The 56,923-nt window shown below is 53.1% G+C and carries 59 protein-coding genes and 1 tRNA gene (1 of these 60 running past the window's edge); 21 read left to right on the top strand and 39 right to left on the bottom strand.

What is annotated here, in order from left to right:
- Nucleotides 1-357, top strand: partial view of a disulfide bond formation protein B gene (locus tag AC2D8P_RS01385; RefSeq protein ID WP_484699790.1) — the 3' portion only. Its footprint begins 111 nt before the window's first position; the window shows 357 of its 468 coding nt (coding positions 112-468); the start codon falls outside the window, past its left edge; it ends in the stop codon at nt 355-357.
- Between the two features lie 6 nt (nt 358-363).
- On the opposite strand, the gene AC2D8P_RS01380 is transcribed toward AC2D8P_RS01385, so the two are convergent.
- On the bottom strand, nt 364-786 hold the full coding sequence (locus tag AC2D8P_RS01380; RefSeq protein WP_484699788.1) for an Lrp/AsnC family transcriptional regulator: 423 nt from the start codon (nt 784-786) through the stop codon (nt 364-366).
- Nucleotides 787-904: 118 nt separating this feature from the next.
- Here AC2D8P_RS01380 and rocF point away from each other — a divergent pair, with 118 nt between their 5' ends.
- Together rocF and AC2D8P_RS01370 are read left to right on the top strand one after the other, a co-directional pair.
- The gene (gene rocF, locus AC2D8P_RS01375; RefSeq protein ID WP_484699786.1) at nt 905-1,834 is read left to right on the top strand and encodes an arginase; all 930 of its coding nucleotides are present in this window, start codon (nt 905-907) and stop codon (nt 1,832-1,834) included.
- 8 nt (nt 1,835-1,842) lie between these two features.
- A complete protein-coding gene (locus tag AC2D8P_RS01370) occupies nt 1,843-2,895 on the top strand; it encodes an ornithine cyclodeaminase (protein ID WP_484699784.1) in 1,053 nt (350 codons plus the stop codon).
- Here AC2D8P_RS01370 and AC2D8P_RS01365 read toward each other — a convergent pair.
- Both AC2D8P_RS01365 and AC2D8P_RS01360 read right to left on the bottom strand, forming a co-directional pair.
- Entirely contained in the window at nt 2,892-3,278 is a 387-nt protein-coding gene (locus AC2D8P_RS01365; RefSeq protein ID WP_484699782.1) for a hypothetical protein, read from the bottom strand. The genes AC2D8P_RS01370 and AC2D8P_RS01365 overlap by 4 nt on opposite strands.
- 52 nt (nt 3,279-3,330) lie before the next feature.
- Nucleotides 3,331-3,600: an usg protein gene (locus tag AC2D8P_RS01360; RefSeq protein WP_484699780.1), complete on the bottom strand. Its 270-nt coding sequence runs from the start codon at nt 3,598-3,600 to the stop codon at nt 3,331-3,333.
- Nucleotides 3,601-3,792: 192 nt separating this feature from the next.
- Between AC2D8P_RS01360 and gyrA the strand changes: the two genes are divergently transcribed.
- The 5 genes from gyrA (at nt 3,793) to gluQRS (ending at nt 9,963) form a co-directional block, all read left to right on the top strand.
- Entirely contained in the window at nt 3,793-6,516 is a 2,724-nt protein-coding gene (gene gyrA, locus AC2D8P_RS01355; RefSeq protein WP_484699778.1) for a DNA gyrase subunit A, read from the top strand.
- Nucleotides 6,517-6,624: 108 nt separating this feature from the next.
- The gene (locus tag AC2D8P_RS01350) at nt 6,625-7,059 is read left to right on the top strand and encodes a DoxX family protein (RefSeq protein WP_484699777.1); all 435 of its coding nucleotides are present in this window, start codon (nt 6,625-6,627) and stop codon (nt 7,057-7,059) included.
- Nucleotides 7,060-7,140: 81 nt separating this feature from the next.
- Complete coding sequence (gene trmFO, locus AC2D8P_RS01345) at nt 7,141-8,478, top strand: methylenetetrahydrofolate--tRNA-(uracil(54)-C(5))-methyltransferase (FADH(2)-oxidizing) TrmFO (protein ID WP_484699775.1); 1,338 nt, start codon at nt 7,141-7,143, stop codon at nt 8,476-8,478.
- Nucleotides 8,393-9,112: a class I SAM-dependent DNA methyltransferase gene (locus tag AC2D8P_RS01340; protein ID WP_484699774.1), complete on the top strand. Its 720-nt coding sequence runs from the start codon at nt 8,393-8,395 to the stop codon at nt 9,110-9,112. Before trmFO ends, AC2D8P_RS01340 begins: the two co-directional genes overlap by 86 nt.
- Nucleotides 9,109-9,963 (top strand): tRNA glutamyl-Q(34) synthetase GluQRS, encoded by an 855-nt coding sequence (gene gluQRS / locus AC2D8P_RS01335; RefSeq protein WP_484699772.1) that lies wholly within the window; start codon nt 9,109-9,111, stop codon nt 9,961-9,963. Before AC2D8P_RS01340 ends, gluQRS begins: the two co-directional genes overlap by 4 nt.
- Here gluQRS and hisI read toward each other — a convergent pair.
- Complete coding sequence (gene hisI, locus AC2D8P_RS01330) at nt 9,960-10,325, bottom strand: phosphoribosyl-AMP cyclohydrolase (protein WP_484700575.1); 366 nt, start codon at nt 10,323-10,325, stop codon at nt 9,960-9,962. The two genes, gluQRS and hisI, sit on opposite strands and share 4 nt — an antisense overlap.
- Before the next feature lie 65 nt (nt 10,326-10,390).
- Here hisI and AC2D8P_RS01325 point away from each other — a divergent pair, with 65 nt between their 5' ends.
- Nucleotides 10,391-10,837, top strand: a complete 447-nt coding sequence (locus tag AC2D8P_RS01325; RefSeq protein WP_484699771.1) for an iron-sulfur cluster assembly scaffold protein — start codon at nt 10,391-10,393, stop codon at nt 10,835-10,837.
- Between the two features lie 148 nt (nt 10,838-10,985).
- Here AC2D8P_RS01325 and AC2D8P_RS01320 read toward each other — a convergent pair whose 3' ends face one another.
- From AC2D8P_RS01320 to sciP, 5 genes are all read right to left on the bottom strand, one after another.
- Nucleotides 10,986-11,153, bottom strand: a complete 168-nt coding sequence (locus AC2D8P_RS01320) for a hypothetical protein (protein ID WP_484699769.1) — start codon at nt 11,151-11,153, stop codon at nt 10,986-10,988.
- 57 nt (nt 11,154-11,210) lie between these two features.
- Nucleotides 11,211-13,301, bottom strand: a complete 2,091-nt coding sequence (gene recG, locus AC2D8P_RS01315) for an ATP-dependent DNA helicase RecG (protein WP_484699768.1) — start codon at nt 13,299-13,301, stop codon at nt 11,211-11,213.
- Nucleotides 13,298-15,424, bottom strand: a complete 2,127-nt coding sequence (gene ligA / locus AC2D8P_RS01310; RefSeq protein ID WP_484699766.1) for an NAD-dependent DNA ligase LigA — start codon at nt 15,422-15,424, stop codon at nt 13,298-13,300. Before ligA ends, recG begins: the two co-directional genes overlap by 4 nt.
- Before the next feature lie 99 nt (nt 15,425-15,523).
- Nucleotides 15,524-16,237: a response regulator transcription factor CtrA gene (gene ctrA, locus AC2D8P_RS01305; protein ID WP_484699765.1), complete on the bottom strand. Its 714-nt coding sequence runs from the start codon at nt 16,235-16,237 to the stop codon at nt 15,524-15,526.
- 91 nt (nt 16,238-16,328) lie between these two features.
- A complete protein-coding gene (sciP, locus tag AC2D8P_RS01300) occupies nt 16,329-16,607 on the bottom strand; it encodes a CtrA inhibitor SciP (RefSeq protein ID WP_484699763.1) in 279 nt (92 codons plus the stop codon).
- 118 nt (nt 16,608-16,725) lie between these two features.
- Between sciP and mnmA the strand changes: the two genes are divergently transcribed.
- The gene (gene mnmA / locus AC2D8P_RS01295) at nt 16,726-17,874 is read left to right on the top strand and encodes a tRNA 2-thiouridine(34) synthase MnmA (RefSeq protein WP_484699762.1); all 1,149 of its coding nucleotides are present in this window, start codon (nt 16,726-16,728) and stop codon (nt 17,872-17,874) included.
- Here mnmA and lpxB read toward each other — a convergent pair.
- The 13 genes from lpxB to pyrH all read right to left on the bottom strand — a co-directional run bounded on the left by lpxB (nt 17,871) and on the right by pyrH (nt 29,867).
- The gene (gene lpxB, locus AC2D8P_RS01290; protein WP_484700574.1) at nt 17,871-19,031 is read right to left on the bottom strand and encodes a lipid-A-disaccharide synthase; all 1,161 of its coding nucleotides are present in this window, start codon (nt 19,029-19,031) and stop codon (nt 17,871-17,873) included. The two genes, mnmA and lpxB, sit on opposite strands and share 4 nt — an antisense overlap.
- Nucleotides 19,031-19,846, bottom strand: a complete 816-nt coding sequence (locus tag AC2D8P_RS01285) for an LpxI family protein (protein WP_484699760.1) — start codon at nt 19,844-19,846, stop codon at nt 19,031-19,033. The genes lpxB and AC2D8P_RS01285 overlap by 1 nt, the downstream gene beginning before the upstream one ends.
- 3 nt (nt 19,847-19,849) lie before the next feature.
- Nucleotides 19,850-20,647, bottom strand: coding sequence for an acyl-ACP--UDP-N-acetylglucosamine O-acyltransferase (gene lpxA, locus AC2D8P_RS01280; RefSeq protein ID WP_484699758.1), 798 nt, complete (start codon nt 20,645-20,647; stop codon nt 19,850-19,852).
- A 4-nt stretch (nt 20,648-20,651) separates the two neighbouring features.
- Nucleotides 20,652-21,110 carry a 3-hydroxyacyl-ACP dehydratase FabZ gene (gene fabZ, locus AC2D8P_RS01275; protein WP_484699757.1) on the bottom strand — a complete coding sequence of 153 codons (459 nt, stop codon included), beginning with the start codon at nt 21,108-21,110 and terminating at the stop codon, nt 20,652-20,654.
- Nucleotides 21,111-21,218: 108 nt separating this feature from the next.
- On the bottom strand, nt 21,219-21,686 hold the full coding sequence (locus AC2D8P_RS01270) for an OmpH/Skp family outer membrane protein (RefSeq protein WP_484699756.1): 468 nt from the start codon (nt 21,684-21,686) through the stop codon (nt 21,219-21,221).
- Nucleotides 21,687-21,771: 85 nt separating this feature from the next.
- The gene (gene bamA, locus AC2D8P_RS01265) at nt 21,772-24,093 is read right to left on the bottom strand and encodes an outer membrane protein assembly factor BamA (RefSeq protein ID WP_484699754.1); all 2,322 of its coding nucleotides are present in this window, start codon (nt 24,091-24,093) and stop codon (nt 21,772-21,774) included.
- Between the two features lie 150 nt (nt 24,094-24,243).
- Nucleotides 24,244-24,369 (bottom strand): hypothetical protein, encoded by a 126-nt coding sequence (locus AC2D8P_RS01260; RefSeq protein WP_484699753.1) that lies wholly within the window; start codon nt 24,367-24,369, stop codon nt 24,244-24,246.
- An 85-nt stretch (nt 24,370-24,454) separates the two neighbouring features.
- Complete coding sequence (gene rseP / locus AC2D8P_RS01255) at nt 24,455-25,789, bottom strand: RIP metalloprotease RseP (RefSeq protein WP_484699752.1); 1,335 nt, start codon at nt 25,787-25,789, stop codon at nt 24,455-24,457.
- A gap of 4 nt (nt 25,790-25,793) precedes the next feature.
- Nucleotides 25,794-26,978 (bottom strand): 1-deoxy-D-xylulose-5-phosphate reductoisomerase, encoded by a 1,185-nt coding sequence (gene dxr / locus AC2D8P_RS01250; protein ID WP_484699750.1) that lies wholly within the window; start codon nt 26,976-26,978, stop codon nt 25,794-25,796.
- A 9-nt stretch (nt 26,979-26,987) separates the two neighbouring features.
- On the bottom strand, nt 26,988-27,767 hold the full coding sequence (locus AC2D8P_RS01245; protein WP_484699748.1) for a phosphatidate cytidylyltransferase: 780 nt from the start codon (nt 27,765-27,767) through the stop codon (nt 26,988-26,990).
- Nucleotides 27,764-28,483 carry an undecaprenyl pyrophosphate synthase gene (uppS, locus tag AC2D8P_RS01240; RefSeq protein ID WP_484700572.1) on the bottom strand — a complete coding sequence of 240 codons (720 nt, stop codon included), beginning with the start codon at nt 28,481-28,483 and terminating at the stop codon, nt 27,764-27,766. The genes AC2D8P_RS01245 and uppS overlap by 4 nt, the downstream gene beginning before the upstream one ends.
- Nucleotides 28,484-28,514: 31 nt before the next feature.
- Entirely contained in the window at nt 28,515-29,075 is a 561-nt protein-coding gene (gene frr, locus AC2D8P_RS01235) for a ribosome recycling factor (protein ID WP_484699747.1), read from the bottom strand.
- Nucleotides 29,076-29,129: 54 nt separating this feature from the next.
- Entirely contained in the window at nt 29,130-29,867 is a 738-nt protein-coding gene (gene pyrH, locus AC2D8P_RS01230) for a UMP kinase (RefSeq protein ID WP_484699746.1), read from the bottom strand.
- A 139-nt stretch (nt 29,868-30,006) separates the two neighbouring features.
- Between pyrH and miaA the strand changes: the two genes are divergently transcribed.
- Entirely contained in the window at nt 30,007-30,885 is an 879-nt protein-coding gene (miaA, locus tag AC2D8P_RS01225) for a tRNA (adenosine(37)-N6)-dimethylallyltransferase MiaA (protein WP_484699745.1), read from the top strand.
- An 88-nt stretch (nt 30,886-30,973) separates the two neighbouring features.
- Nucleotides 30,974-31,774, top strand: coding sequence for an AraC family transcriptional regulator (locus AC2D8P_RS01220; protein ID WP_484699743.1), 801 nt, complete (start codon nt 30,974-30,976; stop codon nt 31,772-31,774).
- A 6-nt stretch (nt 31,775-31,780) separates the two neighbouring features.
- Here the strand turns inward: AC2D8P_RS01220 and AC2D8P_RS01215 are convergent, their stop codons facing one another.
- Complete coding sequence (locus tag AC2D8P_RS01215; protein ID WP_484699742.1) at nt 31,781-32,359, bottom strand: lytic transglycosylase domain-containing protein; 579 nt, start codon at nt 32,357-32,359, stop codon at nt 31,781-31,783.
- A 142-nt stretch (nt 32,360-32,501) separates the two neighbouring features.
- Here AC2D8P_RS01215 and AC2D8P_RS01210 point away from each other — a divergent pair, with 142 nt between their 5' ends.
- Nucleotides 32,502-32,981, top strand: coding sequence for a single-stranded DNA-binding protein (locus AC2D8P_RS01210; protein ID WP_484699741.1), 480 nt, complete (start codon nt 32,502-32,504; stop codon nt 32,979-32,981).
- A gap of 147 nt (nt 32,982-33,128) precedes the next feature.
- Here the strand turns inward: AC2D8P_RS01210 and AC2D8P_RS01205 are convergent, their stop codons facing one another.
- The 4 genes from AC2D8P_RS01205 to AC2D8P_RS01190 form a co-directional block, all read right to left on the bottom strand.
- A complete protein-coding gene (locus AC2D8P_RS01205) occupies nt 33,129-33,440 on the bottom strand; it encodes a c-type cytochrome (protein ID WP_484700570.1) in 312 nt (103 codons plus the stop codon).
- A gap of 88 nt (nt 33,441-33,528) precedes the next feature.
- Complete coding sequence (locus AC2D8P_RS01200) at nt 33,529-34,350, bottom strand: class I SAM-dependent methyltransferase (RefSeq protein ID WP_484699739.1); 822 nt, start codon at nt 34,348-34,350, stop codon at nt 33,529-33,531.
- Nucleotides 34,351-34,657: 307 nt separating this feature from the next.
- Nucleotides 34,658-35,773: a 3-dehydroquinate synthase gene (gene aroB, locus AC2D8P_RS01195; RefSeq protein ID WP_484699737.1), complete on the bottom strand. Its 1,116-nt coding sequence runs from the start codon at nt 35,771-35,773 to the stop codon at nt 34,658-34,660.
- Complete coding sequence (locus AC2D8P_RS01190; protein ID WP_484699735.1) at nt 35,770-36,318, bottom strand: shikimate kinase; 549 nt, start codon at nt 36,316-36,318, stop codon at nt 35,770-35,772. The genes aroB and AC2D8P_RS01190 overlap by 4 nt, the downstream gene beginning before the upstream one ends.
- Before the next feature lie 132 nt (nt 36,319-36,450).
- Between AC2D8P_RS01190 and AC2D8P_RS01185 the strand changes: the two genes are divergently transcribed.
- The 4 genes from AC2D8P_RS01185 to AC2D8P_RS01170 all read left to right on the top strand — a co-directional run bounded on the left by AC2D8P_RS01185 (nt 36,451) and on the right by AC2D8P_RS01170 (nt 40,399).
- Nucleotides 36,451-36,585: a hypothetical protein gene (locus AC2D8P_RS01185; protein WP_484699734.1), complete on the top strand. Its 135-nt coding sequence runs from the start codon at nt 36,451-36,453 to the stop codon at nt 36,583-36,585.
- On the top strand, nt 36,575-38,107 hold the full coding sequence (locus AC2D8P_RS01180) for a hypothetical protein (protein ID WP_484699732.1): 1,533 nt from the start codon (nt 36,575-36,577) through the stop codon (nt 38,105-38,107). Before AC2D8P_RS01185 ends, AC2D8P_RS01180 begins: the two co-directional genes overlap by 11 nt.
- The gene (locus tag AC2D8P_RS01175) at nt 38,107-39,039 is read left to right on the top strand and encodes a site-specific tyrosine recombinase XerD (RefSeq protein WP_484699731.1); all 933 of its coding nucleotides are present in this window, start codon (nt 38,107-38,109) and stop codon (nt 39,037-39,039) included. Before AC2D8P_RS01180 ends, AC2D8P_RS01175 begins: the two co-directional genes overlap by 1 nt.
- A gap of 73 nt (nt 39,040-39,112) precedes the next feature.
- Entirely contained in the window at nt 39,113-40,399 is a 1,287-nt protein-coding gene (locus AC2D8P_RS01170; protein WP_484699730.1) for an HlyC/CorC family transporter, read from the top strand.
- Here the strand turns inward: AC2D8P_RS01170 and olsA are convergent.
- The 3 genes from olsA to AC2D8P_RS01155 all read right to left on the bottom strand — a co-directional run bounded on the left by olsA (nt 40,371) and on the right by AC2D8P_RS01155 (nt 42,272).
- The gene (olsA, locus tag AC2D8P_RS01165; protein ID WP_484699729.1) at nt 40,371-41,225 is read right to left on the bottom strand and encodes a lyso-ornithine lipid O-acyltransferase; all 855 of its coding nucleotides are present in this window, start codon (nt 41,223-41,225) and stop codon (nt 40,371-40,373) included. The two genes, AC2D8P_RS01170 and olsA, sit on opposite strands and share 29 nt — an antisense overlap.
- Nucleotides 41,222-42,001: an L-ornithine N(alpha)-acyltransferase gene (gene olsB, locus AC2D8P_RS01160; RefSeq protein ID WP_484699727.1), complete on the bottom strand. Its 780-nt coding sequence runs from the start codon at nt 41,999-42,001 to the stop codon at nt 41,222-41,224. The genes olsA and olsB overlap by 4 nt, the downstream gene beginning before the upstream one ends.
- 91 nt (nt 42,002-42,092) lie before the next feature.
- Nucleotides 42,093-42,272, bottom strand: a complete 180-nt coding sequence (locus tag AC2D8P_RS01155) for a DUF3553 domain-containing protein (protein ID WP_484699726.1) — start codon at nt 42,270-42,272, stop codon at nt 42,093-42,095.
- Nucleotides 42,273-42,294: 22 nt separating this feature from the next.
- On the opposite strand from AC2D8P_RS01155, the gene AC2D8P_RS01150 reads away from it, so the two are divergent.
- On the top strand, nt 42,295-42,888 hold the full coding sequence (locus tag AC2D8P_RS01150; RefSeq protein ID WP_484699725.1) for a histidine phosphotransferase family protein: 594 nt from the start codon (nt 42,295-42,297) through the stop codon (nt 42,886-42,888).
- A 3-nt stretch (nt 42,889-42,891) separates the two neighbouring features.
- On the opposite strand, the gene AC2D8P_RS01145 is transcribed toward AC2D8P_RS01150, so the two are convergent.
- The 7 genes from AC2D8P_RS01145 to AC2D8P_RS01115 form a co-directional block, all read right to left on the bottom strand.
- Complete coding sequence (locus tag AC2D8P_RS01145; protein WP_484699724.1) at nt 42,892-44,157, bottom strand: glutamate-5-semialdehyde dehydrogenase; 1,266 nt, start codon at nt 44,155-44,157, stop codon at nt 42,892-42,894.
- 50 nt (nt 44,158-44,207) lie between these two features.
- Complete coding sequence (proB, locus tag AC2D8P_RS01140; RefSeq protein ID WP_484699722.1) at nt 44,208-45,314, bottom strand: glutamate 5-kinase; 1,107 nt, start codon at nt 45,312-45,314, stop codon at nt 44,208-44,210.
- The gene (gene obgE / locus AC2D8P_RS01135; RefSeq protein ID WP_484699721.1) at nt 45,302-46,339 is read right to left on the bottom strand and encodes a GTPase ObgE; all 1,038 of its coding nucleotides are present in this window, start codon (nt 46,337-46,339) and stop codon (nt 45,302-45,304) included. Before obgE ends, proB begins: the two co-directional genes overlap by 13 nt.
- Nucleotides 46,326-46,865, bottom strand: a complete 540-nt coding sequence (locus AC2D8P_RS01130) for a GNAT family N-acetyltransferase (RefSeq protein WP_484699719.1) — start codon at nt 46,863-46,865, stop codon at nt 46,326-46,328. Before AC2D8P_RS01130 ends, obgE begins: the two co-directional genes overlap by 14 nt.
- A gap of 11 nt (nt 46,866-46,876) precedes the next feature.
- Nucleotides 46,877-47,416 (bottom strand): GNAT family N-acetyltransferase, encoded by a 540-nt coding sequence (locus AC2D8P_RS01125; RefSeq protein ID WP_484699717.1) that lies wholly within the window; start codon nt 47,414-47,416, stop codon nt 46,877-46,879.
- 262 nt (nt 47,417-47,678) lie between these two features.
- Complete coding sequence (rpmA, locus tag AC2D8P_RS01120; protein WP_484699716.1) at nt 47,679-47,948, bottom strand: 50S ribosomal protein L27; 270 nt, start codon at nt 47,946-47,948, stop codon at nt 47,679-47,681.
- Between the two features lie 11 nt (nt 47,949-47,959).
- A complete protein-coding gene (locus tag AC2D8P_RS01115; RefSeq protein ID WP_484700569.1) occupies nt 47,960-48,574 on the bottom strand; it encodes a 50S ribosomal protein L21 in 615 nt (204 codons plus the stop codon).
- Between the two features lie 245 nt (nt 48,575-48,819).
- Here AC2D8P_RS01115 and AC2D8P_RS01110 point away from each other — a divergent pair, with 245 nt between their 5' ends.
- Both AC2D8P_RS01110 and AC2D8P_RS01105 read left to right on the top strand, forming a co-directional pair.
- Complete coding sequence (locus tag AC2D8P_RS01110) at nt 48,820-50,982, top strand: tetratricopeptide repeat-containing sulfotransferase family protein (protein WP_484699714.1); 2,163 nt, start codon at nt 48,820-48,822, stop codon at nt 50,980-50,982.
- A gap of 7 nt (nt 50,983-50,989) precedes the next feature.
- Nucleotides 50,990-52,747, top strand: coding sequence for a tetratricopeptide repeat-containing sulfotransferase family protein (locus AC2D8P_RS01105; RefSeq protein ID WP_484699713.1), 1,758 nt, complete (start codon nt 50,990-50,992; stop codon nt 52,745-52,747).
- On the opposite strand, the gene AC2D8P_RS01100 is transcribed toward AC2D8P_RS01105, so the two are convergent.
- Entirely contained in the window at nt 52,748-53,584 is an 837-nt protein-coding gene (locus AC2D8P_RS01100) for a hypothetical protein (RefSeq protein WP_484699711.1), read from the bottom strand.
- Between the two features lie 118 nt (nt 53,585-53,702).
- Between AC2D8P_RS01100 and AC2D8P_RS01095 the strand changes: the two genes are divergently transcribed.
- Nucleotides 53,703-53,792 (top strand) — tRNA-Ser (locus tag AC2D8P_RS01095).
- Between the two features lie 109 nt (nt 53,793-53,901).
- Here AC2D8P_RS01095 and AC2D8P_RS01090 read toward each other — a convergent pair.
- Nucleotides 53,902-56,721 carry a ribonuclease E/G gene (locus AC2D8P_RS01090; RefSeq protein WP_484699709.1) on the bottom strand — a complete coding sequence of 940 codons (2,820 nt, stop codon included), beginning with the start codon at nt 56,719-56,721 and terminating at the stop codon, nt 53,902-53,904.
- Nucleotides 56,722-56,923 lie beyond the last annotated feature (202 nt).

Here is a 56,923-nt window from a genome sequence, read left to right as displayed (position 1 = left end):
TGGCAGCGATGGCCACATTTGGCAGCAGTCATTATTGGCGTTATTGCCATTCTGGTGCCTGGACGCATCTGGCCCTATCTAGGGGCGATCGCGGCCGTAACAACGGGTGGGATCGGGATTTACCACACCGGTGTTGAACGTGGCTGGTGGGAAGGACCATCCGGATGCAGTGGCGGTTCCCTTTCCAACATTAGTGGCAGCGATCTTCTTTCGACAGAAAATGTCGCGTTGCCGGTGATGTGTGATGAGGTCGCATGGGAGTTTCTGACGCTATCCATGGCCAGCTGGAACGCGATTATCGCGTTTGGCCTCGCGCTTATCTGGCTTGCAGCGGCGCGTCGCCCGGTCGGCAGTTAATCAGCCTTAGGATTTCCGGGTCGACAGCAACAGATTTGTTTCGCTCGTCTGAACACCCTCAATCTTTCGGATTTCAGAGATTACGGTATCGAGTGCTTCTAACGTTTCGGTACCGATTTCCACAATCAAATCCCATTTACCGTTGGTAGAATGAATTTTCTCGACACTCGGAAAACCGTTTAAACGGTGGACGATACGGTCCGTCCCTCGCCCCTCGATCCCCAATAACATCAACGACCTTACGGGTGCAGATCTGGCCTCGTCTTTCAGCACTACGGTAAAGCCCAGAATTGTACCAGAGGTGATCAGCCTGTCGATGCGCGCCCTGACAGTTGTGCGGCTTAGCTTCAACTCAGCAGATAATTCCGACAAGGTCTTTCGGGAATCACGCCGGAGCGCGGCAATCAAGCGTTCATCATTATTGTCCATTTTGGCCACTATATACTTTCACTTTGAACATCGATTGGTTGTTTTGAACATATTTTACCTGTCCATATGCATCAATACGAATAATAAATAGGTTAAAGCGAAAGACTTAGGTGAAGAAATGACTCCTCAAAATTGCATATTAGTTGGTGCGCCCGTCGACTGCGGTAAACGGCGCCAGGGTTGCCTGATGGGCCCTGATTCATATCGAACCGCGGGGATCTCCTCTGTGTTGCGAGAACTTGGTCACACCGTCGAAGATTTGGGCAATCTGGCGCCTGCCAAGATCGACCATGTCGATGCGGCCAAGGAAACCGTCTTTGAGCTCACGCAGAACATCGCCTGGACTCAGACTTTGAAAAATTTTGGGCAGGATGCCGCCGCACGCGGATTTCCTATCTTTCTGGGCGGTGACCATGCGCTTTCACTTGGCTCGGTTGCAGGCATGGCATCCTATGCCAAAAGCATCGATCGCCCCTTGTTCGTATTGTGGTTGGATGCGCATACTGATTATCACACTCCGACGACATCGGGTTCCGGCAACCTGCACGGCACACCATTGGGTTATGTAACCGGACGTGAGGGTTTTGAAGATTTCCCAAAACTTGACGCCCCAATCCCCACGGAAAATGTCTGTTTAATCGGCTTGCGATCCGTGGATACGCCGGAAAGGGAAGCGCTGCAAAGAACCGGCATGTTGGCCGTTGACATGCGGGCTATCGATGAAAATGGCATTGCGTCGCCCTTGCGTCAATTTTTGAACCAAGTTGCTGCTGCGAACGGCCTTTTGCATGTATCGCTTGATGTTGATTTTCTCGATCCGTCCTTTGCGCCGGCGGTTGGAACAACCGTTCCAGGCGGTGCTACCTTGCGAGAGGCGCATCTGGTCATGGAGCTTTTGCATGACAGCGGTCTTGTGACATCTCTGGACCTTGTGGAATTGAACCCATTTCTGGACGAACGGGGAAAAACTGCACATGTCATGGTCGATTTGACGGCCTCACTCCTCGGTCGCCGCGTGTTTGACCGCCCAACCCCCCGATTTGCATGAGATCCGCTATGACCGCACCTACCCCATCAAAACTTGCCTATGTGCCCTTTGTAAGCGTCGAGAACATGATGAAACTCGTGCATCACATCGGTATTGAAACCGTGCTGCGCGATCTTGCTGATTACATCGAGGATGATTTTCGCCGTTGGGAATTGTTTGACAAAACCCCCCGCGTCGCTAGCCATTCCCGCGATGGTGTGATCGAACTGATGCCCACCTCGGACGGCGAGGTATACGGCTTCAAATATGTAAACGGCCACCCGAAAAACACAAAGGAAGGTCTGCAAACCGTGACCGCCTTTGGCCTCCTGGCGACTGTCGATACCGGCTACCCGGTATTGCTGTCAGAAATGACGGTTCTGACCGCGTTGCGCACGGCTGCAACCTCTGCAATGGTTGCGCACCATCTGGCCCCTAAAGGGGCGACTTGTATGGCCATGATCGGCAATGGTGCCCAATCGGAATTTCAAGCGCTCGCTATGCGCGTGATTTGCGGGGTGCAGCGGCTGAGGCTATTCGACATCGACAAGGCCGCCACTGATAAACTTGTCAGCAACCTCAAAGGGTTCGGATTTACGCTTGAACCATGTAATACCCCCGAAGAGGCGATCGAAGGGGCACAAATTATCACCACCTGCACCGCAGACAAACAAAATGCCACGATCCTGACTGATAATATGGTTGGGGCCGGCGTGCATATTAACGCCATCGGCGGTGATTGCCCGGGCAAGACAGAGCTTCATCAAGATATCCTGAAACGATCAGATGTGTTTGTCGAATACACACCGCAAACCCGGATCGAGGGTGAGATTCAGCAAATGCCCGACGACTTCTCCGTTACCGAGATGTGGGAGGTAATCAATGACACCAAACTAGGCCGCACAGATAACCGCCAAATCACTTTGTTTGATGGGGTCGGTTTTGCTGTGGAGGATTTCTCTGCCCTGCGTTACGTCCTGACAAAGATCAAGGACACAGACCTGTATCAGGATCTGGACATGATCGCAGATCCGGATGATCCCCGCGATCTGTTTGGGATGTTGCAGAGATCAGTACATTAATTATTGGTGTGAAATATCACAAAAATAAACGTTTTTTGTATTTCACCCTTATCCTTTTTTGATATCCGAAACAGCGTGCCATCCAGATCGTATATCTTGTTGTCAAAACTGTCCGGGTGATTGACGCTGTCATCAATACTCACATTGTCTGGGTTTGTTAAACACGCTTCGATCTCTGATCTCAGTGTTGTTAACAACACATTCGCCGCCTCATCCCGAAATGAAAACTCCCAACCGCAAATGACAGACGACGTTGCACCAGATTGCAAGGTGCAGCCGGTAAAATTTTCCAGATGATCGGGGCTCAGATTTTCAAACTCTACGCTATCGGCAGAATGGCCCGATAAGTCATCGCATAAAGCGCCAGCTGTGGCGTGAGCCACCAACCCAAACCAAATCAACACGCTGCCCGCGGCACCAAAAATGTATCGGCTCCTAATGAAGATTGAATTCCCCCACAACATTTCTCCACTCTCCAGGGGCTATCAGTTTGCGGTGTGTGTAGCGGATGGAATGCAACGGCCCCTCAATCTCTTCCTGCCAAAATTCCACGAACTTTAACAGTTGGGGCATATCGGGCGCCAAATCGTATTCCTGCCAGATATAGCTGTTTAAAACATGCGGATAATCAGGCAGGTGGTAGAACATTTCCGCGGTTGTCAAACCATAGCCTTGCAACATCATCTCAGTCTCGGATTTGTTCATGCCTAACCTCATTGTTTTATTATCTACAAACAGTGTCGCACATCTGAATTAGTTTTCAATGAAAACAATCAGTTACCATGTCGTGAGCATTTCATACGTGTTCCTGGGGCCTCACCCATTGCACACACCATCTGCCCTCCTGTATAGTCTCAACAACAAAATATAGAATATGGTACGAGAGCGGTAATCAACGTGAACGACACGCCAGAAACTCCTGAAAACGATCAAGAAAATAAAATCCAACCCGTGGCATATGACGGCCCTGTCGTGTCCATCACGGATGAGATGAAAAACTCTTATCTCGACTACGCGATGAGCGTGATCGTCAGCCGGGCAATCCCCGATCTGCGCGACGGGTTGAAACCAGTTCATCGGCGTATCCTTTACGCGATGCACGAGTCCGGCAACACGCATGACAAATCCTATCGAAAATCGGCACGCCCGGTTGGGGATGTCATGGGTAAGTATCACCCACATGGGGATAGCGCGATCTATGACGCCCTTGTGCGGATGGCACAGGATTTTTCGATGTCTCTGCCGCTTTTGGATGGTCAGGGCAACTTTGGCTCCATGGATGGCGATAACGCGGCTGCGATGCGTTATACCGAAGTGCGGATGGACAAACCGGCCGCATCCCTGCTGGCCGACATCGAAAAAGAGACCGTTGATTTTCAGGACAACTATGATGGCAAAGACCGCGAACCCACGGTTCTGCCCGCACGTTTTCCAAATATGTTGGTCAACGGCGCTGGCGGTATTGCGGTTGGCATGGCCACGAATATCCCGCCACACAATCTGGGCGAAGTGATCGATGCCACGCTGGCCCTAATCGACGATCCTGACTTGTCCTCCGAAGATCTGATTCAATACGTCCCCGGCCCAGATTTCCCCACTGGTGGCATCATGCTGGGCCGTTCCGGTGCCCGCAAAGCCTATTTGGAAGGACGCGGATCGGTCATCATGCGCGCCAAAACCCGGGTCGAGGAGATCCGCAAAGACCGCTACGCCATTGTGCTGGACGAAATCCCCTATCAGGTCAACAAGGCCTCGATGATCGAAAAGATCGCCGAACAAGTGCGCGAGAAAAAGATCGAGGGCATTTCCCATGTTCAGGATGAATCTGACCGCAACGGCGTGCGTGTTGTCGTTGAATTGAAACGCGATGCCACGGCAGAGGTCGTCTTGAACCAACTGTTCCGGTTCACGCCCATGCAGACATCTTTTGGCTGCAACATGTTGGCGCTAAATGGCGGACGCCCGGAAACACTGACATTGCGCAGGTTTTTGACCTCCTTCATTGAATTCCGGGAAGAGGTGGTTGCGCGCCGTACAGCCTATAATCTGCGCAGGGCCCGTGAGCGCAGTCACATCCTGTGTGGTCTGGCGGTTGCTGTCAGCAATGTGGACGAAGTCGTCGCAACAATCCGCGCATCTGCCGATGCTGCAGATGCACGCGAAAAGCTGATGTCGAGACGCTGGCCAGCCACAGATATCGCAGAGTACATTAAACTAATCGACGATCCGACCCATACGATCAACGATGATGGCACCTATAACCTTTCTGAGGTTCAGGCCCGCGCCATTCTTGATCTGCGCCTTCAGCGCCTCACCCAGATTGGGGTGAAAGAGGTCACTGATGAGCTGCAAGAGCTCGCCGCAGCTATTCGCGAATATCTGGATATCCTTAGGTCCCGTGAACGGATCATGGCCATCATCTCTGACGAACTGAAAGAGGTGCAAGAGAAGTTCGCCGTTCCGCGTCGTACCGAAATCGTCGACTGGTCTGGCGACATGGAAGATGAGGATCTGATCGAACGCGAAGACATGGTCGTAACGATCACCCAGACCGGTTACATCAAACGCACCCCTCTGGCAGATTTTCGGGCCCAGAAACGTGGGGGCAAAGGTCTGTCTGGCATGTCGACCAAGGATGACGATGTGGTGACCAACCTCTTCGTCGCCAATACGCACACACAATTGCTGTTCTTCACCACCGACGGCATGGTTTACAAGCTGAAAACCTGGCGTCTGCCCCAAGGTGGACGTAACGCCAAGGGCAAGGCGATCGTCAATATACTGCCAATGCCTGTTGGTGTATCCATCGCGGCCATCATGCCTGTGGATCGCCCGGATGACGAATGGGCCGATTTGCAGATCGTTTTTGCGACCAGCGCAGGCGATGTCCGCCGCAATGCCTTGTCGGATTTCACCAATGTACGCTCCAACGGCAAAATCGCGATGGATCTGCCGGAAGGCGTCAGCCTCGTCAACGCACGCATCTGTGCCGAAGATGACGACGTGATGCTGATCACCAATTCCGGGCGGGCCATCCGTTTTCAATCCACCGCTGTTCGCGTCTTTAAAGGTCGCAAATCAACCGGCGTTCGCGGGATCAAGCTGTCTGGTAAGGACAATGTCGTTTCGATGTCCGTTATTCGCCATTTTGACGCCACTGCCGAAGAGCGCGTCGCTTATCTGAAAATGCGCCGGGCTGTCGCTGGGCTCACAGATGACGCAGAAGCTGATGACGAGGACACCGTCGAGGGTAACATAACACCCGAACGCTACGCCGAAATGTCTGCGGCAGAGGACCTGATCCTGACCATCACTGCAAACGGTGCTGGAAAGCTGTCGTCCTCTCACGACTATCCGGTCCGTGGTCGGGGCGGCATGGGCGTCGCGGCAATGGATAAGGCCATGCGCGGCGGCGATTTGGTGGCCTCTTTCCCGGTCAGCATGGACGATCAGATCATGTTAGCTACCTCCACTGGCCAATCCATCCGGTGCCCGGTTGATGGCATTTCATTCCGATCCCGCAGCGCCGGTGGCGTGAAAGTCTTCAATACCTCTAAGGGGGAGGAGGTCGTCTCTGTCGCCTGGATCGCCGAAGAAGAAGACGAGGCAGACGAGGAATAATAGCGATCGGGGCTTAACTGCCCCGAATTCCCACTGTGCAATTGCGATCAGAACTTGTGTAGAAATGGGCCTATCTTCGCTCTGACGCACGAATTATGTCGGTGGTCGATGACCAAACATATCGTGACAGAGGACAGATCCATGACACAACTCAAACCCTACGCAGAATTGGCCGCACGCATTTTATTGGCCCTCATTTTCATCAACGCCGGGATTGGCAAACTTGGCGACGTTCAGGGGTTTGCGGGTTACATGGCCTCTGGTGGTGTGCCCGGCTTTCTGGCTTGGCCCGTGATCTTGCTGGAAATTATTGGCGGCTTTGCTGTGTTGGTCGGATACCAAACACGTTTTGCAGCGCTCGCCCTGGCCGGGTTCAGCGCGTCAGCCGCCCTGCTCTATCATTTTGTGCCGGGTGATCAGATGCAAATGATCATGTTCATGAAAAACCTTGGCTTGGCTGGTGGCTTCCTTTTGTTGATCGTTCATGGTGCCGGGTCCATTTCCGTGGATGCCAGATCCAATCGTACGCTCGTTACCGTCTAACGGCTAAGAAATAACGTTTCTGCAAAGGGACGGCTCACGTCGCCCCTTTTCCTTTACACAAAAACGAACTAGATCGCCCCCATGGACAAAACATTACATATCGTTGGCGGCGGCATGGCTGGGTCAGAGGCTGCCTGGCAAGCGGCTGAGCGCGGCATTCAGGTGATCATTCACGAGATGCGGCCAAAGGTCGGTACCTTTGCGCATCAGACAGGCAATTTGGCAGAGATGGTCTGTTCCAATTCCTTCCGGTCTGATGATCATGAGGGCAACGCCGTCGGGCTACTACATTGGGAAATGCGCCAGGCCGGCAGCCTGATCATGGAAATGGCAGATCGCCATTCACTCCCTGCAGGATCTGCATTGGCGGTTGATCGCGATCCGTTTGCCGAAGATGTCACAAAACGCCTTCGAAGCCATCCAAATGTTACGGTCGTGGCCGAGGAGATCAGCGAACTTCCCACAGACGGCAACTGGATCATCGCCACCGGTCCGTTGACCAGCGGCGCATTGGGCGATTCCATTCGGGCCCATACAGGCGCGGAAAGCCTCGCCTTCTTTGACGCCATCGCCCCCATCGTTCATGCCGATTCCATCGACATGTCCAAGGCTTGGATGCAATCGCGATATGACAAGGGCGAGACAGAAGAAGAGCGCAAAGCCTATCTGAACTGTCCCATGACAGCGGATGAATACGAGGCATTCATCGACGCCCTGCTCACCGCGGATAAAACTGAGTTTCACGAGGGCGAGACCGCCGGCTATTTTGATGGCTGTCTGCCGATTGAGGTGATGGCCGAACGCGGTCGTGAGACTTTGCGCTTTGGCCCGATGAAGCCCGTCGGTCTGACCAACCCACATCAGCCGGATGTCAAACCCCACGCCGTTGTTCAGTTGCGCAGGGATAATGCCTTGGGGACGCTGTTTAACATCGTCGGCTTCCAGACAAAGATGAAATATGGCGCGCAAACCTCTGTATTTAAAATGATACCTGGTTTGCAAGATGCCTCTTTTGCCCGTTTGGGCGGCATCCATCGTAACACGTTCATTAATTCCCCAACCCTTTTGGATGATCAAATGCGCCTGCGCTCTCGTGCCAATATCCGGTTTGCGGGCCAGATCACCGGGGTTGAGGGATATGTGGAATCCGCCGCCATGGGATTATTGTCCGGGCGTCTAGCAGCGGCTGAACTAACAGATCACCCCATCTCCAGCCCGCCACAAACAACGGCAATGGGGGCGCTGGTCCATCACATCACCGGTGGTGCAGAGGCAAAAACCTTCCAGCCGATGAATGTGAATTTCGGCCTATTTCCCCCAGCAGAGGCCAAAGGTGGCCGGCGCAATCGCAAAACACGTTACAAAGCTTACACCGACCGGGCCAAAGCCGATTGGAAAACGTGGCTGGACGCCCTTTAACAAATTCACCTATTCTGTCGGTATGACGGAAAAATTCCTGGATAAAGCTTACGGCCTGAACTCGGATCAAAGTGGCAAAGACTTCTATGATGCCTGGTCCGACAGTTACGAGGACGAAGTTGCCGAAAATGGATATGCCACGCCCGGCCGCATCGCCATAGCCTTAAAAAAATTCTGTAACCCCGACGTCTCCATTCTGGATTATGGCTGTGGCACGGGGCTTAGCGGTCTCGCCCTGCAAAGCCTTGGTTTTCAAAACATTGATGGAATGGATGTTTCGCCAGAAATGGCCAATGTGGCACAGGAAAAGGGGATATATGGCACTTTGTCTGTCATTAATCCTGACGCATCACAGCCAATTAATCCCGGCAACTATGATGTTATTGTCGCCTGCGGTGTGATCGGTGCGGGCGCGGCCCCGGTATCGGTCTTTGATGACTTAATGACGGCGTTAGCGCCACGCGGATTGTTTGCATTTTCCTACAATGACCATGCCCTAGCAGATCCGGTTTACGAGGCGAAGGTTAACGAATATTTGGACTGTGCAACTGCGACGTTGCTGTTTCGCGATTACGGCCCGCATTTGCCCGGACGAAACATGAAGTCGATGGTTTATGTAGTAGAAAAGAAGTGATCTTTCGCACCCGATTTGCCCCTTCCCCAACTGGCTATCTGCATATTGGCCACGCTTATTCAGCTCTGCTCGCACATGATATGGCGCGGGCGCGATCAGGCCAGTTTCTGCTGCGCCTTGAAGATCTGGATCAGGCCCGATGCCGTGATGAATTTACCCAGGCGATCCTTGAAGATCTGGAATGGCTGGGCATTAATTGGGACAGGCCTGTTATCAAACAGTCTGATCGTCTGGATGTTTATGAAGGCGCCCTTTCGACACTCGCATCCATGAACCTGCTGTTTCCATGCTGTTGCAATCGGCGCGCCATCAAAGAGGCACTATGTGCCCCACAAGAAGGCGTCTCACCCGTTCAAGGACCAGATGGATTGGTCTATCCCGGCACCTGTCGCGATCGGCAAGTGATCGATCAAAACTCCACAGATGCAATGCGACTAGATATAAAAAAGTCCGCAGAACTCATTGGTAACGAAGTTTATTTTTATGAAACAGGTGAATTGGAACCCGATAAAATCGTCGTGTCGTCAGGTGCGTTGATCAACAATGTCGGCGATGTGGTTCTAGGCCGAAAAGAGACCGGGCAGATTTCCTATCATTTGGCTGTGGTTGTCGATGATGCGGATCAGAATATCACTGATGTCGTACGTGGCCATGATCTGTTTGATGCCACACAGATTCATGTCGTGCTCCAGAAATTACTTGGTCTACCCACACCAAATTATTATCACCATCGGCTGATCCGGGACGACGCGGGAAAACGACTTGCCAAACGTGATGACGCGCGCGCGATCAGAAAATATCGACAGGACGGATATACGCCGCAGGACATTCGGAAAATGGTCGGTCTTTAGTCCGCCACCATCGGTTTCATCAGTTCAACTTCGCTGCCATCAGTCACGGATGTGTAAAAACAACTATGCCTGTTGGTGTGGCAAGCCGGGCCGGTCTGCCGGATCACCAACAAAAGACAATCCCGATCACAATCAACACGCAAATCGACCAGTTCCTGCACATGTCCCGAGGTTTCGCCCTTAACCCAAAAACTCTGCCTGGACCGCGACCAATAGGTGACACGACGGGCTTCCAATGTCTTTTGAACCGCCTCTTCATTCATCCAGGCCATCATCAAAACCTCACCAGAACGCTCATCCTGCGCAATGGCCGGGATCAGACCTTGATCGTTGTATTTTAGCGTTGATGTCTCAAAACGCATCATCGACCCCTTTCCTGCACGTCGGTCGTGAACTATCTAGGTCAAACACACCCGAAGGAAAAGCCATGAGCCTGGATTCTGATCTGATTAGCCTCTATTCCACGCGCATTCTGGCGCTTGCGGCCGATATTCCGAACACAGATCCGCTGTCGGCACCCCAGGCACAGGTGAAACGTCGTGCGCCGCTTTGCGGTTCGACAATTACGGTCGAGCTTGTCGTTTCTGATGGCGTTGTCAGTGAGTATTCCCAAGACGTAAAAGCCTGCGCCTTGGGTCAGGCCGCCGCATCCGTCGTGGGTGCTAACATCGTCGGGTGCAGCAAAGAACAGATTCAGACAGCGCGGGATCAATTATTGGCGATGTTGAAATCCGACGGCCCGGCCCCGGACGCCCCCTTTGACGGGTTAGAGGTCCTGTTACCCGCACGCGAATATAAAAACCGGCATGCTTCTATCCTGTTATCATTGGAGGCGTCGCTAGAGGCCATTAACCAGATCACCGACGCGGCATAAAAAAAGCCGCTCTGAAAATCAGAGCGGCTAAGTCGCGTTCGAGGAAGAGGTGATGGCGATCCCGTCACAGACAGGCAGATGTGGGGATCAAGTGCGATAAGTTGGGGACAGTTGCACATCCATCAGATTCAGAACGCAGGCAGAATTCTTAAACAATAGCGGGCAGATGCAGAGCGACGGCCAGCATCACACACAAAGACGCGGCACCCAGAATGTCGCCAATAAGTGCGCCGTGGCTTCTAACTATGACTTTTTTCACCTCTTTGATCATCTCTACACCCTGCAACCGTTCTATTTGTTCCCTTATTGTTCTCACAAACTCTCTTCCATGTAAAGAACTAATTAAGAACATTTGTGAACATATGCTCAACACTTAACCAACAGTGATAAGTTTGATTGCCTTGTCCTGTTCCATCAACCACAGCAAAATACGTGCCGCGCGCCCTCTGTCCGATGTCAAATCTGGATCATCTTGCAGCAATTTACGGGCGTCCGTTTGGGCGATCGCCATCAACCCCGATTGACGTTCCAGATCGGCAACCCAAAACTTGGGGATCCCCGATTGCGCCGTACCGATCGCATCCCCCGCACCGCGAAGTTTCAGATCCTCTTCTGATATTCGAAATCCGTCCTCTGTTTCACGCAGAATTTCCAACCTTCGTCTGGCGCTTTCAGTCAGGGGAGGCTTGAACATCATCAGGCAGGTGGATTTTTCCGATCCACGGCCCACACGGCCCCGTAATTGGTGTAATTGAGACAACCCGAAGGATTCGGCGCGTTCAATCACCATGATAGAGGCATTGGGCACATTGACCCCCACCTCGATTGCTGTTGTCGCGACCAGAACTTTACAGTCCCCAGCCACAAACCTTGCCATGGCCGCATCTTTTTCTGTGTGGGGCATCTGGCCGTGAACCAATCCTACTTGCCCCTCGCCCAAAGCTGCACGCAAGGCTTTGAACCGAGTCTCCGCTGCCGTCAGATCAACGCGTTCGCTTTCCTCAACCAACGGGCACACCCAATAGGCTTGCCGACCCTCCGCAATTGCCTGTCGCAGGTGATCCACAACCTCATCCAACCGCCCATCCGACACCAGCGCGGTGGTGACAGGCGCGCGACCCGGTGGTTTTTCGTCCAGCACCGACACATCCATATCGCCATATTGTGCAAGCGCCAGCGAACGCGGAATTGGCGTAGCCGTCATAACCAGAACATCGGGAGCCAACCCCTTTGCCCCCAGTTCCAGGCGCTGACGCACCCCGAACCTGTGCTGTTCATCAATAACAATGACGCGCAAATCGTTGAAAAACACATCCTGTTGAAAGACAGCGTGGGTGCCCACCATAATATGAATGCGACCATCCTTCAACGCTGCCAGTTTGCGTTTGCGTTCTGCCCCGGTATCCCGCCCGGTCAGGATATCCAGAGTGACACCGGCCTGTTGAGCCAACGGACCCAGCCCATCATAATGCTGACGCGCCAAAATCTCTGTCGGGGCCATCATGACACTTTGACCCCCTGCCTCGACCCCGATCAACAAGGTGTTCATGGCGACCAGTGTTTTTCCCGATCCCACATCGCCCTGCAGCAACCGGTTCATCCGATGGGGCCCTGCCATATCCCCGGCAATCTCTGCCATCACCCGGTTCTGTGCCCCTGTTGGCGTGTGCGGCAGGGCATCGAGAACCTTTTGCGTTAAAACGCCGTTGCCCTGATTGATCACGCCTTTTCGCCGACGCGAATGCCCACGCGCCAAAGCCAACGTTAGTTGATGCGCAAACAATTCATCATAGGCCAATCGCTGTCTTACTGGCGTATCCGGGCTGAGATCGACTGCGGAAGCGGGGCGATGTGCCAATTGCAAAGCATCCCGCCAATCAGGCCACTTCTCTTTAACCTTCAGGGCTGGATCAATCCACTCCGCAACGTCTGGCAACCGGTCTAGAACGGCGGTGCTTGCCTTGACCATCGTCTTTTGCGTCACACCGGATGTCAGCGGATAGATGGGTTCAAACGCGGGCAGCGATCCGGCCTCTTCCGGGCGCAGCACATAGTCTGGATGTGGCATCTGAACGATGCCATCGAACATCTCTGCCCGCCCGGAAACAACGCGTCGCTGACCTGTGGGCAGCAGTTTTTGCACATAGTCCCCACGGGCATGAAAAAACACCAGCTGAAAGCTGTCTTTACTATCCGTAACATGCACACGGTACGGCCTGCCACGAACCTTGGGCGGATAATGTGGCCCGACCTCGACCTCTACCGTCACGACTCGGGGCAGTTCGATCCCCCGAACCGTCGGAACCAGCTTTCGATCCACCCCGGAATAGGGCAGCGTCATCAACAGATCACGCGGCTTCTCGATGTCGGTCTGGCCCAGATGTTGAGCGGTTTTCGCCCCTACCCCGGTCAGTGTTTCCAGCCCGGCGAATAAGGGAAACAGTATTTCCGGGCGGCCACTCATTCGGCACCGATCAATCGCAACCAGGCATCTTCATCAATCGTTTCAACGCCCAGATCGGCGGCCTTCTTTGCTTTGGATCCGGCCTCAGGGCCAGCCACCAAAATATCGGTTTTGGCGGATACTGATCCAGAGACTTTTGCCCCCATCGCCTCTGCCCGCGCTTTCGCCTCTGCCCGGGTCATTTTTACCAACGTTCCGGTGAACACCATGACTTTCCCAGCGATCGGATTATCAGTCACATCCACTTGGGGCATGTCTTGAATGTCCAGTTGCGCCACCAGGCGAAGGATCGATGCTTGCTCCGCCTCTTGCTGAAGGCTTTGGATCAGGGATGTCGCCATCACCACCCCAACCCCGTCAATTGCGATCAGGGCGTCCCAGGCATCCCCTTCCCCAATTTGGGCGGCCCGCACAGCCGTAAAAAAGGCGTCCCAACTGACGTAATTGGTTGCCAAAACCTTTGCCGCCGCTTCCCCGACATGGCGGATACCAAGCGCAAAGATCACGCGGTTCAGCTCGATCTTGCGCCGTTCGTTGATGGCTTGAAACAGCTTTTCAACCGACCGTTTGCCCCAACCATCCCGGTTTTCCAGTTTACCTAAACTGGCACGGTTGCGCTCTGCCAGCGTAAAGATGTCTGCTGGCTCTTTAATTGGCAGCAGCTCATCCACGTAAAAGGCCTCAACCTGTTTGGCACCCAAACCGTCAATGTCAAACGCCGCTCGACCGACAAAGTGTTTCAGCTTTTCAATCGCTTGGGCCGGACAAATCAACCCACCAACGCAGCGTCTGACAGCGTCACCCTCTTCCCGAACCGCGGGCGATCCACACTCCGGACATTGTTTGGGAAACTTATATTCAGGGCTGTCTGCGGGGCGTTTGCTCAGATCAACGTCAGAAATTTTGGGGATGACATCGCCTGCCCGATAAACCTTGACCCAGTCGCCAACGCGAATGTCCTTGCCATCCCGGATGACCGCACCTTTGGAATCCAGCCCCCTGATATAGTCTTCGTTATGCAGCGTCGCATTAGAGACAACAACGCCACCGACGGTCACTGGCGACAAACGCGCGACAGGCGACAATGCCCCTGTACGTCCGACCTGAATGTCGATCACTTCCAGCCGGGTCCAGGCGGTTTCAGCCGGAAACTTATGCGCAATCGCCCATCGCGGCGTCGTGGACCTAAAACCCAACCGGGATTGCAACGACAGATCATCGACCTTGTAAACCAAGCCGTCAATGTCATAGCCCAATGTCGATCTCTGCAGCTCTATCCCTGAATAATGCCCCAACAATTCGGCCACGGTTTCGCAGCGTTTCATCAGCGGATTGGTCTGAAACCCATAGGACGCAAACAAGAAAACAGCGTCCGTCTGGCTTTGCCCTAGCGGTTGGGACACCTCCCCCCAGGCATAGGCAAAAAATCGTAATGGGCGTGTTTTGGTAATGCTTGCATCCAATTGGCGCAGCGACCCCGCCGCCGCGTTGCGTGGGTTGGCAAAAGTTTTGTCCCCCTTCGCGGCCTGCCTTGAATTCAGATCATCAAAATCAGCGTGGCTCATGTAAACCTCGCCGCGCACCTCAAGAATCTCGGGCGCCCCGTCAATCATCTGTGGAATATCGGCAATGGTACGGGCATTTGCGGTGACATCCTCGCCGACTTCGCCATCCCCACGCGTTGCGGCCTGCACCAACTGTCCGGATTCATAGCGCAATGACAGTGACAGCCCGTCAATCTTTGGCTCTGCAGTATAAAACAACGGGGTCGCGGCGGACAGGCCTAGGTAACGACGAATACGCTCATCAAAATCATGCACATCGGCGTCGTCGAACGCATTTCCCAGTGACATCATGCGAACCGCATGTTTCACCTTGGCAAATCCGTCTGATACCGGCGCCCCTACTTGCTCAGAGGGGCTGTCCTCTCGTTTCAGATCGGGAAATCGTGCCTCTATCGCGCTATTGCGTTGCTTTAACCGGTCATATTCTGCATCGGTTAGCTGCGGCGCATCATCACCGTGATATTCGATATTTGCCTGCGACAGCACCTTGGACAGCGCGTCCAACTCTGCCTGTGCTTCGTCACGTGTTAGGTTTTCAACCGGCTTGCCCTGTTCCATTCGGCCCTCTTGGAGGTGTCTTTATCTAAGTGATAGGATCACCATCCCAAGAGGTCCAGAGAAAGAACTTATCCTGCTGACATATGCCGGGAAATGTCGTCAGGCGCTGATGGCAATTGGGCCGCGCGACACGTCAACCTGGGGATCACGCAGAACATACCCACGCCCCCAAACAGTTTCGATATAGTTTTCGCCATGTGTTGCGGCGTTCAGTTTTTTGCGCAACTTGCAGATAAAGACATCAATAATCTTTAACTCCGGCTCATCCATCCCGCCGTAAAGATGGTTCAGAAACATTTCCTTGGTCAGCGTTGTGCCCTTGCGCAGGCTCAACAACTCAAACATCTGATATTCCTTGCCGGTCAGATTTACCGACTGTCCGTTCGCCTCCACCGTTTTGGCATCCAGATTGACCGATATCTGCCCCGTGGTGATGATTGATTGCGAATGTCCTTTGGAGCGGCGAATAATCGCGTGAATTCTGGCGATCAGTTCCTCTCGGTGGAAGGGTTTGGTCAGATAGTCATCCGCGCCAAATCCAAATCCCTTGATCTTGTTTTCGGTATCATCGGTCCCGGACAGGATCAGGATCGGCGTTTCCACCTTGGATAGGCGCAGCTGTTTTAGCACTTCATACCCGCTCATATCCGGCAAATTCAGATCAAGCAGAATCAAATCGTAATCATACAATTTCGCCAGATCGATCCCTTCCTCCCCCAGCTCCGTGCAATACACGTTCAGGTTTGCATGGGTCAGCATCAGTTCAATGCTTTTTGATGTCGTTGGATCGTCTTCTATTAAAAGTACACGCATTTCTTGCTCCGCTTTATCCCTTCACATGTATTAACAATGACTGTGAATGGTTAATCGCCCGTTATCAGCGATTCCTACGTAGCAGTGCAACCTATGATTGTCTATAGCGTTGTAGAGAAGTTGTCTTCAGTGCCTCCGCCCCATGTTTACGAACTGCGTTTTCCCATGCCTCGTATTCCTCACTGCTTAACCCATAAAGCTGTTTCGCCTCCCCTAGTGACAGCAACCCAAAGGCTACGGCCTGCACAACAACGGCTTTACGGCTGGCGACCCATCGTTTGGTTTCCACAGGTGGTAAATCGGCACGTGACAACATTGACCCATCAGGGAGCTTGATCGCTCTTGGTCCGTCTACTTTTTTCAGATACATGGCTGGTTCCTTGCTTGATTAGCAAAACAATTTCCAAATTGCCTTAAGGATGGGTGAAACAGCCTCTTGTTAGTCTGTTGCATTTTCCTATATTCTGACGGGTCTCAGGAGAATTTGAATGACATTGGCGCAAACCACCCATCCGGTGAACTCCCTCGGCTTTGCCAAACCCGAACATGACACACGCGTTGTTGTCGCAATGTCCGGCGGCGTGGACAGTTCTGTCGTGGCCGCCCAATTGGCGGAAGAGGGCTATGATGTGGTTGGCGTCACCCTGCAACTCTATGATCACGGGGCGGCTTTGGCTAAGAAAGGCGCCTGCTGCGCCGGTGTCGATATCCACGATGCCCGCCGCGTTGCCGAAGAGATGGGGTTTCCCCACTACGTTCTGGATTATGAAAACATCTTCAAGGACGCCGTGATTGACGAATTTGCCGACAGTTATCTGGCCGGCGCAACCCCAGTGCCGTGCATCCGCTGCAATGAACGGGTGAAATTCAAGGATCTTCTGGAAACCGCCAAAGATCTGGATGCTGATTGCATGGCGACCGGGCATTACATCCAACGCTTTGATGGTCAGCACGGGCCGGAACTGCACAGCGCGGCGGATGCGAACCGTGACCAATCCTATTTCCTGTTCTCAACGACACCGGAACAGTTGGATTTTCTGCGTTTCCCGCTGGGCCATTTGAAATCCAAGGCTGAAACCCGCAAATTGGCGGCCAAATACGGCCTGCCCGTGGCCGATAAGCCCGATAGCCAAGACATTTGCTTTGTCCCAGATGGCAACTATGCCAGCGTGATTGAAAAACTGCGCCCCGGCGCAGCAGAACCCGGCGACATCGTCGATACCGACGGCAACGTGCTGGGCCAACACACGGGCGTGATCCACTACACGATCGGCCAACGGCGTGGCTTGGGCATCGGTGGGCTTTCTGATCCGCTGTATGTGGTAAAACTCGATGTCGACAAACGCCATGTCATCGTTGGCCCCAAAGAGTTGTTGGCCACACGTATCGTTCCCGTCCGTGAAATCAACTGGCTGGGGGATGAACCGATGGACAGTCGCTCTGAATGGCATGTTGCGGTCAAGGTGCGTTCGACCCGCCCCCCGAGAGAGGCGATCATTCGTCCGATATCCGCGACAGAGGCGAACGTCGAACTATTGACCCCGGAACAAGGCGTCAGCCCTGGGCAGGCCTGTGTATTTTATGACACCGACAGTTCGCGTATCTTTGGCGGTGGCTGGATCTGGCGCGGGAATTAAGGCTCGAGCCCCAGCCCGTCCAGAACGGCCCGCGCTGCACGCACACCCGGCGCCTCTTGTCCCTGCCCCAACCGATCCATCGTGATCTTCATCGCGGCGATCTGTTCGCCCGGGTCTTTCAGAATGCGTGACAAAGCCTCTGCGATCGGTCCAGGTTGGCAATTTGGGCCCAGAAACTCTGGGATGCTGCGGCTTTCCGCCACCAGATTGACCAGCGTCACCGTATCTGTCAGCAACATTCGGCTGATGATCTGACGGCTGATCCAGTTCATGTCATAGGCGATCACCATAGGCGTGCCCGCCGCTGCCAGTTCCAGCGACACCGTGCCAGAGGCCGCCAAGGCCACATCTGCCGATCGAAAGGCCGCCCGTTTTTGCACACCAGCCTGGTCCCCGTCTCGCGGATCAATCACAATCGTGCCTGTGGGCCATTGGGACAATTGCGATATAACCAAATCCGCCACCGGGGCCGCCGCTGGAACGACGAAACGGGCATCTGGGTGTTGGGTTGCAAACGCGTGCAAGGCGTTGCCAAACGTGTCTGATAGGCGCAACACCTCCCCCCGACGCGACCCCGGCAAGACCAACACCAATGGTGCGTCCGCACCGATACCATGCACGTCGCGAAACACTTGCACCTCTGTGTCCGTTGCTTGGTCATGGGCCACAACCGGATGCCCGACGAAATCGCACCGCATCCCTGCTGCCTCCATCAATGGGGGTTCAAAGGGAAACAGCGCCAAAACCTGATCTATCACTGTCGCCATCTTTGCAGCGCGCCCAGCCCGCCAGGCCCAAACCGTGGGTGCCACGTAATGCACCGTTCGAATATCACTCCCTGCTTTGACCAGTTTGGCCACGCGCAGGCTGAAATCCGGGCTGTCGATTGTGATCAGCACATCTGGATTCTGGTCAATCACCGCCTGCGCAGTTTCGGCAATCCTGCGTTTCAGGTGAAAATATTTCGGCGCGATTTCTGCTATGCCCATGACGGACAGCTCGTCCATTGGAAACAGGCTGGTCAGCCCTTCACCCTGCATTCCTGGCCCGCCAATACCTGTAAATTGGATATCCGGGACCAACTGCCTGAGGCCCGACATCAGGGCCTGTCCCAGATTATCGCCCGACGGCTCCCCAGCTATGACAAAGGCGCGCATCAATCCGCGTCCCGTACCCACAGGAACAATCCGGCCGCATCACAGGCCGATACAACCTCTGGCAAGGACAGGACCATTACGCCCCCGGCCTCGATTACCAAACCACCCAATCCAGCAGCGGCAACAGCCCGCACCGTATCCGGCCCAATGGTCGGCAGATCAACACGCCGGTCCTGCCCGGCCTTGGGGGCCTTGTAGTAAACACCCTTACCCCGATCTGGATCAGGGCGGGCCGCAAACGGGGCTATTGCCAACTGATCCAGCATCCAATCCGTACCGGGTAATGCCTCAACAGCCAGCACCTGACCCTGTTGTACCACGCATCCCTGCCCGATATCGGCGGGACCAATCAGTTGCAGAACAGCCAAGCCCCTTTTCGCGTCAGCCTGAGCTACCTCGTCAGGCTCCACTGTCCCCAAAACACCCGAGTTCGGCAGCAGCTCCGGCGCAACCTCATGGGCCGCTTTGATGGTGAATTCAAATTCTTCAAACAGATCCAGAACAAAGCGTAGCGTCGCATCATCCCCGCCTTGCATGGCTTGCAAGAACCGGGGCGCCAACGCCGCTGTTTGGGGGTCAAAGATCGACGGATCCAGCGCTGGTCGATTAACGGCGCCGGCAAAACACACCTCGGTCACACCTCGGTTGCCTAGCTCCATCAGAAATGGCACCAGCCGTTCAATCCTGAATTCAATATCGATCTGTCTGTTTGGCACATCCGGCGCAAAGCCGTGCATGGCGCAAATCAAGGCGTCCGGATCTGAGCTGGAAATCGCAGCAGGAAGCTGCCCGCGCCCGGCAATTATGGCCAGCATGTTTTACCTCGGTGTCAGAAAACTGCGATCGCTGCCGCCAGTTACAAAATTGACGATCTGGCGAACGTAGTCGCTTTCCGTTTCCTCGCCCAAACGTCGCGCGCGGTCCTGAAATGCACCTTCGCCCTGTGCCAGCATTTGATAAGCTGCACGCAACGCGGTGATGTCCGACCTTGCAATCCCGCGCCGTTTCAATCCAATCAGGTTCAACCCATCCAACTGCCCGCGCGGTCCTTGAACCAACCCATGCGGGATGACGTCATTGGTCACCATGCTCAACGCCCCGATGATCGCCCCACTTCCAATCCGTACAAACTGATGGATGCCAGACAGGCCGCCGATAATAACATCATCCTCGATAATGCAATGCCCAGCCACCGCAGAACAATTGACCACGACCACACGATTTCCCATCTGAACATCATGCGCGATATGGGCATTGGCCATGAACAGGCAATCATCACCAATGCGGGTAACGCCACCGCCACCCTCTGTGCCGGTATTGACAGTCACGCCTTCGCGAAATCTGTTGCGGGCCCCGATAATCAGCTGGGTTTCTTCGCCCTTGAACTTCAGGTCTTGCGGGATCTCCCCAATGCTCGCAAAGGGGAAAACAACACAGTCCTCCCCAATCCGCGTTTTGCCAGTGACGACGGCGTGGCTTTTTAAATGGACACCCGACGACAAAGACACGTTCGGCCCGACCGTACAGAACGGGCCAACAATGCAGCCAGCCGCGATTTCAGCGCCATCGTCGATGACAGAGCTTGGATGAATCTGTGCGTCGGGATGAACAGCCATATGATTACTCTTCCAACAAGTGGATCATGGCCGCGAAATCTGCCGTTGTGGCAACCTCGCCATCAACTTTGGCCACGCCCTGGAATTTCCAAATTTTGGAGCCACCACGTTTCACCGTCACATACAGTTCCAGCACATCACCTGGAACAACCTTGCGACGGAATTTGCAGTTATCGACCGACATGAAGTACACCAGCAGTTCCTTATCGATCAGATCCAGCGTGACCCCAACCATAACTGCCGCAGTCTGCGCCATGGCTTCGATGATCGTAACGCCCGGCATGATCGGGGCGCCTGGGAAATGGCCCTGAAAATGTGGCTCATTGTAGGTTACATTCTTGATCCCCATCGCGCTTTCGCCGGAAACGATGTTCTCGACTTTGTCGATCAAGAGAAATGGATATCGATGCGGAATAATTCGCTGTATAATATCAATATCGGCTTCTGTAATCTTTTCAGACATATATCCCCCTATTCGCTGTCATTATTATTGACCACTATCAATTCGCGCGTACCCAAACAAGCAAACAGACCTCAGAACGCGGATTTTCTATACCGTTCCCGATGTTGGCTACTGCTCATCCTGAGGTTCGTCAGCGTTGAATTCAGTGAACAACCTGTCCACGCGGTCGATCACATCATCTGTGATATCGACCCCTTCTGCGGACAAAAAGACCTGTCGCCTCTCCAACACAACCAGACCATTTCGTTCCTCTACAATCTGGCTTAGCACGGGCAGAATCAAATTGAAAAACCTCTGCCTGTCTGCGTCAAAGCGTTGTCCGATTTCCTGCTGTTTGGCGTCTTGAATGGTTCGGATGTTTTCCACCTTGTCATTGAACGCGTCCGCCAGAAGCCGAAAATCGTCCGCCGACATCATTGGTCTTTTCTGGGCGAGCTCAGCCTCTTCCGCTGTCAACTCCTGATCCAACCTCTGATTTTCGGCCAGCAATGCATCACCATCCGCATCAAGTTGCGCCTGAATAGACTGCCCCAAAGCGCTTTCCAGAAACAGCCTATCAGAATCGATGGTCAGCACATCGCCTTTCTGTACTGTTTGCCCCGATGCTGGCCCCGTGGCCACAACAGACAACAATAACAGAAAGTACCGAAGCGCTCGCATATCAGAAAGAGGTCGAGATGGTCAGGTCAAACGATTGCTCTTTGTCATAGCTTTCGCTTTTGATCGGATTGGAAAGGTTGAACCGCAAGGGTCCAAGCGGTGTATCCCAGAAGATAGAAAACCCGATCACGGCCCGCAATGAAAAATCATCGTCCACAGGATCACCTCCTGCCGGGCCACCATTTACATTGTCCAGACTCCACACAGATCCCGCATCAAAGAAAAGACCGCCGCTGATTCCGTACTCCTCTGGCAAGCCAAGCGGAAACTCAGATTCCAACCGAACCACGGCAAAAAGGTTCCCGCCCAATGCATCCTCGTTTGGAACGTTCAAATCACGCGGACCAATCCCATTGCTGTCAAAACCCCGCATCTTGCTTGTACCAAGCAAAAACCGATCCGTTATTCGGGTGTTTCCGGACAAGGAATGCACATGTCCCGCTTCAAAAATCGCGCGCAGCGTAACATCGCCACGGAATGCCTTGGTTTCGCCACCCAGAAATGCAGTCGTTTTCAAGAGCTCAACATCGCCACCAAATCCAGAAAGATCTTGACTGAACCGCAATACGATCCCCGCATCCGGGTTCAGGCCTGCACGACGTGTATCGTAACTATAGCTGTAGCCCAGTGAACTGTTGATCAGGGAACCTTGAGCCAATTCATCGCGCAGAACTTGCGAAGAATCTGCGTCAACAAACGTTACCTCCTCATCTGCGATGCGATACCTTAAAGTCAATCGACCATTTTCGCTGACTGGAAAACCCATCGAAGGTGTGAAGGACAAAGACTCCGTTTGATAAAACGCCCCGTTTTCATCGTCAGTGGTTGCGTATTCCAATGCCAACCCCAAAGACAAGTCACGTCCAAACGCATATGGCTCTACAAAACTGAACCGGCTGACCTGGCTGTCACTGGTTGTACTGATCGCCGCACTAATTTGCTGTCCACGACCAAGGAAATTTCTCTCCGAAAACGAAATGTTGAACCCAACACCATCTGTCCCAGAATAACTGGCACCAAATGTCAGTGATCCCGTGGGTTGTTCTTCCACGTCTACATCAACAATTATTTCCTCTGGCGAACTGCCTTCGCGCGCTTCAACCTCGGCAGAGGCGAAATATCCAAGCGCCCTGATGCGTTCTGCCGTTTCGCGAATGTCGCGTGGATTAAATGGATCACCTTCGACAACACGGAATTGCCGCCGAATGACACGATCCAAGGTGGTGGCATTCCCGGCAATATCAATCCGTTCAACGAATATTCTCGGACCCCGAACGATCGAAAAATCGACATCCAGGGTCAAGTCACGGTCATTGCGTGTGACCCTTGGATCAACACGTACGAAATCATGGTTTTGCCTGACCGCGAGCCGCTCCAGACGGGCAATTGTTGTTTCAATCGCAGTTGGGGAATACGTTTGCCCCGATTTGATACGGATGGCATCCTGATAGATATCTGCATCCACCTCTGGCAAATCAGAACTGGCGGTGATTTCCCCCAGGGAGAACTGCTGACCTTCGCGAATGTTAAAGGTGATAAACACCGCATCCCGGTCACGGCTCAGCTCTGAATTTACCGATAATATCTGAAAATCAACATATCCTCTGGATTGGTAGAAATCAGACAAAACTTGTTTGTCAAATTCCACACGATCGGAAATGAATGTGTCTCTCTGGATCAAGTTGCGCAGCAAACCGGCCTGCTTGGTTTCCAAAACACGACGCAGCCGTCGTTCGGAATAATTCCGATTGCCGACAAAGCTGATGCGTTCGATCTCTGTGACCCGTCCCTCTGAAACCTCAAACACCAAATCAACGCGGTTGTCTGAACGTCGAATGATTTTTGGGCTGACCGCAGCTGCCAAACGCCCTCCTTGCTGATAAGCAAGCGCAATAATTTCGGCGTCAACTTCAGCTAAGGAAGGATTGTACACTTTCCGCGGCTGGGACTGAAGAACCGGCAATAGATCCTCATCCTTCAGGCGCTGATTGCCCTCAATGCTGATCTGATTGATTGTCGGGTATTCCTGAACAACAATCTGCAATTGGCCTCCGTTCGGGACAACCTCAACCGTTTCGAACAGACCGCTTTCCAAGATATTTTGATAAGCGCTATTCAGCTCGCCTGCCGACACCGTTTCCCCCGGAGCGATTCCCGCATAAGTCAGGATTGTTGCGGTCTCTACTCGTTGGTTGCCCGATACAACGATATTGCTGAACCGATAACTTTGCGCTTCGGCCGCCTGTGTAAATGCAAGAACTGCAAATAATATCAACGGTATAATCAGTTTTCGTACTGATTGACCTAACCCGAATAGTTCCATGATATGCCCCGCCATTTAGCCGCAGAGAACCAAGGGTTCCCTTTATAATTATGACCTGAGTAAATACTCACAAAGCGGTTGTCAAAAAACAATAAAACGCCCGGAAGATCGTCTTCCGGGCGTTATTGTGTTTGAAAAACCTCGATAGGGTCAGTTTGCTGTCAGAAACGCGCTCAGCATCAATGCGCCAGAGATTGCTCCGATATACATCAGCCTGTCACCATTCAGGCTGATCAGATACCATAAGCCGCGTCCACTTGTCTGAATTGTTCGCATGTCATCACCTATTTACTCGCACTTCATAAGTTACGTGTAGATTGTGACATGAATTGGGCAGAATTCTGACTGGATCAGGAAATCATCAAGGGCAAAACAGATCGTTTGATACGGCAAAGGCCATCAGCGCCAACAATAACCCCAATCCGATCGTCATCAAAACCTTCAGCACCTTTTCATTCGGTGGTCTGCCCGTCACGGCCTCATAGGCGAAAAACACCAGATGGCCACCATCCAGAATGGGAACCGGGAACAGGTTCATCAATCCCACGGCCGTCGACAACAGCCCAACAAACATGAAAAACGACATGGCGCCCTGACTGGCGGCAGACCCAGACATTTGGGCAATTCCGATCGGGCCCGACACACCGCAAGAACTGATCGCTCCTGTGACCATGTGATAGACGCCCGAAAATGTTAGCGTGACAAGGCCAACAACGCGATCAGCGCCAATTTCCACTGCACGTGTCAAACTTGGCGTTTCGACAACAGGATCAAAAAACAGATCAGCGCTTATCCCGATCAGCCAGCGCGTTTCAAATCCACCATCAGAACTCGGCAAATCGCGACGGATAGGTGACATGGTCAGGGAAAGCTCCTGACCATCGCGCCATACCAATAGCGATACTGGCGCGCCGTCTGATTTGCTGATGGGCGGGATCAAATCATTGAAGTGGCGCATGGGTTCATCATTGACGGCCAATATAACGTCGCCAACTTCTACGCCCGCCTCATGGGCCGCGCCCGTTGGGTCCACAAATCCAACCCTTGCCGGGTTCAACAAGGGGCCGCTTACGGTCAATGTCTGCCCATTACGGATGATTTCATAGTCGAACTGATCTCTCCGCTCCAATTCAGAAACCCGTGCTGAAAAATCTGCGTCGGCAAACGGTATCCCCTCGACAGAGATCAGCGCGTCGCCTTCCTGAATTTCATAATTTGTCTCTGGAAGCGGATAGATATCGCGAATGGTCAAGGGATCTGACGCGATCCCTGTGGTCATCGCGATAGAGGCAAAAACGACTAATGACAGAACTAGGTTGAAAATAGGACCCGCTGCAACGGTCGCCGTTCGCGCCCACAAAGGCGCCCCATGCATGGTTTGGCGTATCTCTTCTTCGGTTAAACCCGTCGCAGCAAGAACATCCTTGCCGGATGCCGCATCGGAATCGCCCCTAAACTTTACGAACCCTCCAAATGGCAGCGCAGCAATTTGCCACTTTGTCCCGTGCCGATCAGACTTCGCCCACAGAACCGGTCCAAACCCCAACGAAAATACATCCGCCTTGATCCCGCTAAGCCGTCCAACAATGTAATGGCCGTATTCATGAACTGCGATGATTATCAGCAATGCGACGATAAACGCGGCCAGCGTAAACAACACGCCACCAAATGAGGGGATAAAATTTAAAAGATCCAATACTCTACCCTGCTTTCTGGGATTTCGATCCCATGATTATCTCATCTGCCTTCTGACGTGCCAGATGGTCTAAATAGCGAATGTTTTCAAGTGTTGTGTCTGCTGAGGCCGGATTTGATCCTGAAATCGTGACATCCAAAACGCGCCGGACAACACGCGCCATGTCGGTGAATCCAATCGCACCTGATATAAAATGATCCAATGCGCGTTCTTTGGCTGCGTTAAAGATTGCGCCGCTCAAACCGCCCTCCTCCATCACACGCCAGGCCAGATCCAAGGCAGGGTAACGGTTGTGGTCGGGGGCGCTGAATTCCAATGTGCCGATATCGTGTAAATTCAGACGCTGCACCGGCAAATACAGACGATCCGGCCAATTCAGGGCATAGCCGATCGCATGGCGCATATCAGGTGCACCCAGATGCGCCATCATGCCACCATCCTGATATCCGATAATTGCGTGAACCAGAGATTGGGGGTGTACGACAACCTCTATCTGATCAGGTCTAATGCCAAAATACTCTTTACATTCTATAACTTCCAATGCCTTGTTAAACATAGAAGCGCTGTCAATCGTAATGCGCTGCCCCATATCCCAATTCGGATGGTTAGAGGCATCAGCCACGCTGGCAGCGGCCAATCGGTCAAGCGGCCAATCGCGAAACGCCCCGCCGGATGCGGTGATGATAATCCGTTCGACAGTGTTTATGTCTTCGCCAACCAAAGCCTGAAAAATGGCCGAATGTTCACTATCGACCGGCAAGATATTGGCCCTGTGTTCCTGGGCCGTTTTCATCAGCAACGGACCTGCGGCAACCAGGCTTTCCTTATTGGCAAGGGCCAGAGTTGTCCCATGCCGCAGCGCTCTTAACCCCGGTTCCAGCCCAGCCGATCCGACAATGGCTGACATGAACCAATCCGCAGGTCGATCTGCAGCTTCGATCAAGGCGTCAGGGCCCGCAGCCACCTTTACATCTGTCCCAGACAACAAATCCTTCAATTTCTGGAACAAATTAATGTCGGAAGTTACTGCAAATTTTGCGCGAAATTCTATTGCATCATGGGCCAGCTGTTCAACATTTTGGCCACCCGTCAGCGCAATGATCTCAAACTCATCCGGTCGGCGGCGGATCAGATCAAGTGTGCTTTGACCGATTGACCCTGTTGATCCAAATATCGTCACTTTCCGCATTGCGTGCCCCTACGGATAAAGCCCAAGAACCATCAGCAGAACAACAGCCAGCGACGCCCCGATCAGCCCGTCAAACCGGTCAAACACACCACCATGCCCGGGAATAAGGTTTGAGGCGTCCTTCACCCCCATCTTCCGCTTTAATGCGCTTTCTGTAATGTCACCCATCTGCGACGCAAATGACAGAACCATCCCAAACATCACCGCAGCAAAACTTGCATAGACAACTCCGGCCAGCACCCCGGCGGCGATCCAGCCTGCACTTGTCCCTGACCATGTCTTCTTTGGGCTGACCTTTGGCCAGAATTTAGGTCCGCCAAACGCTTTACCAGCGAAATACCCAGCCACATCCGTGACCACAACGATGGCGATTAACATGATCACCTCTTGCAATCCGACATGACGGATGATCAACAACACCGCGCAGGCCATTGTAATTACACCAGAATATAGTGCAAATATCCTACGGTGATCAGACAGAAGGATTGCGCCCAGTATCGCTGGTGCCACCATGATAAATGGCAAGAGTGAAAACAGCCAGCCGTCCGATGGCCCCTGGATTACCGCTAAAATAGCGACCGACGCACCCGCACCGACCCCGGCAAGGATCAGACTGTTGGATTGGCCGCCACCCAACATTGTGGACAGTTCCCAGATCATCGCACCAGCACAGATTGCGATCAGCACCGCAAACCAAATCCCGCCGGCCCAGATCGCAGCGCCCCCAACCAGCAACATAACCACCGCGGACAGGATACGAACCTTCAGATCAGCCCAATTGGAACTCATGCTTTGACACCGCCATATCGACGTTCTCTTTGTCCATAACTGCTCAGGATATTGGCAAAGATGTCTGCGGTAAAATCGGGCCACAGTGTATCGATAAACTCATATTCAGCATAGGCAGATTGCCAGAGAAGAAAGTTTGAAATCCGTGCTTCCCCGCTGGTACGAATAACTAGATCAGGATCAGGTAAAACATATGTATCCAAATACTTTGGCAGCGTTTCTTCATTCATATCATCTGGATGCAACCGGCCTGCCAAAACGTCCTGCGCCAGGCGTTTCGTGGCCCGGGCGACCTCATCCCGACCACCATAGTTGATGGCGACGGTCAGGTGAACGGCGTCATTGTCTGCCGTCAGCAGTTCCAATTCATCCATCAATGACACCAATTTTGGGTCCAGTCGGATACGATCTCCGATGAAACGTACTTTGATGTTGTTGTCTTTTAACGCCTGCGCCTCGCGGGTGATGTAGCGGCGAAACAGCGACATCAATCCGCTCACCTCTGCCTGCGTTCGTTTCCAGTTTTCCGTCGAAAACGCAAAAACGGTCAGGTACTTCACCCCCAAATGCGGGCAGGCCTCTACGATTTCGCGCACGCGTTTGGCCCCGGCCTGGTGCCCAAACAGTCGCGGCCGCTTCCGTTGGGTCGCCCACCGCCCATTGCCATCCATAATGATGGCCACATGGCGTGGTCCGTTCGTTTCCGGTTTCGTCATGGACACAAAGCCCCCCTTTCCGGGAACGAAGTCACACCTGCATGATCTCTTCTTGCTTATTGCTCAAGGCGTCATCAATCGATGCGATATGTTTGTCGGTCAGATCCTGAACCTCGGATTCCCAGAATTTCTGGTCATCCTCTGACATGCCGTCAGACTTGGCTTTTTTGATCTGATCCATGCCATCACGCCGCACATTGCGCACCGCCACACGAGCGCTTTCGGCATATTGGGCCGCAACCTTGGTCAGTTCGCGCCGACGCTCCTCGTTCAATTCGGGAATCGGCAACATGATTATCGTGCCATTAAGTTGAGGATTGATCCCCAAACCACTTTCACGAATAGCTTTTTCCGCGACGCCAACCAGGGATTTATCCCAGATGTTTACCGTTACCATACGTGGTTCTGGCACATTAACCGTTCCCACCTGGTTAATCGGGGTCTTGGTACCATAAGCATCAACCATGATCGGCTCCAGCATCGAGGCAGAGGCCCGCCCGGTTCTCAGCGATGCAAATTCCGTTCTAAGGGAGGCCATAGCCCCATCCATGCGGCGATCAAGGTCATCAAGGTCGATTTCGATATCTGACATTGCTTTACTCTTTTTTGTTATTTCCGACGCAAATGCACTTGGTTGTCTATAACTTTATCCATGTACGGTTGTATAGGTACCTTTACCGGCCAGAATACCACGGAACCCGCCCGGTTCATCCAGGGAAAAGACGATGATCGGGACATTGTTATCGCGTGCCAGCGCAATCGCAGATGCATCCATAACCCCCAGATGTTTGGCCAAGACCTCGTCATAGCTGACACGATCAAACCGCTTGGCATCGTCGTGTTTTACGGGGTCTTTGTCGTAAACCCCGTCCACTTTGGTGCCTTTGAAAATGGCCTCACATCTCATTTCATTGGCCCGAAGCGTGGCTGCCGTGTCGGTGGTGAAATAGGGGTTTCCGGTTCCGGCGGCAAAGATACAAACGCGTTTCTTTTCCAGATGTCGAACGGCACGGCGACGGATATAGGGCTCACAGACCTGATCCATAGGGATGGCGCTGATCACACGCGTAAACACGCCCAGGCTTTCCAATGAGGACTGCATGGCAAGCGCATTCATGACCGTGGCAAGCATCCCCATGTAATCGGCTGTGGTCCGTTCCATCCCTTGGGCAGATCCCTGAAGACCGCGGAAAATATTACCGCCCCCGATGACCATGCAAATCTCGACCCCCAGATCATGGACCGATTTGACCTCTTGGGCGATTCTTTCAACCGTCGGCGGATGCAGGCCATATCCCTGATCCCCCATCAGCGCCTCACCCGATATTTTCAACAATACCCGTTTAAAAGTGGTTTCCGGCTCGGATTGCGGTCCATCATTCATTGCGGGCTCCTAGGGCTAACAAGTGTTCGGCGCAAAATGTCTTAAAACGGGGCCGGGTTCAACGGGGAAGCGGTAATGAATTTGACCTAAAACGCCATGGGCCCTATTTCAGCCCCTGATCAGAACAGAAAGTATCGCCGTGCCCGCCCTGCCCTTTGACATTTCCCCGGATCAACCGGTGCTGATCGCCGGGCCCACGGCCTCTGGCAAATCCGGGCTGGCACTGGACATCGCGCAAGCCCAGAACCGACCGATCGTGAACGCCGATGCGCTGCAGGTTTTTGACGGCTGGCGCATCCTGACCGCCCGCCCCGGGCCAGAGGATGAGGCTTTAGCCCCTCATCATCTTTACGGGCATGTTCCCTATGCGGATGACTATTCAGTCGGGGCGTGGCTGCGCGATGTCGAGCCCTTCCTGAACAGCAAACCCGCCCCGATCATTATCGGTGGCACAGGGCTTTATTTCCGCGCTCTGACCGAAGGTCTGGCAGAAATCCCGGTCCCGTCTGCAGATACTCGTGCCGAGGCCGATGAAATACTGGCCACACACGGCATCACCGCCCTGTTGGCCGATCTGGATGCAGATACCATGGCCCGGATCGACCAACAAAACCCGATGCGGGTTCAACGGGCATGGGAAGTTTTGCGGGCCACGGGCAAAGGCCTGGCCCAATGGCAGGATGAAACCCTGCCGCCCTTGCTCCCCTTGGAGCAAACCTTTCCCATCGTGGTAGAGGCCGACAAGGATTGGCTGATCAACCGCATCAACCGCCGCTTTGACATGATGATTGATTTGGGCGCATTGGAAGAGGCGCGCCAGATGCTGCCGGACTGGGACCCAAACCGCCTGTCATCCCGCGCAATCGGCGCGCCAGAGTTGATTGCCCATCTGAAAGGCGAACTTGATCTCGGCACAGCCATAGATAGGGCCAAAATAACCACCCACCAATATGCCAAACGTCAGCGCACATGGATGCGCAAGCGGATGCAGGATTGGCATATCCACACCGCGTCATAAGCTGCAAATCGCACGCGATTTACCAAATTCCTTTACGAAACACCCGTTCAGTCGTTATTAAGTTTCTGTTCAGGGACAGGGGGCAGTTTTGGTCAACGCTTCACAGACCGAAGGCATTCGGATCACGCCTATACCAATTCTCGCACAGGGCGGCAGTTGGCGGATAGAGGCGATGCGCAGCTATTCCTCAGATCTGTTGTTGTGGTTCACCCGCGGTCAGGGCCGGATCACCGTGGCAGGCGAAACCCGCGGTTACGGGGCCTTCAATGCGGTTTATATCCCAGCGGGCACCATGCATGGGTTTTCAATGAACGCATCAGCCTTTGGCACAGCGGCCTTTATTCATCCGGATCTGAACCTTGGTTTTCCGGATCAGCACCTGCAATTTCGCATTCAGGAAACCTATCATCAGGCCGAACTCACAGGCCTGCTTGAAAACCTGAAACGAGAGATTGAGAAGGGTGAACTTGAATCGGGCCGCGCAATCTTTCACCACGCCGGACTGCTTGGCGTTTGGTTGGCCCGGGCACGACAGAAATATGCCAAAGCTGCCAAACCTCGGTTAAAAGAGCCGCTAGTCGCCCGCTACACGGCGCTGATTGAACAAGATTACCGATCCGGGCGCAGCGTCACTGATTATGCGGCCGCGCTGGGCATCACACCTACCCACCTGACGCGGCTCTGCAAACAATCCTGCGGAAAATCGGCCTCTGCCCTGCTGTCAGACCGTTTGATGTTTGAGGCCCGCCGCCAACTGCGCGACACGCGCATACCGGTCCAGAAGATCTCTGATGATCTGGGCTTCGGCTCCGCGTCCTATTTTTCCAGAGTATTCCAGAACCAAACAGGCATGTCGCCTTCTGCCTTTCGCAAGGCACGACGCGAATAATCGCATCTAGCTGCCCAAAATCGCAGTCACGTAATTTCGGGTTTCGCGATACGGCGGGATGCCACCGTAACGCTCAACCGCCTCTGGTCCGGCATTATAGGCCGCTAGCGCCAATCGCCAGGTTCTGAACCGATCATATTGCTGTTTCAGATAACGCGCACCACCATCCAGATTGTCGACCGGATCACGAGGATTTACACCCAACACCTGCGCCGTACCGGGCATCAATTGCGCCAACCCGATCGCCCCTTTGTGTGATACGGCACCCGCATTCCAACCGGATTCCTGCTGAACCAACCGCAAGAACAGATTTTCGGGCACGCCGTGACGCCGGGCAGCATCCCGGGCCAACTGCAGATACGGCCCGCTATAGGCGCCATCATAATCGATGACACCATCCACCCCCGGCACGATGATGCGTTGCGGTTCGATAGAAACCCGATGACCCTCTTTTCGCGATGTCATACGATCCAGCACACGCGCTTTGCGGTCGAAATCATCGCCAGACCCCCACAGCAATACGCCCTCCGCCTGAACAGGCAGAGAAAACACAGCAATAATCGATACTAACAGAACGTGTCTCACGTGCCCCCCAGCAACAACAACAATCGCAATATAGCGATTTTGAACGACTTCGCCAGTATTTGGGCTGAATTCATGTTTTCTTTACCACGTCGGGGTGGTGTAACGTTGTCCAAACCACTTTAGAGATTCGAAGGGAAGATTAATGGCAGGGTCGGTAAACAAGGTAATTCTGGTGGGAAATCTGGGCGCAGATCCAGAGGTCAGAACCTTCCAAAATGGTGGAAAAGTCTGCAACCTGCGCATCGCCACGTCGGAAACATGGCGCGACCGCAATACCGGCGAACGTCAGGAACGCACCGAATGGCACACCGTCGCTGTCTTTTCCGAAGGTCTGGTAAAAGTGTGCGAGCAATATTTGCGCAAAGGTGCCAAAGTTTATATCGAGGGCCAGCTGCGCACCCGCAAATGGCAAGATCAATCCGGCAATGACCGCTATTCGACAGAGGTTGTTCTGCAAGGTTTCAACGGCACGCTGACCATGCTAGATGGCCGCGGCGAAGGCGGCGGCTACAGCCGCGGTGGTGACTCCTCTGGTGGCGGCTATGATCAAGGCTATAGCGGCGGCGGCAGTTCCAACCCGGCCCCGGCCGCAAGTGATCTGGACGATGAAATTCCGTTCTAAAACCCACGCGACCAGGGTTTCGCTCTCAATCAACTCCACAAAAGGGGCCGGCCAAAGCCAGCCCCTTTTTATGTGGTCGGGGATACAGATTGATCGCGCTTGTCAAAGGCGGGTTTGCGGACAAAGCTGCCACTTATAAATTCTAGCCTAATATCGTGATTGGGCGGAATAGTATGCGGCGACGTCTTCCAGGTCTTGATCACTGAGTTGCCCTAGTTTTCTCGTCATTGCTTCGTTTTTGCTGCTATCCACGCGCGTACCGGTCAAATAATTCCGCATTTCTTGAAGCAAGTAGACTTCGGGTTGCCCCGCGAGCATAGGGACAGGTTGGAAAGATGTTGAACGCGCGTTGCCATCCTCGCCGTGACAGTGAGCGCAATTTGTTCGCACTAGATTCTTTCCATTTTCAATGTCACCCTCAGAAATGGCTGGCTCTGCTAAGACACTAGTGGCGAACATGAGTGATAAGATCAATCGATGGTTCATGTTGATCTCCGTGTGAAGGATAAAGAGCAATGCAAACTATAACACAAAAATCGTCATTAAATTAGGCTGCGCAAATAAAGCTGTATGTCAGCATTCTACGCTCTTTCAGGCCCAAAAGTTGGTTTTTCACCATCTCTTTGGAAACGTCACCGAACAGAATTTGTGTAGTAACGGGAAGCGACTTTTTGGGGTTTGGTTGAGAAACCCTCTTCGATAGCCAATTGTAACTTTCAGATGTTGAATCCTCTTCGCTTAAGATTCTAAATCCTGCCTTCGACAGTTGCTCGGCCATTTCCTTTGGTGTCGCAAGATGACTGATCGACGGGTCCGTTGCCCACGGCGCTGGATAGAGGACCTCGCCACCTTCACCTTGAACAATATCGTAAATTCCAAATCTGACGCCTGGTTTCAGAACGCGGTGTGCCTCTCGGTACATCGCCAATTTGTTGGGAATGTTCATAGCAACGTGGACAGTGACTGCCCCATCAAAATGGCAATCTGGGAATGGAAGGCTAGTTGCGTCGCCTTGTATAAAAGTTGTGTGCTCGCCTAAGTTCACCCAATCCGATATGGTATTGGCGGCGTCACAGAATTCTTGTGTTAAATCAACTCCGACAACCCGGGCACCTGATACTTCGGCAACGGTTCGGGATACGCCACCTAATCCACTTCCGATGTCGAGTATCATTGCGTCTGTTTTAATTTTCATTTTTTCTATGAGCTGTAAAGTTGCGTCTCTTCCGCCAAAATGAAACTCATCAATTGGTTCAAAATCAGATGCGCTCAGCTCTGACGGTTCGTATCCACTGTTGAGTAAATCATCGGAAATTCTTTCGATGAGGCTGATACTTCCACCGTAATGCTTGGATACAGATTCAGTCATTTGCACCACCTTCAAAATATCCGGCCATGTCCCCAAGAACAGTCACTTTGCCCGTTTTGTTTATGTTATCACAATTTTTGCGAAGCCCGAGGAAGTCAATTTAAGTCTGGTCCGCTTTGGGCTCCAACCAGCCATTTGATCGAATGAAGTATGAATCAGGTCGTCCTTGTCTTCCATTTTTGGTATGCACGTTATACGCAACTCACACCGACGTCATACCGACGTTGCGCAGTCGTAGTGCAGCATAACAAAACAACCTGTCAAACCCTGGTCCATGCCGGGGTATTTTATTTCTGATGTTGTTGGATCACCGCGCGTCCAGTGCCTCTTGCAGCACGGTTTTCACCACGCCCAGATCGACTTCAGAGGTCACAAAGGCCTCCCCAATGTCTCGCGCCATGATGAAACGGATTTTGCCGTTCAATACCTTTTTGTCCTGCCCCATCAGCGCGATCAGCGCATCTGCATCAGGTAATTCCCCTACAATATCAGACAGATCAACCTTCATCTTCATGTCACGTAGATGGGCGCGAACCCGGCTGGGCGCCTCTTGCGAACATAACCCCAACTTGGCCGACACTTCAAAGGCCATCGCACATCCGATGGCAACTCCCTCACCATGCAGTAGCCGGTCCCCATACCCCGTGGCGGCCTCCAGCGCGTGACAAAACGTATGCCCCAGGTTCAAAAGCGCCCGGTCGCCCTGTTCGGTCTCATCCCGCGCCACAATATCCGCCTTCATCTGACAAGACTGACGCACCGCCTCTGCCCGAAGCGCTTGATTGCCCACCGCCATTTTCGGGGCATTTTCCTCCAACCAATTGAAAAATTGCGCATTTCCCAGCAGCCCATATTTCACAACTTCACCATATCCCGCCAGAAAATCGCGTTCCGACAGCGTGTTCAGAACGTCAATGTCAGCCAGCACCAAAGACGGTTGATGAAATGCACCGATCAGGTTTTTACCATGAGAGGAGTTGATCCCCGTCTTTCCACCAACAGAGCTGTCAACCTGCGCCAGCAACGTCGTTGGCACCTGCACAAACCGTACCCCCCGACGCAAAACAGCCGCTGCAAAGCCGACAAGATCACCAATAACACCCCCACCAAGTGCGATCACCAACCCGTTACGTTCAATCTTTTGCGCCAGCAACCAATCCACAGTGCGCGAAAACTCAGGCCAGCCCTTTGTTGCCTCCCCAGCCGGTAAAACCAAAGCGTCTGATGTAATTCCTGCCTTCTGCAAACCGCCTTGCAAGGACGACAAATGCAATGATGCAACCGTTTCATCCGTGACAACGGCAACATGGCTTTGCCCTTGAAACAAAGCAGAAACATGCTGACCACATTCCGCCAACAACCCCGATCCAATCAGGATGTCATAGGATCGATCGCCCAGATTGACATGAACGGTCTGTGTCATTGAACTTCCTCTAGAATACCGGGAACTGTTTTCAGCGTGTTGATAACTGATCGCGCCATGTCATCGATGCTGTATTTCGCGTTCGCATCCACGGCAACATCGGCCTTCGCGTAGTGGGGCACGCGCTGATCATAAATCTCGCTGAGCGTCTGATAAGGATTGGCTGTGCGCAGCAACGGGCGCGTATCCTTGTGCTTTACGCGGGTCCACAGCAAATCCAGATCAGCGCGCAACCAAACTGACAGCCCCTCATCATGGATCAGCTGCTTGTTGCGATCACTTAAAAACGCCCCGCCCCCAGTGGACAGAATGCCTCTTTCTTCGTTCAGCAATCTGGCGATGACTTCTGTTTCACGGTCCCTGAAAAAGGTTTCACCGTCTCGCTCGAATATTTCGGCAATGGACATATTTGCCGCGCGCACGATCTCTGCATCGGAATCCAGAAAGGGAACATCCAACATTGCTGCGACGGCTTTGCCAACCGCAGATTTGCCGGCACCCATCATCCCAACCAGAACGACCGTCTTGTTCAGTTTCAGCCCCATAACGGCAATGTCCCGCTAAAAAATTTATTTATCTGCCGAATGGCATGATCTTGCCGAAAAGGCTATATATGGGAACAGTAAGGTCGTCGAGAGCACGACCGCGTTGAGGCAGAATTAACAAAGGCACATATCATGAAGCGTCTATTCAAGTTTCTGATCTTTCTGATCCTGTTCGGATTTGTCGGCCTGATCGGGTTTGCCTATCTCGGAAATCTTTCTCCTGAAACCAACGAGGTACAGATTCCGGTAACGCTCGATGCGGAATAGACTTCTGCGGATCAGCAGTGTCGCGCTGATCGGCATCGGAACATCGGTCGCCGCGCAGGCGCCGCTGTCTGCTATTGACTGGCTGTCTGAAACAGTTACCGAAGACCGGACCGCCCCTACCCACAACCTGGATGTAACCGACAACGCAGCGGTCGAGGGTATCACCGTTCGTTCGCTGGACGAGGTCACGCTTGATTCCATCGGGGTTCTAAGCGCGGCAGAACTTGGCCTGCCCAAAAACCTATGGGGAAACGCCGAACCCAGCGCGATCATCGCCGCGCTTTCGGGGGCAGAGCTTTCCAACACCTTGCCCGCAATCTCGCATTTTCAGCGTCAAATCATCTTGATGCAGGTCAACGCGCCGGAAAACAGCGACGGATCTATTTTTCTGACACGGGCAGATGCTTTGCTGTCGTTGGGGGCGTTGGAAGAGGCCAATGACCTGCTTCTGGCCACGCAACTGAACACGCCGGAACTGTTTCGCCGTTGGTTCGACATCTCTTTGCTGACAGGCCAAGAATCACATGCCTGCAATGTACTTCGCAAAAGTGGGGATTTCGCCCCGACCTATCAGGCGCGTATATTCTGCCTTGCCCGAAACGGGGATTGGGATGCCGCCGCCCTTACCCTGAATTCCGCCGAAACTTTACAGGTCATTTCCACAGATGATTACGACCTGATCGCCAGATTTCTGGATCCGGACCTCTATGAGGGGGAGCCTATTCCGATCCCGCATGCCATTCCGTCGCCCCTGACATTCAGGATTTACGAGGCGATTGGCGAATCCATTCCCACCAAAACCCTACCACGTGCTTTTGCACATTCTGATCTGCGCCCCGTTTCGGGCTGGAAAGCGCGCATAGAGGCCGCAGAGCGCCTTGCAAGCGCGCATGCGCTCTCTTCGCAGGAGCTTCGAGACATTTACTGGGAACGCATGCCAGCAGCCTCTGGCGATCACTGGGACCGTGTACGCCTGTTTCAATCTTTCGACAATGCGATCAGTTCTGACAATGCAGAGGCCGTATCCCGCATTCTTCCGGAAATATATTCACAGTTGACGAGGGAGGGCCTGACCCACATCCTAAGCGACCTTTACGCCATCCCCGTTACCCAGATGGAACTGGAAGAATCCGCCGACAGGATCGCGTTTCGAATTGCTTTGCTTGCGGATCCTTCAGAGCAGAGCGATCCCAGCCTGCCGGTCACCCCGACAGATGCAGAGATATTTCTATTTGCCTTGGCAGAGGGGCAACCCGATCGCGTCGCCCCCATTAACAATCCCCACATTCAGGCTATCAGAGACGGCTTTGACGGCACCGCGCCGTCGATGTCCTATCGTCTATTGCTGAATGATGACCGGGTCGGAGAGGCGCTGTTTCTGGCAGTTAACGAATTTGATGCCGGTCGTGATGGTGATCTGGAGCTGATTTCGCGTGCTCTGCGATTAATGCGTCACATCGGACAAGACGAAGCCGCGCAGAAGTTTGCTTTGCAATATTTGATTATGGACCAGTCGATTTAATGAAACCAGAACAGTGGATATCAACCTTTCTGGACGCACAAGCGGCTGAGTTAAACGCTGCACAAAACACGTTGCTGGCCTATGGTCGCGATTTGCTAAGCTTTTCGGAATGGTGCGGCACAAATCACCTTGAATTTGAAACTGTAGCCCGCCCGAACATTGAAAGCTTTCTGATCCACAGCAATGAACAAGGTTTGTCCAGCGCCACCTGTGCCAGACGCCTGTCAGCCGTCCGGCAACTGTTTCGCTTTGCTTATGAAGAAGGTTGGCGAACGGACAATCCCGCCTTGCAAATTCGCGGGCCAAGCAAAACGAAAAGCCTGCCCACCACCCTGTCGCAGGAAGACGTGGACGCTTTGCTGGTTGCCAGCCGATCCTTTGGCAAAAACGAAACTGAACGGCTGCGTTGCACCTGTTTGTTAGAGCTACTTTACGCCACAGGGATGCGTGTCAGTGAACTGGTCGGCTTGCCTATCGCCGCCGTCCGGGGCGATCCGCGAATGATCATGGTCATGGGTAAAGGCAACAAGGAACGCATGGTCCCCCTGTCCCAGCCCGCGCGCGATGCTTTGGCTGCGTGGGTTGCGGTCAGAGACGCCGTAGAGGAGAAAAAGCAGGCACAGGGCAAACTTGTGTCAAAGTTCCTGTTTCCCTCGCACAGCAAAATTGGCCATATGACGCGGCAAAGTTTCTTTATTCTGTTAAGAAAACTTTCCGCCGCGGCCGGGCTCGACTCCAAACATGTCACGCCCCATGTTCTGCGTCACGCCTTTGCCACGCATCTTTTGGAAAATGGGGCCGATTTGCGTAGCATTCAAACGCTTTTGGGTCATGCCAGCCTATCAACAACAGAAATCTATACCCATGTTCTGGATGAACACCTGAAAGAGCTGGTTGAAACCCATCACCCTTTGGTAAAAAAACAAGGCTGATCAACGCACTTCATGCTATAGGCAGAAAATGCACAGCATCACCCAAGCGCGAGTTTGAGCGGAGAAAATCGAAATGGACGCTGCATTCTGGATCACATGCGGGGCTATCGCAGCCCTGTTGTTGTTGTCCGCCTTCTTTTCCGGTTCCGAAACCGCTTTGACTGCTGCCTCCAGAGGTAAACTGCGAACCCGCGCTGACAAGGGCGAACGTGGCGCCGAACGCGCCTTGCAGGTGACCGAAGACAACGAACGCCTGATCGGGGCGGTTTTGTTGGGGAACAACCTGGTCAACATTCTCGCCACATCGCTGGCCACCGCGCTGTTCACCCGCATGTTCGGTGAAAGCGGCGTCGCATTGGCCACCTTGGTCATGACGGCGATGGTTTTGGTTTTTGCCGAGGTTCTTCCCAAAACCTATGCCATCACCAACCCCGAAACCGCGGCCTCGCGCGTGTCCCCGGTGATTGCGGTGGTGATCTTTCTTTTTTCTCCTGTGGTGTCGTTCGTTCGCCTGCTGGTGCGCATGTTTCTGGCAATATTCGGCGTCAAGACGGACCCGGACAGTCATATTCTGGCCGTCCGCGAAGAAATTGCCGGGGCAATTTCCCTGGGCCATTCCGAAGGAACCGTTGAAAAAGAAGACCGAGACCGGATTCTAGGCGCTCTTGATCTGGCCGACCGCACGGTGGATGAAATTATGCTGCACCGTTCCCAGATCGAAATGATCGATGTGTCATTGGAACCCGAAATCATCTTATCCCAATGCCTTGCATCCCCGCACACCCGTTTGCCAATCTATGACGGCGAACCGGAAAACGTCGTCGGGATCATCCACGCCAAAAACCTGCTACGCGAAATGGATCGTTTGCGTCGTGGGGGCCAGGCGACCGTGGATGAGATGAAAAACTTCAATGTCATTGATGTAGCAATGACCCCCTATTTCGTCCCTGAAACGACGACTCTGGATGATCAGATGCGCCAGTTTTTGCGCAGGCATACGCATTTTGCATTGGTCGTCGACGAGTATGGCGCCTTACGTGGCCTGATCACACTCGAAGATATCCTGGAAGAAATTGTTGGCGAGATCACCGACGAGTTTGACACGAGCGAGGAGCCAGAACTGCGCCGCTCCCCGGATGGCAACTTCCTGGTTGATGGGTCAATGACTATTCGTGACCTCAACCGCGCCGCTGACTGGTCGCTCCCTGATGATGAGGCCAACACCGTCGCCGGCCTTGTCATTCACGAGGCTCAGATGATCCCGACCTCGGGCCAGGTGTTCAGCTTCCATGGCTTCAGGTTTGAGGTTACGCAACGCGACAACAACCGGATCACGGAATTGAAAGTGCGTCGCCTGTAATGGCGTAAAATTCCGGGGCCATTCCGCTTCGAACCGCCAGTTCACAATGTTTGGCCAGCGCCTTTCGGTCCTTGAAATCCGATACACGCACCGGATCATGGCAGACCAGTTCTACACTGCCCTGGCGCTGTGCTGACAGCGTTTTCAACAAATGGCTGGCAAAATCCATCTCTCCCCACCAACCATAGAAATGCGACGGCATTCCCTCTGCGGCCCGGTAAACCAGGGTAACGGGTTGGATTGTCAGGTCTTCGCGCAGCTCATCCGAAAAAAACGCAGCAAACAGTGTGGTTTTAAATGGCAGTACGCGCAGGCCATCGGTTGATGTACCCTCTGGAAAAAACAGCAGTTTATGACCTGCCGCCAAACGATTTTCAAACACCTTGACCTGACCGGTGGCATCGCGACTGTCACGGCGGATAAAAACCGTCCCCGTGGCGCGGGCGAGCCAACCAATACCGGGCCAATTGGCGACCTCGGCCTTAGAGACAAAATAGATCCGTTTGAGCGCATTCAGGGAAAAGATATCCAACCATGACGCGTGATTTGACACCACCGCCCCCTGCCCTTGCATGACCTCACCGCGCTGCCTGTATTTGATGCCAAGAATGACGAAAGCCGACCGGCATACGAACTGCGTGATGTATGGAGTAATCGGACGATGGACCCCGAATATTGGACGCTCGATCAAACGCACCAGCACCAGCAATCCAAGACACCCAAATGTGACAATGAATAGGGGAATGCCGCGCAAAACCACGCGAACCCAGCCCACCGTACCTATTTTTTCCGCACTGGGCTCTGGCGCATTCCAAGTCGCACTCAACTTTTGCGCCCTTTCACATATAAATCACGCTGGCGGGTGTTTAACCGTTCGGTATCCATCAACAGGCACACATCGATGGTCTGGAAATCGCGATCTATAAATGCCCCTTCACCCACCATGCCGCCCAAGCGCAGATAGGCCTTGATCAGGGTGGGCATCGCGACCATGGCCTGTTTTCGATCAATCTGATCAATGGGCATCAAATCCATCGGTTGAAAATGATCCGCCGCTGCACGAACACGCAATTCCGGTGGCGCCAGATGCGTGTGATGCAGATAGGACAAAGATTCCGCGTACTTCTCCGTGTCAGTTCCATGAAAGCTGGCGACGCCAAACAAAACCTCAACCCCATGCGACAACACATATTCCGCCAGCGCATTCCACAAATGGAACATGGCCGTCCCACCACGATAATCGGAGTGCAGGCAAGAACGACCTAATTCCAACAACTTACGGCCTGATGTTCGCAAGGGAGTCAGATCATACTCGCCATCAGAATAAAACCGGCCCATGGCCTCTGCCTGATCGGAACGCATCAGACGATATACGCCTACCACGTGGTTCAGATCAGAAACCTGCCGCCGCCTGTCAATCAGGATCAGGTGGTCGAAATAGGGATCAAACTCATCCCGTTCCAGGCGATTTTCATGATCGACCAGATTGCCATCACCACCCAGTTCTTCGACAAAAACCTTATATCTCAAGCGCTGTGCGGACAGCGTATCGGCCTCATTTCGGGCCAGTTTGATTTCAAATTTTGGGTCTTTGCCGGTCATGTGCGGCGATGATCCTGCTTTGCAACGGATACGGTTTGCCCGCTTCTAGGCGCAGCCGTCCTTATTTGCAAGGTTTGAACGTATCCAGCCATCAGTCAAACACCAATTCCAGTTCAACCCTGTTCAAATGAACAACGACCTTCCCAGCATGTTCAAAATTAACCGTTAATTTACCATCTATGTTGGATTGTACCTGTCCCAGCCCCCAATCGGGCTCTTGCGGATGCCTGACCAGCATTCCTGGTTCAAAAAGGGCATTCAAGTCAGACATGAAACGGCTCCGGACAGAATATATGCAACAAACCGAAATTGTCCCACTTCTGGGTTCTCGTATCTGTCATGATCTTATCAGCCCTATCGGGGCAATTGGCAATGGGCTGGAACTTTTGCTGTTGTCCGGGACTAAAGACACCCCTGAAATGGCGTTAATCCGCGATAGTGTGGCTGCCGCCAATGCCCGCATCCGGTTTTTCCGAATTGCCTTTGGCAAGGCACCAGATGGTCAGCAGATATCCAATCAGGACATCGCAGCAATTATTAAAGATTACACCGCAACATCGCGGATCGAGATAGAGTGGCAAGATATCGGAAACCCAGCTCGCCCGGTCGCGCGGCTGTTGTTTCTGTTGATTCAGTGCCTGGAACACGCCTTTCCGTCAGAGAGCCTGATCACCATTTCCCAACATGACGGAACCTGGAAAGTTATCGGCAAGGGTCCCAAAATGAGGTTGGAAAAACGACTATGGTCACCGCTGGGTGATGACGCCTTCCAAGACACTGTCGAACCATCCGAAATCCAGTTCCCGCTTGCACGATCTGCGGCAGATGCTGGTGATACGCCGCTTCAGATTAAATTGGATGAGGATCAGATCGAGATCAGGTTCTAATCCTCACGGCCGGATCGCGCCATTGCCGGAAACGAGGTATTTAAAGCTGGTCAGCTGCTCTGCCCCGACCGGGCCGCGGGCGTGCATCTTACCCGTCGCAATTCCGATTTCTGCGCCCATCCCAAATTCCCCGCCATCGGCAAATTGGGTGGAGGAATTATGCATCAGGATTGCACTGTCCAGCCGTGTCATGAACTGATCAGCGACCGCTTGATCCTCTGCAATCACGCAATCGGTATGGGAGGAGCTGTATTGGCGAATATGGTCAATCGCCCCATCAACATCGGCAACAACCCGGGCGGCAATAATGCTGTCCAGATATTCACGGCCCCAATCGGCATCGCTAGCAGGGACAGTACCATCAACAGATTGCAGGGTGTCATCCGCACGGACTTCTACCCCTGCCGCCACCAGATCCCGTAAAATGTCGGCGCCCAAATCGTTGGCAATCTCCTGATGGATCAACAGGCACTCCGCCGCCCCGCAAATCCCGGTGCGCCGGGTTTTGGCGTTCACGACGATTTTGCGGGCCTTTTCCGGGTCAGCGGTTTTGTCGATAAAGATATGAACGATACCTTCCAAATGGGCAAAAACAGGCACGCGCGCCTCTCTTTGCACCAAGCCCACCAACCCCTTGCCGCCACGGGGCACAATCACGTCGATATGATCCACCATGGTCAGCATTTCAGATACGGCCTCCCGGTCGCGCGTCGGCACCCGCTGGATCGCATCTTCGGGCAATCCGGCCATACGCAATCCTTCCTGCAGACACGCGTGAATGAAGCCCGAGGAATGGAAACTCTCTGATCCGCCGCGCAAAATCACCGCATTTCCGGCCTTCAGGCACAGGGCCCCGGCATCCGCGGTCACGTTGGGGCGGCTTTCATAGATCACGCCAATTACGCCCAAGGGCGTACGCACCCGTTTGATGTGCAGCCCATTGGGGCGATCCCACTCGGCCATAACGGCCCCAACTGGATCATCTTGGCCTGCCACGGCACGCAACCCATCACAGATCGACGCGATACGGGCGTCATCCAGCATCAGACGATCCAGCATGGCGTCTGACAGGCCCTTGTCACGGCCAAAGATCATGTCACGCTCATTGGCCTCAATCAAACCCTCACGCCGTTCCCACAACAAATCTGCCGCATGGGTCAGGGCCGCTGATTTTGCCTCTGGCGCCGCAAACCCCAAGACGGCCGCCGCCGCGCGTGCGCGCAGGCCAAGGTCTTGCATAATATCATGGATCGAGGCGTTGTCTTTCATCGGTTCAGCTTTCGCAAAATGGATTAGTCAATAAGGTATCAAACCGGCGCTTACAGTGCCATATCATCACGGTGGATTAATGCAGCGCGTCCCGGATAGCCCAGACGTGCCTCAATATCACCGGATTGGCAGCCGAGGATTTTTCGCGCCTCATCCAATGGATAGCGGATCAAACCCTGCCCCAATGTGCGTCCATCCGGGCCCAGAATGGTCACTGGATCACCGCGGCCAAATTCTCCTGACGCCCCGGTCACACCGGCAGGCAAGAGCGATTTTCCCTGCCCCAATGCCCGTGCGGCCCCGGCATCGACGGTCACGATCCCTTGCGGTTTCATTCCGGCAATCCAACGCTTTCGCGCAACCTGGGGCGTGGTCTGGGCAGCAAACCAGGTCGCAGGCGCGCCCTTTTCTATCGCCTGGATCGGTCGCAGCGTCGCTCCTTCGGCAATGACCATGGCACAGCCCTGCCCCACAGCCATCTTGGCGGCCTGAATTTTGGTCTTCATCCCACCTTTGGACAGGCCAGTCCCGGCATCGCCTGCCATGGCTTCGATCTCTGGTGTGATGTCGTCGATTTGGTCATAGCGTGTTGCATCAGGATCATCTTTGGGATTGGCGGTGTAAAACCCGTCGACGTCTGACAACAACACCAACGCATCGGCGCCCACCGTCACAGCCACCTGTGCCGCCAACCTGTCATTATCGCCAAAACGGATTTCGTCGGTCGCAACTGTATCGTTTTCATTCACGATCGGCACGCAATCCATATTCAAGAGCTGATCCAGCGTTGCACGCGAATTCAGATAGCGCCGACGGTTAGAGCTGTCTTCCAGCGTCACCAAGATCTGCGCTGTCGTAATGCCATGGGTTTCCAACGCCTCTTCATAGGCACGCGCCAGCCGGATTTGTCCAACCGCTGCCGCGGCTTGTGATTGCTCCAATGACAAAGATCCGCCCGGCAGATTCAACACGTTTCGACCCAGCGCAATGGAACCCGATGACACCAACACCACCTTCGTCCCCCGCGCCCGCAGCATTGCCACATCCTCGGCCAGACAGTGCAGCCAAGCCGATTTCAAACGGCCTGTTCCGGTATCCACCAACAGGGCAGAACCGATTTTTATGACAATCGTTTTGGCGCTACTCAGGGATGCCATTCTTCAGGTTCTTCCTGTTCTGTGCGCTGGCGCAAGCGATCTTCGCTGATCTCTGCTCGCAGGGCACGCAGAACATCGGTCACACCCTCGCCGCTGACGCCGGACATCATCATAACCGACCCGCCCGTTTCGGCCATCAGGGCCTGACGCAGGTCATATCTTTCCTCGTCATCCAACGCGTCGATCTTGTTCAAAACAGTGATGCGCGGCTTTTCCGCCAATTCACCACCATAGGCCTCCAACTCGCCAATTATGGTTTGGTAATCTTCGACCACCGTGTCAGATGTCCCATCCACAAGGTGCAGCAGTACCGAACAGCGTTCCACATGGCCAAGGAACCGATCCCCAATACCGCGCCCTTCATGGGCGCCCTCGATCAGGCCGGGGATGTCAGCAACGACAAATTCTGCATTATCCACACCGACAACCCCTAGATTTGGATGCAACGTGGTAAAGGGATAATCTGCAATCTTTGGTCGCGCGTTTGACGTGGCCGCCAGAAAGGTTGACTTGCCCGCATTGGGCAGACCCAACAGGCCCGCATCTGCAATCAGCTTCAACCGCAGCCAGATCGTACGTTCCACACCCGCCTGGCCCGGATTGGCCCGACGCGGCGCCTGATTGGTCGAGGTTTTGAAATGCAGGTTTCCAAACCCGCCATTGCCGCCCTTGGCCAGCACCACGCGCTGACCAATATCGGTCATATCGGCGATAACCGTTTCCTCATCTTCATCCAGAACTTCGGTACCCACAGGCACGCGCAACACAATATCCGCGCCGTCATGGCCCGTTCGTTGCTTGCCCATTCCGGGTTGACCGCTCTTGGCGAAGAAATGCTGCTGATAGCGGAAATCAATCAGTGTGTTCAGCCCGTCAACGACTTCGGCAATCACATCACCGCCGCGACCGCCATCGCCACCGTCCGGTCCACCAAATTCGATGAACTTTTCACGGCGAAAGCTGACGCAACCGCCGCCACCACCGCCGGATCGAATATAGACCTTTGCAAGATCAAGGAATTTCATGGGTCGCGGCCTTAAATTGCTGTTGTGTCAGGCGATATGTGATTATTGGCGCAGGCTCAAGTCTTGCAAGGCTTTCCCCGACCCCGATACCGATTTTTTCAAAGCCCAGCTTCGTTAAAATCCGGGCAGAGGCTGGATTGTCGTCAAAATGCGTCGCTTCGACCTCTGTCAGCCCCAGATCACGAAATCCATGCTCCAGCGCGCCTCTGGCGGCCTCCGTGGCATAACCCTGCCCCCAATGATCCTGCCCAATGGCATACATCAGGCTTATCGGATCGGCCCCGAAACCAACCAACCCGATCAACCCTTGTTGGTGATGAAACAAACCCGCGGAATACGGCAACTGCCCTGTAAAAGGACCACGGGCCATCCAAGCTTTTACATCCGCATCCGGCCACGGCGCCGAAATGGAGGACGTCATGCGCGCCACATCAGGTGTGCCACAGAGACGCTGTAATTCCCGCCAGTCTTCCGGCGCAAAATTTCGCGCGACCAAACGGGCCGTGCGAAAGATACTCTGTGCCATTTGGTCTGCGCCTATTTCAGTTTGTTCAGATAGGTCCATGTGGCCACATTCGCCTCGCGGGCAACGCTATATCCTTCGGCATCACCCAGATATTCAAATCCGGCCTTAGTCAACACCCGTGCAGAGGCTGGATTATCCTGAAAGACCTGCGCAAAGATCGTATCGCAATCCTGCGGATTGCTTGACAACAAAACGTCAACCGCCTCTGACGCCAATCCGGTATTCCAAAATGCAGGCGCGATCCAATATCCGATCTCGGATTGCTTCCGATCCAGACGGGTCAGGCTGACAATGCCCACGACCTCTGCATTTTGGGACTTGGATCCATCCAGAACCCAGACATCTTCAACCCGGCCTTCGGCCATTGCACGTGCGATAAACGCATCAATCGCACCAGGCGGCAATGGGTGTGGAATACGGCTCGTGGCCTCTGCCACCCGCTTGTCAGAGACATAAAGCGCCATCAGGCCAGCATCGGAATAGCGCACCGGACGCAGAACCAGCCGTTCGGACTCCATCACGGCCTGCGTGTTAATCGCCTCATATTTCATTGGGTTCCTCCCCAAAATTATACGTTTTAGCAGGGTTACATCCCCTGCCTTACCTACACTGCACCTTCAGCATTCTCCCCAGAAGCTGCCCGCGACCCATCAGGTTTCCCTCAAATCCAGATGGGATCATCAGATGCAAAACTCAACCACAAATCCTTTTACAAACCAAACTGTGACAAGGCTGTGAATTCAGTTACATAAACTGAAAAGGGGGACCGGCTGACCGATCCCCCATCTATTTCAATGCGTTATCGGGTATGCCTTACTCAGCAGCCTCCGCCACTGGCAGTACAGATACAAAGGTGCGGCCCTTGAAACCCTTACGGAAGGTCACTTTGCCCTCTGCAGTTGCAAACAGCGTGTGATCTTTGCCCTGGCCAACACCTTCGCCCGGCCACCATTTGTTGCCACGTTGGCGTGCAATGATGTTGCCCGGGATCACGTCCTGACCACCGAATTTTTTGACGCCCAGACGACGACCGGCTGAGTCGCGACCGTTTCTGGATGAACCGCCTGCTTTCTTATGTGCCATCTCGTCTCTCCTTAGCCTTTAGCCAGCTCTTTGGCTTGCTCAACCCATTCAGGTTTCACTTTGATGCCTTCAATACCAGCAATGTCATCTTCGCTCAATGCTGCGATTTGCGCGAATGTGGTCAGACCAGCTGCGTTCAGCTTTTTGACCGCTGCCGGACCAACGCCAGTGATGGCACTCAGGTCGTCAGCAGCCGCTGGGGCTTCGACCTTGGCTTCAGCTTTCTTTGGCGCAGCCTTCGCAGCCGGTTTTGCAGCAGCAACAGCAACAGCGGAAACAGAACCCGCACCAACAGCCACTTTAACACCAGATTTATCGGCACCCTTTTCCAGGATGTCGGTGATGCGCAGCAGAGTCAGTTGCTGACGATGACCTTTGGTACGCTTAGAGCCGTGCTTACGACGACGCTTTACAAAATGGATCAGCTTTTCGCCTTTGATCTGGTCGATCACTTCGGCCTGAACAGCTGCCCCATCGACAGTCGGCGCACCCACGGTGGAACCAACCATCAGAATCTCATTGAATTGAACTTTTTCGCCAGCGTCAGCTGCCAGTTTTTCAACACGGAGCACATCGCCCGATTGAACCCGGTACTGCTTGCCGCCGGTCTTGAGGACCGCAAACATTTGCTTTTCCTTCGTTTCCCGCATCCTATGGCCCCCGATTTCGGGTGTTTTGCCGTTTACCGGCGCCTCGAACAGCGCGCCCTTGTCTGGGCGTGATTACAATTAAACGCGCAGGATGGCCCCACGCGACGCGGGCTTATCGGATTCCAGTGGCGCAAAGTCAATAGAAATCTGTATTTTCGCATCAGGTCTTTCGCATAACCGTGAAGTGTTTTAGCAAGGCCCAAACACATTGAGGATCGGTCATGCTGCCTTTGAACACCAATCAGCTTCAAAAGACTTATAAAGAAGCCAATCTGCTTATGCAGCAAGGCAAAGGTGATGAAGCCTTAAAGCTCTATGAACAGATTCTGGAAACCACCCCCGACGTGCCTGAGGTTCACTTTCAAATCGGTCAGCTTTTGATGAAAGCCCTACGGTTTGATCCAGCAATTGATGCGTTTCACAAGGCTATCAGACTAATCTCATCAAATCAGCAGATTTGGCGGGGCTATTCAGAGGCGCTGTTGCGGGCTGGATCAGAGGAAGATATCTCAACGTCTTTGGAATTGCTGAAGTCCGCTGACTTACCCACCCAGGCTAAAAAAGAAATCAGAAATAGGATCAACGGCAATGTTGTAGCTGCGCAACCCAAGCTGGGTACTCTGCCAAAATCGCAACTGCAAAAAGCTCTGCAATTGGTCCAAAAAGGCCATGCCAAACAAGCGATCCCACTCTTGCAGAAACTTATCAAAGCACATCCAAAAGTCGCAGTTCTTCATGGTGTCCTAGGGACAGCATTTCGTGATGTGGGGCAGAAAGCGAAAGCCATTCAATCGCTTAGGCACTCAACAAGGTTGGATGCGGGAATTTTTGACGCTCAACTCAACCTTGGACACTTACTTTTGCGCGATGGAGATACGAAAGGCGCGATTACTCACCTAGAAATGGCGCGGACATTGAACCCAAAGTCATTGCCCGTCCTGCTATTTTTAGCAGAATCATATGGTAAAACTGGCATGGAACCCAATCAGGAGAATGCGCTTGACCGTGCAATCGTGACGGATCCAAAATTTGCGCCAGCATTATTAGCACGCGCGCGCCTGGCAAATACACAAAACAACTATGTTCTTGCTCATGAATTGGTAGAAAAATGTATTCAACTTGGAAACGATTCCGCTGAAATCTATAGTTTAAAGTCAAATATTTTGTCCGCATCTGGCAATGAAAAGGATGCACTGGAAAGTATTAAGTTTGCGCTCTCAAAAGATCCTGAAAATGCGACCATGATGGGACATTTGGCAACCTTGTTGCAAACGAGTGGTGACTTTGAAGCAACTGAAGAAGCATTTCAGAAAGCCTTCGCAATGGATCCTCACTTGGGGGCAAACTACAGAGTGTACTCTGCTTCGCATAAGTTTAAACCAGACGATCCACTCATCGACGAGATGGAGAAAATATATCAAGATCCATCCATCACACCCGCCAATAAAATGCAGTTGGGATTTGCTCTTTCCAAAGCAATGGAAGATACCAAACAATACGATCAGGTTTTCCCCTATCTCAATGCATCCAACCAGCAGATGAGAGAAGAATACCCTTACGAGATTTCGGGACGGCGAGTTCAGATAAATAGGGTCAAACGTATATTCAAGAATATTTTGTCCAGCGGAAAAGTTGGGGTGGGTAAAAGCGAATACGCTCCTGTCTTTGTCACTGGGATGCCAAGATCCGGTACCACACTTGTCGAACAGATTCTTTCTAGCCATTCTACAGTTACTGGTGCGGGTGAAATGGGCCGGTTCAATCGAGAATCGATGCGCTTGATTATGTCTCCAAAAGGTGACAACAAAATTGAGTCAATTACACAAAACGAGCTTGATGCAATTGCGAGCAGCTATGAAACATATGTGAAAACACTCCACCCGGGAAGCATCCGCATATCCGACAAATCTATTCAGACTTATCTGGTCATGGGTCTTGTCTGGTGCGCCCTACCGAAGGCAAAAGTTGTCGTTGTCCGAAGAGATCCACGCGACAACCTGCTGTCTGTTTACAAGAATGTTTTCGCTGGTGGAGGCCACCTCTACAGCTACGACATGGAAGACCTCGGCCAGTACTATCGTATGTTTGTCGAAATGATCGACTTTTGGCGTGAGATCAATCCAAATGGTTTCCACGAAATCTGGTATGAAGACCTGATTTCAAATCCTGAAGATGAGACGCGCAAACTTATCGCAGCCGCCGGGTTGGAATGGGAGGATGCCTGTCTGAACTTCCACGAAAACAAGCGCAAGGTGAACACCTTGTCCGTCTATCAGGTTCGGCAACCAATCTATAAATCATCGGTCAAAGCATGGAAGCGTTATGAGAAAGAACTGCAACCGCTCTTTGACAGTCTCGGAGAGCTGCTCGAACCAACAAAATGAGTTAACCATGCAACCTCAAATTCAAAATGCCCTGCATCTTTTACAAACAGGTCAGTTCAAACAAGCTGCAGATCTTCTGGCTTCGTTGTCCCATATGGAACCCGAAAACCCAACAATTCTAACGATGCTGTCGGCTGCGTTAAGAGAACAAGGCCAGTATGATGAAGCAATCAAAATGATTGTCCGAGCCCTTGAGATTGATGGAAGTTATGCAAAAGGGCATATGCATTATGGCATTGCGCTTTTTAAATCGAGGAAGCTCGATGAAGCGATCGAAGAGCTTCAAATTGCTGATAAACTTTTACCGAACAATGTTGAGATCTTAACAATCTTAGGGCGCGTATACTGCGACAACAACCAGTACAAGAAGTCTCAGAATACATTTAATCGCGCTATAGAGCTCGACCCAAATAATGTTGACGCTCATTTTGGAAGGGCAGTACTCTCCTGGGCAAATAAAGACTACCCCCAGTTGCTGAAAGATGTAATCAAGTGTGAAACTCTTGGTTTGAATAACTATGAAATGTATCTGTTGAAGGCGAAAGCATATCTCGGATTAGACGATCACGAAACCGCATTGAAAAGCGTTGCGAAAGCAGAGTCATTGGCGCCCGACAATCTCGAGGTTTTAAATACTAAAACCAGCACCTTACAATCTCTGGGAAAATTTGACGAAGCAAAAAACACAATATTGTCTGCGATAGACGCAAATCCGACGCGAGGGTCCTTGTATCTTCAGTATAGTAGGATTCACAAATTCAAGGAAAACGATCCATTGATCGTTCGCATGAAGTCTGCTTTCGAATCTGAAGACGCATCCATATCAGATAAAATTTCGATCGGGTTTGCCCTCAGTAAGTCACTTGAGGAGATAGGTGAATATCCAACTTCGTTTCAATATTTGTCGATGGCTAATCACGAACTCAAAAAAATGTTTCCTTACGACGAAGATACTACCACGAAGCAGCTTCACCAAACCAAGTCTTTGTTCGCTGAATTAACTGCAGACGCCACTTTCAACAAAGAAGTGTCAAATACAAACTCCATATTTATTGTTGGCCTGCCACGCTCTGGTACAACTCTTGTTGAACAAATTCTGACAAGTCACAGCGCGGTAGAGACAGTCGGTGAAGCAGGCTTGTTGCCCCGAGCCACTGACCATTTGCTGAATTTATATATCAATAAAAATTGGCGCGATTTGTCGCCCATAGATATTAAGGATATGCATGATGGTTACCTTGAAAGGGCAAGAGCGCTTCAGAAAAGCGGCCGTAACCTTGTGGATAAAACCGTAAATACACATTGGTGTCTCGGATTTATCTGGCTGGCATTTCCGAATGCTAAAATCATCGTTATCAGGCGTAATCCGAAAGATAACTTGCTTTCAATTTTCAAAAACCACTTCGGTGAAGGATCACACCGCTACAGTAACAATCTGGAAGACCTCGGCCAGTACTACCGCAAATTCGTCGAAATGATCGACTTTTGGCGAGAGATTAATCCAAATGGTTTCCATGAAATCTGGTACGAAGACCTGATTTCAAATCCTGAGGAAGAGACGCGCAAACTTATCGCCGCCGCCGGGTTGGAATGGGAAGATGCTTGTCTGAACTTCCATGAAAACAAGCGCAAGGTGAACACCTTGTCCGTTTATCAAGTACGTCAACCGATTTACAAATCCTCGGTGAAGGCCTGGCAGCGTTATGAAAAGGAACTCAAACCGCTGTTTGACAGCCTTGGAGATTTGGCCGATCACAAGCGATAATCAGATATCACTGCCCGTCATGTAATAACCAATGGTTTGCCCCAGCATTCGGGATTGTTGAATAAAGACGATATCAAAAGCGTGGAAAATTGCGGCGTTCACACGCCGCCCTGACGGTGTTTCCGACAGGGCGATATAAGCGTCCAGATCTGTATCCTGCAGCGGATCATAGGCCAACAGAAGATAGCTCAGCAGCCAGTCTTCTGTTTCCAGTCTGATTTCATTTTCTTGTGACCACACCAGTGACAACAGCTCATCCTCGGCAAATCTGTCCCGAATGGGCTGTCCGTCCTGCAGACCCAGCATGAAGGCGAGATTGGCGTTCAACGCTCCTTGGACGTTGAACTCAACCAAATCATTGGCCTGAATAAACGCGCTGATCTGATCAAAACGATCCGTGCCCATTGCCCGGGCGCTTTCCATGTTGCTTTCGCTTAGCCCTTCGACATCGTCGTCCATCAGGGCCCGACGCGCGCTAAGCTCTAGTTCTATAATCCGGGCACCCGTATCAGATTCTAAAAATAATATTACCTCTTCAACATCAGCATCTTTCAAAAAATCCTCAAAACCGGTGCGAAAGCTATCCTGGGTTGGCGCATCTGAATAAATTTCATGAATGTCGCCTTCCCAACCTTCGGGCGTCACGTCCCCGAAAAACTCAAAGGCTATGTCAGAGGATGCGGCAATCCCCTCTTCGTTCATAATTTCCAATGCTTCGTCAATTCGCAAAAGCTCATACAAGATCTTAACCGGATCCTGAACTTGCGCATGGCCTATCAACGGCACGAAAAATGCGCTGATCAGCGTCAAAAACAGTCTTTGAAAAAATCCGGTCAACTTGTATTCTCGCTTGCTCTCACCAACCTTTTGCAATCGTGAACGTGTTTGTCCAGTTTGTCACGAAAAACGGTTGCACCTACCCCGACATCAAAGTACATCGCGCGGGACCCTTCGCGGAGAGGTGCCGGAGTGGTCGAACGGGGCGGTCTCGAAAACCGTTGTCCCTTCACGGGGACCCAGGGTTCGAATCCCTGTCTCTCCGCCACTTTACCCCCTGAAAATCCGTTGTTTTCTGTTGTTCGGGATGGGCTTTGACCCAAATAGTACAGGCCGCAAAGTTTCCCTCACGGCCTGCTACACAATCTTTGATCCCGCTATCGACCTGTTGACCACCAGCCTCGGCGCTTGGGCTTTGGCGGGGCGCTTGGGGCTTCGGCGACAACCACATCTGCCTCGACCTCTGCCGCCGGTTCAGCCGCTTTAACGGCAACTTCTGCTGGGGCGCTGGCCGCCACGTCCGGCTCGGGTGCGGGTGCGGCTTCAGGGGCCGCCTCCACCTCTGCTGCAACCGGCGCAACCTCTGCTGTGGTGCCGGGCGCCTCTGCTGGGGTCTTTACCGGGGCCTCAGTGGTGGCTTCAACGGCTTCGGGCGCCGGATCGTCCTTTTTCTTTCTAGACCGCGTCGCTCGCTTTTTCGGGGCTGTCTTTTTCTTGGGTTCGGCTTCTGCCTCGCCCTCATCAGCTACAACCTGTTCGACCGATTCCTGAACCTCTTCAGCCGGCTCCGCCTCTTTGGCTTTGGCTGGCTTGCGACGCGTCCGGGTCTTTTTCTTCGGCGCCTCTTCTTCAGGTTTCTCCGCATCGTTCGCGACCGCTTCTGCCGTCACTTCGGGTTCGACCGACTCAGCCGGGGCTTCACTTGGCGCATCGGCCTGTGTTTCCGCCTCTTCACCGGTATCATCAGCATTTGCCTCTGACTGATTGGCCTCGGTTGCCTCTCCACCATTCTTGTTCTTGCGGCGACGGCTGCGACGGCGGCGTTTCTTTTTCGGGGGCGTTTCTTCGCTCTCCACCGCCTGCTCTTCGGGTTCTTCAACCACTTCGGGCAGATCAATGGCCAGTGCATCAACAGACACAACCGGGGCGACCTCGGCCACCTGGCGCGTCGCAGTTTTGAAGCGTTCGATGGTGAAATCCGGGCTGATCATATGGGTATCAGCCTCAATTCGGACCGATAGGCCATAACGCGCTTCTATCTGCAGCAAATGCTCGCGCTTGGTGTTGATCAGAAAGTTCACGATCCCGACCGGGGCCTTCAGCAGAACTTCACGTGACCGGCGGCGCACGCCCTCTTCTTCCAACTGGCGCAAAATGGTCAGGGCGAGGCTGTCATCCGATCGGATCAAACCTGTGCCATGACAGGCGGTACAGGGTTGCGTCGTTGCCTCGATCATGCCGGGGCGCAAACGCTGGCGGCTCATTTCCATCAGGCCAAAACCCGAAATTCGCCCCACCTGAATGCGGGCACGGTCGGTTTTCAACCGGTCTTTCATGCGCTTTTCTACGGCGGCGTTGTTTTTGCGCTCATCCATGTCGATGAAATCGATCACGATCAGACCGGCCAGATCACGCAGACGCAACTGGCGCGCCACCTCTTCGGCAGCCTCCAGGTTGGTTTTTAGCGCGGTTTCCTCGATCGATCCCTCTTTCGTCGCCCGGCCAGAGTTCACATCGATCGCCACCAACGCCTCTGTCACACCGATCACGATGTAACCACCAGATCTCAGCTGAACCGTCGGATTGAACATCGCACCCAGATAGCTTTCGACCTGATACCGGGCAAAGAGAGGCATCGCCTCTGCATAGTGTTTCACGTTTTTGGCGTGGGACGGCATGATCATTTTCATGAAGTCCTTGGCGGTGCGATACCCGGCCTCGCCCTCGACAAACACTTCATCAATCTCGCGGCTATACAGATCGCGGATCGACCGTTTGATCAGGTCGCCCTCTTCATAGATTTTGACGGGTGCAATGGATTGCAACGTCAAGGCGCGGATCTGTTCCCACAGGCGCTGCAGGTATTCATAGTCGCGCTTGATTTCGGCCTTGGTCCGGTTGGCCCCTGCGGTGCGAATGATCAAACCCGCGCCTTGTGGCACGTCAATCTCAGCCGCTGTGGCGCGCAGTTTTTTACGGTCGGCCGCATTGGTGATCTTGCGGGATATCCCGCCACCGCGCGCCGTATTTGGCATCAGGACGCAATAGCGCCCGGCAAGTGACAGATAAGTTGTCAGGGCAGCACCCTTGTTGCCGCGCTCCTCTTTCACAACCTGTACCAAAAGAATCTGGCGAACCTTGATCACTTCTTGGATTTTATAGCGTTTCAGGCGTGGTTTGCGCGGGCGACGGATTTCTTCGGACACGTCCTCATCGGCGACGTCCTCGATGCCATCATCTTTTTCGGTAGCGTCGAGCTGTTTGGGCTCATCATCGCCATCCTCGTCACCCTGATCGCCGTTATTCTCTGCATCAGTTTCGCTGTCTGTTGCCTCGGCTGTCGCGTCTTCGGACGCATCGCCATCATCAACGGCATCCGCGCTGGCGGTGTCCTCAGGTTGATCACTTACAGCAGCCTCATCGGCAGGCTCTTCGCTGGCCGCGTCAACTGCCTCGCTGCTTTCCGCATCATCAGATGCAGGAGTTTCGACGGGCGTTTCTCCGACCAGCTCCATTGGGGAACTGCCTTCATCTTCGCCGTCCAGCTCAACAACGTCCATTCCCGATATTTCACGGGTTTCAACCGCATCATCAGACACTGTTTTCGCAGCTTTGGCCCGCGATCGGCTGCGGCGCTTTTTCGCGGGCTTGTCCTCTTCCTCTTCCTGCTCCTGACGCTGCGCCTCGGCAAAGGCACGCTCTTCTTCCAGCAGCGCCTCGCGATCAGCGACTGGAATCTGATAGTAATCTGGATGAATCTCGGAAAAGGCAAGGAAACCATGACGGTTTCCGCCGTAATCAACAAAGGCCGCCTGCAAGGACGGCTCAACCCGTGTTACTTTTGCAAGATAGATGTTGCCAGCAAGCTGGCGTTTGTTCTCGGATTCAAAATCAAATTCCTCGACCTTGTTTCCGTCGACCACGACCACGCGAGTTTCCTCTGCGTGGGTGGCATCAATAAGCATTTTCTTAGCCATGAATTCTCTTCGCACCACCCGGATATCCCTGCCCCTGGCGGGGCCTGAATGCGACGGGGGTGATATGTTCGAGCAATGTCAGACGCGGCGAATAGGCAAACCTGAGGCAACCGCCCCAAAGCCTTGATTCTGCACATTATATCGCGTCTCATCGCGTTTCTTCCTTGATGCCATTGGCATCTGTTCATACGCCCGGCCCTAC

The sequence above is a fragment of the Roseovarius sp. YIN77 genome, assembly GCF_057219155.1.
This window is presented reverse-complemented; position numbering and strand designations above follow the sequence as displayed.

What these genes read in the sequence shown, in the direction of transcription:
- AC2D8P_RS01380 (WP_484699788.1), bottom strand. Translation starts at nt 786, where the DNA reads ATGGACAATAATGATGAACGCTTGATTGCCGCGCTCCGGCGTGATTCC.
- rocF (WP_484699786.1), top strand. Translation starts at nt 905, where the DNA reads ATGACTCCTCAAAATTGCATATTAGTTGGTGCGCCCGTCGACTGCGGT.
- AC2D8P_RS01370 (WP_484699784.1), top strand. Translation starts at nt 1,843, where the DNA reads ATGACCGCACCTACCCCATCAAAACTTGCCTATGTGCCCTTTGTAAGC.
- AC2D8P_RS01360 (WP_484699780.1), bottom strand. Translation starts at nt 3,600, where the DNA reads ATGAACAAATCCGAGACTGAGATGATGTTGCAAGGCTATGGTTTGACA.
- AC2D8P_RS01350 (WP_484699777.1), top strand. Translation starts at nt 6,625, where the DNA reads ATGACCAAACATATCGTGACAGAGGACAGATCCATGACACAACTCAAA.
- trmFO (WP_484699775.1), top strand. Translation starts at nt 7,141, where the DNA reads ATGGACAAAACATTACATATCGTTGGCGGCGGCATGGCTGGGTCAGAG.
- hisI (WP_484700575.1), bottom strand. Translation starts at nt 10,325, where the DNA reads ATGCGTTTTGAGACATCAACGCTAAAATACAACGATCAAGGTCTGATC.
- AC2D8P_RS01325 (WP_484699771.1), top strand. Translation starts at nt 10,391, where the DNA reads ATGAGCCTGGATTCTGATCTGATTAGCCTCTATTCCACGCGCATTCTG.
- recG (WP_484699768.1), bottom strand. Translation starts at nt 13,301, where the DNA reads ATGAGTGGCCGCCCGGAAATACTGTTTCCCTTATTCGCCGGGCTGGAA.
- ligA (WP_484699766.1), bottom strand. Translation starts at nt 15,424, where the DNA reads ATGGAACAGGGCAAGCCGGTTGAAAACCTAACACGTGACGAAGCACAG.
- ctrA (WP_484699765.1), bottom strand. Translation starts at nt 16,237, where the DNA reads ATGCGTGTACTTTTAATAGAAGACGATCCAACGACATCAAAAAGCATT.
- sciP (WP_484699763.1), bottom strand. Translation starts at nt 16,607, where the DNA reads ATGTATCTGAAAAAAGTAGACGGACCAAGAGCGATCAAGCTCCCTGAT.
- mnmA (WP_484699762.1), top strand. Translation starts at nt 16,726, where the DNA reads ATGACATTGGCGCAAACCACCCATCCGGTGAACTCCCTCGGCTTTGCC.
- lpxB (WP_484700574.1), bottom strand. Translation starts at nt 19,031, where the DNA reads ATGCGCGCCTTTGTCATAGCTGGGGAGCCGTCGGGCGATAATCTGGGA.
- AC2D8P_RS01285 (WP_484699760.1), bottom strand. Translation starts at nt 19,846, where the DNA reads ATGCTGGCCATAATTGCCGGGCGCGGGCAGCTTCCTGCTGCGATTTCC.
- lpxA (WP_484699758.1), bottom strand. Translation starts at nt 20,647, where the DNA reads ATGGCTGTTCATCCCGACGCACAGATTCATCCAAGCTCTGTCATCGAC.
- fabZ (WP_484699757.1), bottom strand. Translation starts at nt 21,110, where the DNA reads ATGTCTGAAAAGATTACAGAAGCCGATATTGATATTATACAGCGAATT.
- bamA (WP_484699754.1), bottom strand. Translation starts at nt 24,093, where the DNA reads ATGGAACTATTCGGGTTAGGTCAATCAGTACGAAAACTGATTATACCG.
- AC2D8P_RS01260 (WP_484699753.1), bottom strand. Translation starts at nt 24,369, where the DNA reads ATGCGAACAATTCAGACAAGTGGACGCGGCTTATGGTATCTGATCAGC.
- dxr (WP_484699750.1), bottom strand. Translation starts at nt 26,978, where the DNA reads ATGCGGAAAGTGACGATATTTGGATCAACAGGGTCAATCGGTCAAAGC.
- AC2D8P_RS01245 (WP_484699748.1), bottom strand. Translation starts at nt 27,767, where the DNA reads ATGAGTTCCAATTGGGCTGATCTGAAGGTTCGTATCCTGTCCGCGGTG.
- uppS (WP_484700572.1), bottom strand. Translation starts at nt 28,483, where the DNA reads ATGACGAAACCGGAAACGAACGGACCACGCCATGTGGCCATCATTATG.
- frr (WP_484699747.1), bottom strand. Translation starts at nt 29,075, where the DNA reads ATGTCAGATATCGAAATCGACCTTGATGACCTTGATCGCCGCATGGAT.
- pyrH (WP_484699746.1), bottom strand. Translation starts at nt 29,867, where the DNA reads ATGAATGATGGACCGCAATCCGAGCCGGAAACCACTTTTAAACGGGTA.
- AC2D8P_RS01210 (WP_484699741.1), top strand. Translation starts at nt 32,502, where the DNA reads ATGGCAGGGTCGGTAAACAAGGTAATTCTGGTGGGAAATCTGGGCGCA.
- AC2D8P_RS01205 (WP_484700570.1), bottom strand. Translation starts at nt 33,440, where the DNA reads ATGTTCGCCACTAGTGTCTTAGCAGAGCCAGCCATTTCTGAGGGTGAC.
- AC2D8P_RS01200 (WP_484699739.1), bottom strand. Translation starts at nt 34,350, where the DNA reads ATGACTGAATCTGTATCCAAGCATTACGGTGGAAGTATCAGCCTCATC.
- aroB (WP_484699737.1), bottom strand. Translation starts at nt 35,773, where the DNA reads ATGACACAGACCGTTCATGTCAATCTGGGCGATCGATCCTATGACATC.
- AC2D8P_RS01190 (WP_484699735.1), bottom strand. Translation starts at nt 36,318, where the DNA reads ATGGGGCTGAAACTGAACAAGACGGTCGTTCTGGTTGGGATGATGGGT.
- AC2D8P_RS01185 (WP_484699734.1), top strand. Translation starts at nt 36,451, where the DNA reads ATGAAGCGTCTATTCAAGTTTCTGATCTTTCTGATCCTGTTCGGATTT.
- AC2D8P_RS01180 (WP_484699732.1), top strand. Translation starts at nt 36,575, where the DNA reads ATGCGGAATAGACTTCTGCGGATCAGCAGTGTCGCGCTGATCGGCATC.
- AC2D8P_RS01175 (WP_484699731.1), top strand. Translation starts at nt 38,107, where the DNA reads ATGAAACCAGAACAGTGGATATCAACCTTTCTGGACGCACAAGCGGCT.
- AC2D8P_RS01170 (WP_484699730.1), top strand. Translation starts at nt 39,113, where the DNA reads ATGGACGCTGCATTCTGGATCACATGCGGGGCTATCGCAGCCCTGTTG.
- olsB (WP_484699727.1), bottom strand. Translation starts at nt 42,001, where the DNA reads ATGACCGGCAAAGACCCAAAATTTGAAATCAAACTGGCCCGAAATGAG.
- AC2D8P_RS01155 (WP_484699726.1), bottom strand. Translation starts at nt 42,272, where the DNA reads ATGTCTGACTTGAATGCCCTTTTTGAACCAGGAATGCTGGTCAGGCAT.
- AC2D8P_RS01150 (WP_484699725.1), top strand. Translation starts at nt 42,295, where the DNA reads ATGCAACAAACCGAAATTGTCCCACTTCTGGGTTCTCGTATCTGTCAT.
- AC2D8P_RS01145 (WP_484699724.1), bottom strand. Translation starts at nt 44,157, where the DNA reads ATGAAAGACAACGCCTCGATCCATGATATTATGCAAGACCTTGGCCTG.
- proB (WP_484699722.1), bottom strand. Translation starts at nt 45,314, where the DNA reads ATGGCATCCCTGAGTAGCGCCAAAACGATTGTCATAAAAATCGGTTCT.
- obgE (WP_484699721.1), bottom strand. Translation starts at nt 46,339, where the DNA reads ATGAAATTCCTTGATCTTGCAAAGGTCTATATTCGATCCGGCGGTGGT.
- AC2D8P_RS01130 (WP_484699719.1), bottom strand. Translation starts at nt 46,865, where the DNA reads ATGGCACAGAGTATCTTTCGCACGGCCCGTTTGGTCGCGCGAAATTTT.
- AC2D8P_RS01125 (WP_484699717.1), bottom strand. Translation starts at nt 47,416, where the DNA reads ATGAAATATGAGGCGATTAACACGCAGGCCGTGATGGAGTCCGAACGG.
- rpmA (WP_484699716.1), bottom strand. Translation starts at nt 47,948, where the DNA reads ATGGCACATAAGAAAGCAGGCGGTTCATCCAGAAACGGTCGCGACTCA.
- AC2D8P_RS01115 (WP_484700569.1), bottom strand. Translation starts at nt 48,574, where the DNA reads ATGTTTGCGGTCCTCAAGACCGGCGGCAAGCAGTACCGGGTTCAATCG.
- AC2D8P_RS01110 (WP_484699714.1), top strand. Translation starts at nt 48,820, where the DNA reads ATGCTGCCTTTGAACACCAATCAGCTTCAAAAGACTTATAAAGAAGCC.
- AC2D8P_RS01105 (WP_484699713.1), top strand. Translation starts at nt 50,990, where the DNA reads ATGCAACCTCAAATTCAAAATGCCCTGCATCTTTTACAAACAGGTCAG.
- AC2D8P_RS01090 (WP_484699709.1), bottom strand. Translation starts at nt 56,721, where the DNA reads ATGGCTAAGAAAATGCTTATTGATGCCACCCACGCAGAGGAAACTCGC.